The organism is Phytoactinopolyspora halophila, assembly GCF_003287285.1.
Lineage (GTDB): Bacteria > Actinomycetota > Actinomycetes > Jiangellales > Jiangellaceae > Phytoactinopolyspora_A > Phytoactinopolyspora_A halophila.
Genome location: NZ_QMIG01000035.1, coordinates 1 through 42,671 on the forward strand (window position 1 = coordinate 1; position 42,671 = coordinate 42,671).

At 65.3% G+C, this 42,671-nt stretch carries 38 protein-coding genes and 2 pseudogenes; 15 read left to right on the forward strand and 25 right to left on the reverse strand.

Features of this window, described 5'->3' with window-relative positions:
- From DPM12_RS20225 to DPM12_RS20245, 5 genes are all read right to left on the reverse strand, one after another.
- Positions 1-3,804 (reverse strand): COG1470 family protein (locus tag DPM12_RS20225; RefSeq protein WP_146751940.1); only part of this gene is annotated, 3,804 nt, incomplete at its 3' end.
- Between the two features lie 67 nt (positions 3,805-3,871).
- Positions 3,872-5,197, reverse strand: coding sequence for an ABC transporter substrate-binding protein (locus DPM12_RS20230; RefSeq protein WP_112260169.1), 1,326 nt, complete (start codon positions 5,195-5,197; stop codon positions 3,872-3,874).
- A 26-nt stretch (positions 5,198-5,223) separates the two neighbouring features.
- The gene (locus DPM12_RS20235) at positions 5,224-5,970 is read right to left on the reverse strand and encodes a carbohydrate ABC transporter permease (protein ID WP_211659180.1); all 747 of its coding nucleotides are present in this window, start codon (positions 5,968-5,970) and stop codon (positions 5,224-5,226) included.
- Positions 5,971-6,107: 137 nt separating this feature from the next.
- Positions 6,108-7,058 (reverse strand): carbohydrate ABC transporter permease, encoded by a 951-nt coding sequence (locus DPM12_RS20240; protein ID WP_211659181.1) that lies wholly within the window; start codon positions 7,056-7,058, stop codon positions 6,108-6,110.
- 23 nt (positions 7,059-7,081) lie between these two features.
- A complete protein-coding gene (locus tag DPM12_RS20245; RefSeq protein WP_112260170.1) occupies positions 7,082-7,882 on the reverse strand; it encodes an IclR family transcriptional regulator in 801 nt (266 codons plus the stop codon).
- A 90-nt stretch (positions 7,883-7,972) separates the two neighbouring features.
- Here DPM12_RS20245 and DPM12_RS20250 point away from each other — a divergent pair, with 90 nt between their 5' ends.
- From DPM12_RS20250 to DPM12_RS20265, 4 genes are all read left to right on the forward strand, one after another.
- Positions 7,973-9,121: a mandelate racemase/muconate lactonizing enzyme family protein gene (locus tag DPM12_RS20250; protein ID WP_112260171.1), complete on the forward strand. Its 1,149-nt coding sequence runs from the start codon at positions 7,973-7,975 to the stop codon at positions 9,119-9,121.
- A gap of 1 nt (position 9,122) precedes the next feature.
- Positions 9,123-10,013 (forward strand): dihydrodipicolinate synthase family protein, encoded by an 891-nt coding sequence (locus tag DPM12_RS20255; protein WP_112260172.1) that lies wholly within the window; start codon positions 9,123-9,125, stop codon positions 10,011-10,013.
- A gap of 3 nt (positions 10,014-10,016) precedes the next feature.
- Entirely contained in the window at positions 10,017-10,754 is a 738-nt protein-coding gene (locus DPM12_RS20260) for an SDR family NAD(P)-dependent oxidoreductase (RefSeq protein WP_112260173.1), read from the forward strand.
- Between the two features lie 173 nt (positions 10,755-10,927).
- A complete protein-coding gene (locus tag DPM12_RS20265; protein WP_170313729.1) occupies positions 10,928-12,010 on the forward strand; it encodes a LacI family DNA-binding transcriptional regulator in 1,083 nt (360 codons plus the stop codon).
- A gap of 13 nt (positions 12,011-12,023) precedes the next feature.
- Here DPM12_RS20265 and DPM12_RS20270 read toward each other — a convergent pair whose 3' ends face one another.
- The 3 genes from DPM12_RS20270 to DPM12_RS23325 form a co-directional block, all read right to left on the reverse strand.
- The gene (locus DPM12_RS20270) at positions 12,024-13,415 is read right to left on the reverse strand and encodes a sulfatase family protein (protein WP_158542975.1); all 1,392 of its coding nucleotides are present in this window, start codon (positions 13,413-13,415) and stop codon (positions 12,024-12,026) included.
- Positions 13,416-13,681: 266 nt separating this feature from the next.
- A complete protein-coding gene (locus tag DPM12_RS23320) occupies positions 13,682-13,948 on the reverse strand; it encodes a response regulator transcription factor (RefSeq protein WP_158542976.1) in 267 nt (88 codons plus the stop codon).
- The gene (locus DPM12_RS23325) at positions 13,897-15,345 is read right to left on the reverse strand and encodes a hypothetical protein (protein WP_158542977.1); all 1,449 of its coding nucleotides are present in this window, start codon (positions 15,343-15,345) and stop codon (positions 13,897-13,899) included. The genes DPM12_RS23320 and DPM12_RS23325 overlap by 52 nt, the downstream gene beginning before the upstream one ends.
- A 166-nt stretch (positions 15,346-15,511) precedes the next feature.
- On the opposite strand from DPM12_RS23325, the gene DPM12_RS20280 reads away from it, so the two are divergent.
- The 3 genes from DPM12_RS20280 to DPM12_RS20290 all read left to right on the forward strand — a co-directional run bounded on the left by DPM12_RS20280 (position 15,512) and on the right by DPM12_RS20290 (position 20,875).
- Entirely contained in the window at positions 15,512-16,726 is a 1,215-nt protein-coding gene (locus DPM12_RS20280) for a class I SAM-dependent methyltransferase (RefSeq protein WP_158542978.1), read from the forward strand.
- Complete coding sequence (locus DPM12_RS20285; protein ID WP_112260178.1) at positions 16,644-17,066, forward strand: type II toxin-antitoxin system VapC family toxin; 423 nt, start codon at positions 16,644-16,646, stop codon at positions 17,064-17,066. The genes DPM12_RS20280 and DPM12_RS20285 overlap by 83 nt, the downstream gene beginning before the upstream one ends.
- A 389-nt stretch (positions 17,067-17,455) precedes the next feature.
- Positions 17,456-20,875, forward strand: coding sequence for a phosphodiester glycosidase family protein (locus DPM12_RS20290; protein WP_112260179.1), 3,420 nt, complete (start codon positions 17,456-17,458; stop codon positions 20,873-20,875).
- Positions 20,876-21,318: 443 nt separating this feature from the next.
- On the opposite strand, the gene DPM12_RS20295 is transcribed toward DPM12_RS20290, so the two are convergent.
- The 7 genes from DPM12_RS20295 to DPM12_RS20325 all read right to left on the reverse strand — a co-directional run bounded on the left by DPM12_RS20295 (position 21,319) and on the right by DPM12_RS20325 (position 26,820).
- Entirely contained in the window at positions 21,319-22,185 is an 867-nt protein-coding gene (locus tag DPM12_RS20295) for an NAD(P)-dependent oxidoreductase (protein WP_112260201.1), read from the reverse strand.
- 136 nt (positions 22,186-22,321) lie between these two features.
- Positions 22,322-22,750, reverse strand: a complete 429-nt coding sequence (locus tag DPM12_RS20300; RefSeq protein ID WP_112260180.1) for a PIN domain nuclease — start codon at positions 22,748-22,750, stop codon at positions 22,322-22,324.
- Positions 22,741-22,956, reverse strand: coding sequence for a type II toxin-antitoxin system VapB family antitoxin (locus tag DPM12_RS20305; RefSeq protein WP_112260181.1), 216 nt, complete (start codon positions 22,954-22,956; stop codon positions 22,741-22,743). Before DPM12_RS20305 ends, DPM12_RS20300 begins: the two co-directional genes overlap by 10 nt.
- Before the next feature lie 283 nt (positions 22,957-23,239).
- The gene (locus tag DPM12_RS20310; protein ID WP_112260182.1) at positions 23,240-25,093 is read right to left on the reverse strand and encodes a M91 family zinc metallopeptidase; all 1,854 of its coding nucleotides are present in this window, start codon (positions 25,091-25,093) and stop codon (positions 23,240-23,242) included.
- Positions 25,094-25,109: 16 nt separating this feature from the next.
- Positions 25,110-25,799 (reverse strand): hypothetical protein, encoded by a 690-nt coding sequence (locus tag DPM12_RS20315; protein WP_112260183.1) that lies wholly within the window; start codon positions 25,797-25,799, stop codon positions 25,110-25,112.
- 38 nt (positions 25,800-25,837) lie between these two features.
- Positions 25,838-26,131, reverse strand: a complete 294-nt coding sequence (locus DPM12_RS20320; protein WP_123788450.1) for a hypothetical protein — start codon at positions 26,129-26,131, stop codon at positions 25,838-25,840.
- A 107-nt stretch (positions 26,132-26,238) separates the two neighbouring features.
- Positions 26,239-26,820 carry a TetR/AcrR family transcriptional regulator gene (locus DPM12_RS20325; protein ID WP_112260185.1) on the reverse strand — a complete coding sequence of 194 codons (582 nt, stop codon included), beginning with the start codon at positions 26,818-26,820 and terminating at the stop codon, positions 26,239-26,241.
- 57 nt (positions 26,821-26,877) lie between these two features.
- Here DPM12_RS20325 and DPM12_RS20330 point away from each other — a divergent pair, with 57 nt between their 5' ends.
- On the forward strand, positions 26,878-27,705 hold the full coding sequence (locus tag DPM12_RS20330) for an alpha/beta fold hydrolase (RefSeq protein WP_112260186.1): 828 nt from the start codon (positions 26,878-26,880) through the stop codon (positions 27,703-27,705).
- Between the two features lie 540 nt (positions 27,706-28,245).
- Here DPM12_RS20330 and DPM12_RS20335 read toward each other — a convergent pair.
- A complete protein-coding gene (locus DPM12_RS20335; RefSeq protein WP_158542979.1) occupies positions 28,246-28,938 on the reverse strand; it encodes a type II toxin-antitoxin system PemK/MazF family toxin in 693 nt (230 codons plus the stop codon).
- Between the two features lie 433 nt (positions 28,939-29,371).
- Here DPM12_RS20335 and DPM12_RS20345 point away from each other — a divergent pair, with 433 nt between their 5' ends.
- Positions 29,372-29,884, forward strand: coding sequence for a putative immunity protein (locus DPM12_RS20345; RefSeq protein WP_112260188.1), 513 nt, complete (start codon positions 29,372-29,374; stop codon positions 29,882-29,884).
- Between the two features lie 13 nt (positions 29,885-29,897).
- Here DPM12_RS20345 and DPM12_RS22965 read toward each other — a convergent pair whose 3' ends face one another.
- Positions 29,898-30,212 (reverse strand): hypothetical protein, encoded by a 315-nt coding sequence (locus DPM12_RS22965; RefSeq protein WP_123788449.1) that lies wholly within the window; start codon positions 30,210-30,212, stop codon positions 29,898-29,900.
- A 245-nt stretch (positions 30,213-30,457) separates the two neighbouring features.
- Here DPM12_RS22965 and DPM12_RS24555 point away from each other — a divergent pair.
- Positions 30,458-30,622 (forward strand): annotated as a pseudogene (locus DPM12_RS24555) (GNAT family N-acetyltransferase); the annotation flags it as partial.
- A 161-nt stretch (positions 30,623-30,783) separates the two neighbouring features.
- On the opposite strand, the gene DPM12_RS20355 reads toward DPM12_RS24555, so the two are convergent.
- From DPM12_RS20355 to DPM12_RS24560, 5 genes are read right to left on the reverse strand one after another with little or no spacing between them, the layout of a single operon-like run.
- On the reverse strand, positions 30,784-31,968 hold the full coding sequence (locus tag DPM12_RS20355; protein ID WP_112260190.1) for a Wadjet anti-phage system protein JetD domain-containing protein: 1,185 nt from the start codon (positions 31,966-31,968) through the stop codon (positions 30,784-30,786).
- The gene (locus DPM12_RS20360; RefSeq protein ID WP_112260191.1) at positions 31,965-35,357 is read right to left on the reverse strand and encodes an ATP-binding protein; all 3,393 of its coding nucleotides are present in this window, start codon (positions 35,355-35,357) and stop codon (positions 31,965-31,967) included. Before DPM12_RS20360 ends, DPM12_RS20355 begins: the two co-directional genes overlap by 4 nt.
- Positions 35,357-35,974 (reverse strand): DUF4194 domain-containing protein, encoded by a 618-nt coding sequence (locus tag DPM12_RS20365; protein WP_211659183.1) that lies wholly within the window; start codon positions 35,972-35,974, stop codon positions 35,357-35,359. Before DPM12_RS20365 ends, DPM12_RS20360 begins: the two co-directional genes overlap by 1 nt.
- Entirely contained in the window at positions 35,971-37,422 is a 1,452-nt protein-coding gene (locus tag DPM12_RS20370) for a DUF3375 domain-containing protein (protein WP_112260192.1), read from the reverse strand. The genes DPM12_RS20365 and DPM12_RS20370 overlap by 4 nt, the downstream gene beginning before the upstream one ends.
- Entirely contained in the window at positions 37,385-37,576 is a 192-nt protein-coding gene (locus tag DPM12_RS24560; protein WP_425467620.1) for a hypothetical protein, read from the reverse strand. The genes DPM12_RS20370 and DPM12_RS24560 overlap by 38 nt, the downstream gene beginning before the upstream one ends.
- A gap of 81 nt (positions 37,577-37,657) precedes the next feature.
- Here DPM12_RS24560 and DPM12_RS20375 point away from each other — a divergent pair, with 81 nt between their 5' ends.
- The 4 genes from DPM12_RS20375 to DPM12_RS20395 all read left to right on the forward strand — a co-directional run bounded on the left by DPM12_RS20375 (position 37,658) and on the right by DPM12_RS20395 (position 39,906).
- On the forward strand, positions 37,658-37,888 hold the full coding sequence (locus DPM12_RS20375; protein WP_112260193.1) for an antitoxin MazE family protein: 231 nt from the start codon (positions 37,658-37,660) through the stop codon (positions 37,886-37,888).
- On the forward strand, positions 37,885-38,211 hold the full coding sequence (locus tag DPM12_RS20380; protein ID WP_112260194.1) for a type II toxin-antitoxin system PemK/MazF family toxin: 327 nt from the start codon (positions 37,885-37,887) through the stop codon (positions 38,209-38,211). The genes DPM12_RS20375 and DPM12_RS20380 overlap by 4 nt, the downstream gene beginning before the upstream one ends.
- A gap of 142 nt (positions 38,212-38,353) precedes the next feature.
- Entirely contained in the window at positions 38,354-39,229 is an 876-nt protein-coding gene (locus DPM12_RS20385; RefSeq protein ID WP_281269689.1) for a tyrosine-type recombinase/integrase, read from the forward strand.
- Positions 39,220-39,906 carry a tyrosine-type recombinase/integrase gene (locus DPM12_RS20395; RefSeq protein ID WP_112260196.1) on the forward strand — a complete coding sequence of 229 codons (687 nt, stop codon included), beginning with the start codon at positions 39,220-39,222 and terminating at the stop codon, positions 39,904-39,906. The genes DPM12_RS20385 and DPM12_RS20395 overlap by 10 nt, the downstream gene beginning before the upstream one ends.
- A 137-nt stretch (positions 39,907-40,043) precedes the next feature.
- Here the strand turns inward: DPM12_RS20395 and DPM12_RS20400 are convergent.
- Positions 40,044-40,320 (reverse strand): annotated as a pseudogene (locus tag DPM12_RS20400) (transposase); the annotation flags it as partial.
- Positions 40,321-41,320: 1,000 nt separating this feature from the next.
- Between DPM12_RS20400 and DPM12_RS22970 the strand changes: the two are divergent.
- Positions 41,321-41,830 (forward strand): hypothetical protein, encoded by a 510-nt coding sequence (locus DPM12_RS22970; RefSeq protein ID WP_123788448.1) that lies wholly within the window; start codon positions 41,321-41,323, stop codon positions 41,828-41,830.
- 375 nt (positions 41,831-42,205) lie between these two features.
- On the opposite strand, the gene DPM12_RS24565 is transcribed toward DPM12_RS22970, so the two are convergent.
- Together DPM12_RS24565 and DPM12_RS23335 are read right to left on the reverse strand one after the other, a co-directional pair.
- Positions 42,206-42,436: a PIN domain-containing protein gene (locus DPM12_RS24565; RefSeq protein WP_158542981.1), complete on the reverse strand. Its 231-nt coding sequence runs from the start codon at positions 42,434-42,436 to the stop codon at positions 42,206-42,208.
- On the reverse strand, positions 42,433-42,671 hold a 239-nt coding region (locus DPM12_RS23335; RefSeq protein WP_211659184.1), incomplete at its 5' end, for a hypothetical protein. The genes DPM12_RS24565 and DPM12_RS23335, both read right to left, overlap by 4 nt.

Below are 42,671 nucleotides of genomic sequence, written 5' to 3' on the forward strand. Positions count from 1 at the left end.
GACGGTGTACACCGCAGCGGTCGTCGTCTGATCGTTCGACGGATACCACACAGCAACCTCGTAGAGGCCGGGCTCCGGAATCCACGGCTGCCACGTCGCGGTACTGCCCTCCTCACCGGTGCGGCTGTACCGCGACCGCTCCCCGTCGACTCCGAGGAGCCCGCTCGCTCCCCACGCCCCGGTCTCGAAGTAGCCGACCGGCGAGTTGTTCGTGATAACCAGGCCGGGCGACAGAACCGACACGCTCACCTCCCTCTCGGTGTTCCCCACCCGGGCAGTCAGCTGATGGGTGGTGTACGGCGCCACGTCGGCCGGCGCGGTCAGCGTGTAGTCGTACCGCGCCCAGCCGCGCGGTTCCAGCCGGTACTCCTGCTCGGCCGGTTCGAGTGTCCAGCCACTCGGAGTCAGGATCGTCACCGGGCCGCTGCGTTCCACCGGTCCGCGGTTCATCGCGTACACCGCCAGCGGAATCGACGCGCCGGGCTCAACCTCGGGTTCCGGCACGTCGACGGCGAGGATCTCGACCGCATCCATGACGCGGACGTCCACCGCCGCTACCTCCTCGCTACCGCCGTCCCAGTCCAGCGTCGCGCCGATCGCATGCGTCTCCATGGCCGCGTCGACCGGAACGGTCACGTCGAACGTCCACAGGGCCGGGTCGCCGTCAATCACCGTCGGCTGATCACCGGTCGGGTTCACCACCCAGCCGTCGGGCACGTGAAGCTCCACCCCTGCGCCTTCCAGCTGGCCGCCCGTCCCGTTGTAGGCCCGGACCTCGACCGAGAGAGTGTCACCGCCGGCGACATCCGGATCGGCGAGCAGCTCGGCATGCGCGATCTTCCCCGCAGGGCAGACGCCCGTGACCGAGGCGGGTAGCGAGAGCGTCGCCGACTCGGACTTCGCGTCGCCGACGACGACCTCGTAGGTGAAGGATGCGTCCAGGTCCGGCAGGGCGATCGTCCACTCGTTCGGGTACACCTCGTTTGGCTCTTCGGTCCAGGTTTCGCCGTCGAGCGTGTACCGCAGGGTGGCCGGGTCCTCGGTGCCGGCGAAGATGTACGCGTCGGCCTTGCCGCGGTCGGGCCGCACCAGGATCATGCCCCGGACCAGGCCCACGGGACTCTCGTCGTCGAAGTGAAAGCTGCCCGGGCCATGTGCGGCGTACTCGGGCACGACATGCAGCGGGCTGGACAGTTCCACGCCACGCACGATCACCGCGGTGATGCCCCGGCCGGTTACCGGAACGGCGAGCTGTGCACCCCGCATGCTGCGTTCTTCCCGATCGCCGTTGTCGCGGATGACCTCCACGGTGTATGTCCGCCCCGACTCGACGCCACTGCGCTCGGGATCGAACGTGATCTGCGCGACCTGGAGCTTCTCGCTCTCGTTGGTCAGGCTGAGATAGAGCGAGCCGTTGCCGGTGCCCGTGATCCAATTGAGCTGATAGTTGTCGACGTCGACGATCCCGCGTGGCATGTACGGCCAGACGCCGTCCTCGCCGTAGAAGGTGCCCGGCGCGTGTCCATAGGTGTGGAATTTGAAGAAGACATAGTTGTCTTCGAACACGCCCGGGTACGCGACCGCGCCGTCGGAGCGGATCAGGTGCTCGGTGAACAGGTAGTCCAGCGCCATCCCCAGGTGCGAGGGGATGTGGTGGTAATAGATCGCTCCCGCACCGGGCGGGCCCTCTAGCGGGAACTCCGGATGCATCGTCCACGACGTGAACTGGCGCAGGTTGTAGCCGGGGTAGTTGGTGAACCGGCCGACCACGCCGTTGTGTGCGACATCGTGGATGAACTCGTCCCCGGTACGCCACGCGAGGCGTTGCAGGAAGGCCGACCAGTGCGGAAGGTTGTACTTGCCGTTGAGCCGGTGGGTGCTCAGCTGTTCGGTGGTCAGACCGCAGGTGGATACCACCCAGGCCGGGACCTCCTCGACCGGGATCTCGGTCCGCGTATACCCCTCCCAGACACAGCGACGGCCCTCGTCCTGCCACTTGTCGGTCTGGTCGGTGAGTTCCGGATGGGTCGGCGTCGTGATCATCGTGTCCGGGACCTCACGTACCTGCATCTCCGTGATGAAACGCTTCGCCTCCCGGTAGGCCGCTTCCAGCAGTGACTCATCTCCGGTCACCTCGGACACGAGGAACAACTCGGTCCAGTCCTTGGCGTAGTCATACACGAATTGAACACGGGCCGCGTTGGCCGTATAGGCGCGGTTGACGAACTGCTCCGCGTAGACGGCCGCGTTGGCGCGCGCCTCGGCGAGGTACGCCGGGCTCCCGGTGAACTGTTGCGCCACGTACGGCACGGTCATCGGCGTGCGCCCGGTCTCGATGGCGGATCCGGCAGGCCGGCGCGGCCGTTCCCGCATGGTCTGAATGGCCAGCTCGCGTACGACCGGATTCAGCGAAGCCCCCTGACGCAGCAGGGCAACCAGATGTGCGGCATCCCCCGCCGGCCCGCCGATCCCCCACGGATAGCGGTCGTGGCCGCCAATGACCGGCGTGAACCGGTTGCCCCACGTCTCCCGCGACAGGAAGTGCTCCAGCACCGGGCGGGCCCGCCGCTCGTAGATGGCATCGTCGCCGGTGAGCCGGTAGGCGCTCAGCAGCACCGCGGCATGCGAGATCACCACGGTCTGGTCGTTCTCGATGTCCACGAAGCCCTTCGCTCGCTCCCACCACCCACTCGGCGACGGGACGAAACCGCCCTGCGGATCGATGTGGTCCGGCTCGCGCATCACCAGGTCGATCAGGTTGAACACGGCCTCGGTCAACGACGTCCCGAACACGTTCTCCCGGTAGGCACGCAGGCCATACTCCTTCCGGGCCAGCCCGGTGTACGCCGTGTACAGGTCCGCCGGCTCGGCGCAGACACCGAAGCTCATCGTCCGGGAGTCGCCGGCCTCGAGGGGCGACTGTTCACCGATCTGCGGAGCGAACACCACCGCTTGAACGGCCTCGGGGTCGACGTCACCGTTGCGCAGGCTCATGCCGTACGGCTGGTTGTCGAACCCGATCCTGGCGAGATGGGCGAAGTCCTCGCTCTCGGCCGGGAGATAGACACCAGTTGTCCAGACCTGCTCACCGACGGTCTGCTGGACCAAGGACATCGGGGCGAACAGTTCGCTCGCGTTCAGTGACTCGACCCCGTCGACGACGCGTGCGTGTTGCAGCGCCCCGCACAACACCTCCTCGACATTCGCGAACCGGGCGATGTCCATGGCCTGGTATGCGACGATGTGATGCCCGTCGGCTCCGGCGGTGACCGTCCACTCCGCGACCGGGTTGTCGCCGGCGACGTTCCACGTGACCGCAATGTCGAAGCCGAGATCCGTGCTCGTGGTGAGGCGTGCCGTGGTGTCGTCAATCGGCTCGATCTCGTCTAGCGCCAGCCAGTGCGGCGTCATCGACGCGTAGTAATTCGTCTTCGATCCGTCCGCGCCGACCAGCACGACCCATTGCTCGTCGAACCGGGCGTCCGGGTTGGTGGCCGGTATCCACCCGCCGTCCGTTTTCACCTCGATGTCGCGGACATATGCCTGCCCTCCGTCCCAGGTGGCCAGCCGGAATGACACGCGGTGCCGTGGTCCGGTGAGGACCGCCGCCGGATCCTCCTCGATCGTCAGCCCCGGCTTTTCGATCTGCCGGAGTGGGCCGGGCAATCCCTCGGTCGCTGGCGCGTTCCGTAACGCGGCCATGGCCGGGTGCAGCGGGCCCGTCATGTGCTGGACCGCTGCCAGGCCAAGCCCGGCGCCGGCCAGGGTGAAAATAGATCTGCGCGAGATTTGCCGCTCCGTCATGGTGCCTCCATCGCCAGGAATGAATCGATTCAACGCCCTTGATATCTACGGGCGACTCACGAAAATCTCAGGACTGCTCGATGACTTCCTGGAGTTGACTTGAGGCGTCGGCCAGCGCAGTCTCCGCGTCTTTATTCTCGAGCATGACCGCCTCGACCATCTCGCCCAGGATTTCTTCCATCCGCGCCGACTCCGGGTAGAACTCGAACAGCGGCCGGGCATGGGCCGCAATATCCTCAGCCCACGTCGACGCCCATTCATCTGACGTGAACCGTTCATCTTGTAGTGCTTCCTTCAGGACGGGCGCGCGTCCTGTCCCTTCAAACACGCTGATCACTGCTTCCAGGTCAGTTGACAGCCAGGAGGCGAAATCAATCGACGCTTGTTCGATGTCGTCATTGCCTTTCAACACGGCGTAACCACCGCCGCCCCATTTGAGCGATTGTGGTGGCACATCGACGCCAGGCACGCCCGGTCGCGGCACGGGAACCATGTTGCTCAGCAACTCGTCATCAGTTGTCTCTTGCCCGATGATGCTGGGCGCGATGTCGGCGTCGTCATAGAACCCGACCCTGCCTTGGGCAAACAGCGGACGGGCGTCGAAACGATTCATGTTCGGCGCGATCAAACCGCGATCGAGCAAGGTCTTATACCATTCCAGGGCGGCAACACTTCCGTCGTCACCCAGACTGATCGTTCCGTTCTCGTCGATGACCTCGCCACCGAAGGCACGCATCCAGAATGCGATGTCGCGCCCCTGCTCGATTCCCGTCATGGCCGCATAAGGAATGAGATCAGAGTCGAGATCCTTGATCGCCTCCAACACGGATTCGAATGAGTCGATGTCTGTTGGCAACTCGTCGATGCCGGCCTCGGCCAGCAGGAGGCCATTGCCCACCAAGCCGATAGCGCCAGACGTCGTTGGGAAGGCCAGGGTCATGTCGTTGTAGACGACCGTGTCCAGCGAACTGTCCGTGAAGAGCGACGTATCGATGACCGATCCGAGGTCAACAAGAGCGTCCAGCTCGGCCAACGATGGGATCCAGCCCTGCGGAAGCGCGACCACGCCCGAGAGGTTGCCCGACCGCGCCTGCAGAATGTACTGGTTGAGCGCTTCGTTAAACGGGATGCCGTTACCGACGATGTCGATGCCGGTCTCGTCCTCATACCTCTTCATCAGTTCTTCGTAGACGGCGGCGTCAGCGCCTTCGGCTAACCCGTGGTTGTTGAAGGTGACCTCGTCGACGCCGCCAGACCCGCTCGTCGCGCTGCCGCCGGTGTCATCACCGCACGCCACCAGGGCCCCCGCAGGTGACAGAACGAGCATGCCCGCTCCCGTGCGGGTCAGAAATGTACGTCGGCTCATACCGGCGCGCATGTTCGAGGGTCTCATCTCTCCTCCTTGAGGTTCGTGATTGCTCAGCCTTTGACCGAACCGACGTTCAGGCCTTCGACGAAGTACTTCTGCAAAGCCATGAATGCGATCACCACCGGTATTGATGTGATGAACGATGACGCCATGAGCTCTGGCCAGTCCGCCTGGAATTCTCCGAGATATTCGATGACAAGCCCCGGCGGCAAGGTTCGCCTGTCCGGGCCAACCAGGGTGAGGGCGAATATAAAGTCGTTCCACCCCCGGATGAAGGCAAACAGCCCTGCGGCCACCATTCCGGGTAGGGCGATGGGTAGCAGCACCTTGGTCGTAATCACGCGCTCGCGCGCGCCGTCGATGCGTGCTGCCTCGATCACCTCCGTGGGGATGGTGTCGAAGTACCCCTTCATCACAAAGGTGCACAGCGGCAGCGTGAACGTCATGAACGACAAGATGAGCGCTAAGTGGGTATCGAGTAAGCCGAAGTTGTCGAACATCAAGTACAACGTGATCAGCAGCAACGCGTTGGGGAACATCTGCGACGACCAGATCATGTACATCACAGATTTCCGCCCGCGGTACTCGAACTTCGACAACGAGTACGCCGCGTATGACGACACGATGACTGCGCCAAAGGCCGTCACCCCGGAAACCAGGATGCTGTTCACCATGTACTTGAGCAGTGCGGGCGTCTCGAAGAATGTCACGTAATGCTCGAACGTGATCGCCGTCGGAATAAAGCTCGGCGGAAACTCGAATACCTGTTCACGCGGCGTGACCGATGTCAGCACCATCCAGTACACGGGAAATAGCGCAAATAGCGCTATGACTGCGAGTGCCACCCACAGAGCGATCCGTCGCCCTGGCTTTCGGCGCGTCTGTCTCGAACCGGAGGGGACCACCGTCTCCGGGCGCACGTCAACACTCGCGCTCATCGCACCCTCCGATCGCCGTATTTGGTAAAGAGCCAGACAGGAATCGACAGAACGGCCAACCAGAGAATGCCGACCGCGCCAGCCCGGCCGAGATCAAAGCTTTGGAACGCGGTTTCGTAGAGTTCCACCGAGAACGTCGTGGTCGCGTCGGCCGGTCCCCCGCGTGTGAGCACCCAAATCATCTCAAAGTGCTGGAAGTTCCAGAGCAGTTCGAGGAGCAAGACAGTGAAGATGATGCCGCGCAACGACGGCAACGTGACATGCCAGAACCGCCGCAGCGTGCCGCCACCGTCAACGGACACCGCTTCCAGCAGGTCTCGCGACACGGCCTGGAGCCCCGCCAGCATCATCACCATCACCCATGGAAAGGTCTGCCATGCCTTGGCGACGATGATCAGCAACATCGACTGCCAGGGTGAGGTGAAGACGTTGAGGTTCTCCTCGATGAGCCCCAGTTCGCGCAACGCGCCGTTCAGCACACCGTTGTTGGGGTTGAAGATCCAAAGCCAGAGGAAGGACACGACGACGCCAGGCAGGATCCATGGGAAGAGCAAGATTCCGCGCAGTGCGCCTTGCCCTTTGATGCCCTGATTGAGCAGTAACGCTAGACCGAACGCGATGAGGAAGGGCAGTACTGTCGCGCCCGTGGCGAACACCAATGTTCTTAGAGTCAGACCGACAAAGTCCTCTGAGAGCACGTCCAGCACGTTCTGCAGGCCCACGAACTCCGAGCCAGGGCGCACGAGCGAGCGGTCGAACAGGCCCACCCATAGGGACGCGATCAGTGGATAGAGCAGCACCACCCCATACAGCACGAGTGCCGGCGCCACCAGGGCGAGTGCAATTTGCGTTTGCGACAGACCGCGACGTCCGGTTGACTCCGGTGGTGCTCGACGGCTATCTGCCGATGCGGAGGCCGCTGGGCGCTCCTTGAGCTTCATCGTCATGCCTACCTTTCACCGTGGCGCCCTCACGTGATGGGCGCGCCTGACGCCTGATGGGCGAGACTGACGTCGAAGCCGAGAGCGATGCTGACTTCATCGGCAGCTTCAATGGCTCGTCGACCAAGTTCGGTTTCTCTGTTAGGTAGATCTAGGGCTGACAGCGGACCCGACACCGACAGCGCCGCCACGACGGCCCCGGTTTGGTCGAATATCGGCGCGGCGACACACGCTCGGCCGAGCGCCAACTCCTCCACTTCCGTGGCATATCCCCGGCGACGCACCTCGGCCACGATCTCGTCGAGTTCGTCGTGGCGGCAGAACGTGTGTGCCGTAAATTGCTTCAGCTCTGGCAGCAGCGCTCGACGTGTTTCACCATCGAGCGCCGTCAGCAAGCACTTGCCTAGCCCGGTGGCATGCAACGGGTTTCGCCGGCCCATCAGGACATACGACTTCGGCGCCTTCGCACCTTCGAAGTTGCACAAGTAGAACAGTGCGTCGTCGCGTCGCACCGCCACGTTGACGCCGAGTTCGAGCGACGCCGCCAGGTTCTGCGCAACCTGACGAGCGGCCCGATGTACGGGATGTTGGTTGATGGCGACCCCAGCCAACGTGATCAGCGCTGGCCCGAGCCGGTAAAGGTTGCTCACCGGATCGCGCTCGACGTATTCGATCGACTCCAACGTGGCCAGCAGCCGTGACGTCGTGGACTGCCCCAAGCCGACGCTGTTGGCCACATCTGACACTCGCTGTGGCTGGCCGTCGAGGAATGTCGCCAGCACTGCGGCGGCCCGTTCGACGCTCTGGTTGGTGCCCTGTTCCACCGCCACGGGCAATCTCCTTGAAATCTGGACGCTACTTGCAATATGTGAGAGGCTCTCGCATAGATTGAACGGTGTCAACCACACTGAGGGTTCGAGATGCTGATTCGAGACGTTAAGACGTTCGTCGTGAAGTACAAGGCAGACGACGCCTACCTGGGATCGGAAGGTGTGCGGGACGAATACTTCCTGCGCGAGCCGTGGCGAAGCATCTACTCCGATCGGTTCGAGACGTTGTTGGTCCGCGTGACTGCCGAGGACGGCACGGTGGGGTGGGGTGAGGGGCTCGCGCCGGTGGCGCCCGAAGTCCCGGCCACCATCGTGAATCTCATCCTCGCGCCGGTACTGCGGGGCATGCGTGCCACCCGACCACGCCCGGCCTGGTCCACGCTGCGGGATCTGATGCGCGAACGCGGCCACCTCGTCGGCCATCAAGCCGACGCCCTCGCCGCCGTCGACATCGCCCTGTGGGACCTGGCCGGCAAGCTAGCTGGATGTAGCATCGCGGACCTGCTCGGCGGCGCCTTCCGGACCGACGTTCCCACCTATGTGTCCGGCCTTCCCAAGCCGACCGACGACGAGAAGGCGAAGCTGGCCCAAGAGTGGGCTAAGAAGGGTGCCCCCACCGTCAAGCTGCACCTTGGGCGTGGAATCGATGCTGACCTGGCAACGGTCGACGCGGTTCAGGCAGCGGCACCGTCCCTGCGAATCGCCGTCGACGCGCATTGGGTCTACCCCTTGCACGACGCCCTCCGGCTGACTGAGGCCCTGGCTGAGCGGGACGGATGGTTCCTTGAGGCGCCGACGGCGCCGGAAGACGTCGCCGGACACGCGAAGCTCGCGGCACGAAGTCGAATCCCGATCGCTGCCGGCGAGGCACTGCGGAATCGATATGAGTTCAACCAGTGGCTTGACGCCGGCGCGCTGCACATCGCCCAGCCGGACATCGGACGAACCGGTATAACTGAAGGGCTGATCATCGCCGAGCTCGCCGCGGCACGGGGCGTTCCGGTCGCGCCGCACCACTCGACCGGTATGGGGGTCGCGCTTGCCGCCGGGCTGCACGTGGCGGCCGCCGCCGAGCACCTGGCAAGCTTCGAGTACCAGCCCACATCAACGGAGGTGGGCTCACGTATCTTGCGCGAACCATTGTCGTGTCGGCCAGATGGTTTCCGACTCCCATCTGGTCCCGGTCTTGGCATAGACGTCGACGACGAGGCAGTCGTCCAACTAGCGAAGGAGTCGTGACGTGCCGCCCACCGTTCACGGGCTGGTTCCCATCCTGGCAACCCCTTTTCATGGCGACGGGTCGCTGGACGTCACGAGCCTGCGTCGCCTCACCGAATTCCAGCTGGAAAGTGGCGTGGACGGCATCGCGGTGTTCGGCATGGCTAGTGAGAGCTTTGCACTGACCGCTAGCGAGCGGGCGACGATTCTCGACACCGTCATCGACGTCGTGGGCGGGGCCGTCCCCGTCGTCGCCGGAGTCAACGGCACATCGACGGTCACCGCTGTCGAGCAAGCGCAGGAGGCCGCATCAGGTGGAGCGGATGCGCTGATGGTGCTGCCGCCTTTCCTGGTCACTCCAGGCCCGGACCAGCTCATCGACTTCTATCGCGACGTCGCCAGCACGACTGGCCTCGAAGTGATGGTGCAAGACGCCCCCGCCGTGACCGGCGTGAGCATGACGCCATCGCTCATCGTCGAACTCAGCAAGCTCGACGGCGTCACATCGGTCAAGGTCGAGGCGCCGCCCACGGCACCGAAGGTGAGTGCTGTCGTCGACGCACTCGGCGACAATGAGTTTGCCGTGCTCGGCGGCCAGAACGCGCAGTTCTGCCTGGACGAGTACTCACGGGGCGCGGTCGGGACGATGCCCGCCTGCGAATTTCCGGACCTGCTCAAGCCCGTGCTCGAAGCACACCTGCGCGCAGACGTGCGCACTGCTCACGCCGACTTCGCCCGGTTGCTGCCGCTCATCCTGTTCGGCCTTCAGTCCGGCCTCGCGTGGGCCGTACACAAAGAGGTCATGCTGTGGCGTGGGCTGATCACCGATGCGACGGTTCGTGCTCCGGCACGCGCGCTCGACACGGCTAGTCGTACGAGCTTGCACGCGATCTTGGATGACTTGGGGCTGTAGCCAATGAACCCACGAGGTGCGTTGTTGATCGGTGCGTCGTCAGACATCGGCCGCGCCATTGCCCGTGCTCTGAGAAATGGTGGCTACCAGGTGGTGGGAGTTTCCCTGGAGGACACCTCCGACCCATCGTTGACCCAGCATGTCGCGGCCGACTGCGCGATGCCCGAAGTCGCCTCCGAAACCGTCTCCCGCGCCCATGATGTGCTGGGCCGTCTCGATGTCGTCGTGCTTGCGGCCGCGGTCATGCCCGTTGCGGCCGCCGCAGAGACGACCGACGAACAGTGGCGCACCGGCATCGATGCCACCCTGGGCGCCGCCTTCAACGTCTGCCGTGCGGCATTGCCGCTACTCCCCCGGGGCTCGTCGATCGTCGCTGTCACCTCGGTCAACGCAACCCTTGCCGCGCCAGGACTGCCTGTCTACGCCGCCGCCAAATCGGGCGTCGAAGGACTCGTACGGCAACTCGCATTGGAATACGGACCGGCCGGCGTGCGCGTCAACGCCGTGGCACCGGGAATGATCGGAAACGTAGACATTGAGAACGTGACCGAGGGCTATCCCTTGCTCCGCGTCGGTAAGCCGGACGACGTCGCCGAAGCCGTGGCATTCTTGGCTTCGGACCGGGCTGAATTCATCACTGGCGTGACACTGCCCGTCGACGGTGGGCTATCCATTGCGTCACCCGCCGCCTGGCTTCGACCCGATCTTCGATCCCGCTGGCTTGAGCCGGGAACATCGTGAGTGAAATGCCTGACCGGCACCGTGAGCTGCCTGGCTAGCCGCTATGTATCGTTACATACGGGACGTGTCCCGCCCGGGAGGTCGGTTCCTGGCAGCAGGTCAGCGCATGACGTGGTGTCGATGCCGTAGGTCTCCTGGCTCGAGAATGTGCAGGGAGCCGGATCGTGGTCAGTATGAAGGACGTCGCCCGTAGCGCGGGTGTGTCGGTCAGCACGGTGTCCAACGTTCTGAACCGGCCGGACTATGTGTCGGCAGCGAACCGGATCAAGGTGCTCGACGCGATCACACGGCTCGGCTACGTGCGGAACAACGCGGCTCGTCAGCTCCGAGACGGTCGGACGAGGACGGTCGGGCTGGTCGTCCTGAACATCGCCAATCCGTTCTTCATCGACGTGATCCGCGGTGTCGAGGAGACGCTCCACCGGGCGGGCCTGTCGGTGATCTTGTGCAATAGCGACGGCCAGCCACTGCGTGAGGAGTCTAATGTCGAGATGCTGGAGGAGCAGCAGGTAGAGGGGGTGCTGATCTCGCCGGTCGATCCGGGCAGTGCGTGGCTGGCCAAGCTGGGCGACCGGGGCGTGCCGATCGTGCTGCTAGACAGCCGGGCCGACGGCAGCGGGCAGTGTTCGGTGTCGGTCGACGACGTGCTGGGTGGCCGGCTCGCTGCGAGCCATCTGCTGGAACAGGGGCATGAGCGGCTGGTCTACGTATCCGGGCCACCGCTATTGCACCAGGTAACGGAGCGACGAGAGGGCGTCCTTGCGGCGATGACGGAGGCCGGCGTTCCCGCCGACCGGCTCACGGTCATTGAATGCTCGGAGCTGAGCTTCGGCGCGGGGTGCGACGCCGGCGAACGGCTGCTGGGAATCCGGCCCCGTCCTACAGCGGTGATCTGCGCCAACGACCTGCTGGCGTTGGGGGTGCTCCAGGTGATGTTCGCCAACGGCGTCTCTGTCCCGGGCGACGTAGCGCTCGTCGGTTACGACGACATCGACTTCGCTGCCGGCTCGGCGGTGCCGCTGACGTCGGTGCGGCAACCCCGGTACGAGCTGGGGCAGACCGCGGCGACGCTCCTGCTGCACGAGGTCGACGACGGCCCGGACGAGCACGAGCACCAGCAGATCGTGATGTCTCCGGAGCTCGTGGTCCGCGCCTCAAGCTCGCCCGCCCACGCGGGCTGGTCGCGGAGCCAGTCACCGTGGTCGCGGAGCCAGTCACCGTGGTCGCGGAGCCAGTCGCCGAGCGTGCGGCGCTGAGCGACTGACGTTCTCACTCTGTCGGTTCGAGCAGATCGCCGAACCTCGCGATCATGTCGACCTCACGGAGCCGCCATGCCTCATCGGCACCGATGTGCTCGACCATTCCCAGCGTGTCCGCGAACGGGTCGCCGATCTGATCGAGTCGCGTTCGCAGCTCCGCGGCCAGTGAGCTACGGACCGCGGTGTGCTGGGCCGAGTCGATCAAGTTCTCCAGTTGCCAGGGGTCGGCGTCGTTGTCGAAGAGCAGCCACGGCGTACGTCCCAGGGTCTCGGCATACGTCCACCGCTGGGACCGCAGCCCCCGCCATTCCGGGACCCCTTGCAAGAGCGCCTCGTCGAACCGGCACTGGTTCATGATGAGGACAGCGTCGTCGGCGTTGGAGCCGCCCCGCAGGCCAGCCTCCAGGCTTGTGCCGTGCATCCCCTCCAAGGGTTCCAGTCCGGCCAGGCCCAGGAGTGTCGGCACGAGGTCCACCGTCGAGCAGGGGGCGTCGTACGTGTGGCCGGCGGGCAGCAGCTCGGGGCAGCGGACGATGAGGGGTATGTGAATGGCCTCCTCATGGGGCAGTTGCTTCTTCATCCAGCCATGAGCCCACAGCATGTCGCCGTGGTCGGAGGTGAACACGACGATGGTGTCGCGTTCGCGGTCCAGCCGGTCGAGCTCCCGGAGCAGCCTGCCCACCTGATCGTCGAGGGCCGAGATGGCCGCGTAGTAGGAACGGAACGTCTCACTTGGTTCAAGCCCGTCGGCCAGCGGGTTACCGTCGGCTGCCAGCAGGTTGGGCGGCAGGTCGATTCGGCCCGGGTCGTAGCGTTGCCGGTACTCTTCAGGCACCTGGTCATACGGGTCGTGTGGTGGCCCCCACGACAGGAAGAGCGCGAACGAGTCGTCGCTGGCGAGCGACTGGAGAAAATCGATCGCCAGGTCGGTCTGCACGACCGGTTCGTATCCGTCGGTCACGATGGGCCGCGGATCGTCGCGGTAGTAGATCGGCCTGAAGTAGTCGTGTGAGCAGTTGTAGGCGGCCCAGTAGTCAAAGCCGTGGCGGCGCTCTCCGACCGGGGTGAACTTGTTGCGCGGGACACCGTCGAGGTGCCACTTGCCGACGTAACCGGTGCGGTAGCCGGCGCCGTGCAGCGCCCGGCCGATCGACGGCACGTCCGGGTGCATCGGCATGTCGTTGGCGATAGCGCCATGCGCATGTGGGAACCGCCCCGTCAGCAGGGTGCCGCGATTCGGCGTGCAGACGGGCGAGTTCGCGTAGGCGCGACGGGCCAGCACCCCCTCGTGAGCCAGGCGGTCGATCCACGGCGTCTGGACGACCGGGCTGCCCATGCAGCCCAGATCGCGACCGCGCAGCTGGTCGGCGAAGAGGAACACCACGCTCGGTCGTCGGCTCATCGACATGTTCTCCCTGGTGAGACGTCTGGGGTACCGGACTGCATCGCTAGCCCAACGTCCGGCATATCAAGATCGAATGTAACGATCCATTTCTTTACCATGCAATGTGCTAACCATCTTCTAGCGATACCTTAGCAGCGAGATGAATCGTTACATATGCCGGCAAGCCGGCGTCGCCTAACCCGTGAGTACGAACCGTTCCGGCGTACCGGGAACGGCCTCCTGGTGCGCTTCCTGGCGGCAGATGAACGTTCGCGCGAGCGAAGCTACGGTTCACAGGGTGCTGTGATTGTTTCCCCGCTGTAGCGCACCGCTTGGGCTATCGCTTCGCCACGGCTATGCAGGCCGAGCTTGTCGAGCGTGCGCGCGACGTGGTGTTCCACGGTACGGCGGCTGATGTAGAGCCGGTCAGCGATCTCTGGGTTGGATAGCCCCTCGCCGAGCAGGGCGAGGACCTCGCGCTCGCGAGTGCTGAGCGGTGTCAGCCCTTTCGGCCCCGAACGAGCAGCGGCGATCCCGAGCTCACGCAACATCCCCGCGGCCTCGTTCGCCTCGCGGGCGGCGCCGAGGCCTTCGAAGGCCTTGAGCGCACGGCGCAGTTCGGCGGTGGCAGCCGGGGGATCATGGTGCGCGAGTGCGCCGCCGAGCTGCAGCCGCGTACGCGCAAGCTCAAGGGGCATCCCAAGCCGTGTGAACACCGCAAGTGCCCTGTCGAAGCGTGGACGTGCCTGCTCGACCCGGCGGTGTGCACGAGAGCTCGACCGTGCAACCGCATGCCGATCGCGGTGGCGATGTCATGGTCGTGGCGCTCCCCGGCCGCCGCGATTGCGCCTCCACGGTCCGCGGCTTGCGCTGCACGTCCTTGGGCCAACTCCGCTTCGCCGAGTAGCTCATGCAGCAGCAGGTCTTCGAGTGACGGCCAGTCAGCATCGCGCAGCCAGCAGCGCGGCGTGGACTCCGCGCTGGCTGGCTCGCCCCGGACGAGCGCGATCCTGGCAATAACAGGAGCAGCCGAACGGCGATCGTGGAGTTCGTCGACGAGCCGCTCCGCTTCCTCGACACTGCCGTACGCCAGCCGGAGGCTTGCCAGCCCTGTCAGGGCGTCGGCGTGAACGGCGGGCAAGGCGTTCCGGGACAGGCGCACGGCCGCCTGCAGTTCTTCTTCGGCCTGCACCCAGTCGCCGACGGCTGTCAGTACCGTGCCGTACAGAGTGCGGCAGCGAGCGGACAGGAACGCGCAGCCGAACCGGCGAACGAAACGGTCGGCAGCGCGAATCCACTGGACCGCGCGCTCGAACGCGGCACAACTGGTACAGGACCGCACCGTATTGCAACTGGCGTAGACGGCGGCGAACGGCGTGTTGCTCTCGCCGGCCAGCGAAGCCGCCATAGCTTCGTCGACATGTCTCATTCCCTCGCCGACGTGACCAAGTGTGATGAGCTTGGCGCCGATCTCACTGCGCGCACACAGTTCGAGGGAGCGGTCATCCTCCTGGTAGGCCAGGTCGAGCGCCTTGCGAGCCAGTGATTCGCCCTCGTCCAGTCCGACGGTTTCCGCCTCGTAGAGCAAGACCCAGCCACGCAGCGCCTCGATGTCGTAATCATCGACGAGTGTGCGCGCGCGGGCGAGCCAGCCGGAGGCGGCGGCGTCGTTGCCGAGGTTGGAGTAGTTCCGCAGCGCCAGCCAGAGCGCGACATCGGCAGCCGCAACGACATCACCACGACGCCGGTACGCCGCGTACGCTCGTTCACGCTGTTCGATTGCGGTGAGGACATCGCCGAGCCACCACAGCGCCTCCCCGAGCCCGGCTAGCGCCTCGGCCGTCTCGGCGATGTCCAACGCTGCGGCGAACGCGTCGCGGGCGGCGGCCCAGTCCCCGTCGGCTAACGCCCGCTCGGCGTTCTCAAGGAGCGTGGGCCGTCGGCTCATAACCTCGATCGTACGAGAGATGAAGAGGTCCGGACAGCGACTGGGAGCAGCACGCCTGTGGTGTCGTTGCGACCGGATTAGGTGAATTCACCGATGTTCCGCAGCCGGCCTGGGTGCAACCGTGACGCCATACGCCATGTACAGGACGGACAGGCAGGGAGCTCACGTGACTGCTACCGAAACGCACGCACCGACCGTCGCCGACCAGGCCAAACCGCTGCTCAGCCACGCCGGCGGGTACGCCAGCCACCGCACCATCAGCATCGGCCTGCGCAACGGGCTGATCGAGGCCCTCGCAGCGGCCCCCGACGGCATCACCGCCGAACAGCTAGCCGCCCTGCGTCAGCTGGACAGCTTCTACGTATCCGTGTGGTGCCGGTCAGCCCTCGCTGCCGGGGTATGCACCCGGGACGGCGACCGCTACACGCTCGCTCCGCACATGGACACCCTGCTGCTCGACACCACCTCACCCGCGTATATCGGCGGGGTGTTCCTCATCCTCGAACAGCACGACATGTTCGACCGCTTCGAGCAGGTCCTCCCCACCGGCGAACGTCTGTGGTGGGACCAGTGCAGCCCGGAATGGATCGCCGGCGTCGCCACCACCGGCACCCCCTTCTACACCCGCCTAGTGCCCGACGGACTCGCCCACGTGCCCGGCCTGGCCGAGCAGCTGCAAACCTCCGGGCGCATCGTCGACACCGCCTGCGGCTCCGGCATCGGCCTGGTTCGCCTCGCCGAGGCCTACCCGGCGTGCGAGATCATCGGCGTGGACGGCGACTCCTACTCCATCGACCTCGCCCACCAACGCATCACCGACGCAGGCCTGGAGAACAGGGTCAGCCTGCAGATCAGCCCACTCGAAGAATGGACCCTCGACCGGCCCGCAACGCTGGTCATTAACAACATCTCCATGCACGAATGCCGCGACATCGACCGCGCAACCGACCGGGTCCGGGACGCGCTCGAACCCGGTGGCTGGTACGGATGCGCTTGCATGTGCGATAGCACGATAGATAGCATGCGTGTATGCCTAACGTACTCATCCGGGACGTGCCCAGTGATGACTTGGAGCAGCTCCGGTCCGCCGCGGCGGACCGGGGGCTGTCGTTGCAGGCATACCTGCGCGAGGCCGTTCACACTCAGGCGGCCCACTTGCGGCGGCGCCAAGTGCTTGATCGCACGGCACGCCGGTTGCACGGCCAGACCGCCGTCGCAGACGATGAACGGCTCGCCGTTCTGGACGCTGTGGACGACGCTCATACTGAGCGGGCCGAAGAACTCAGCGACCGGTCGACGTGATCGTCGACGCATCGGCGATCATCGACGCCGTCGCAGATGCTGGTCCGCGAGGAGAGGCGGCCCGCCGCGCGCTGGCTGAGCATCCGGCATCAGAGCCGTTAATTGCACCCGGCCACTTCGCATTCGAAGTCATGTCCGGGCTCCGGGCAGCCGCCAGTCGTCCGCAGCACCCATTCCAGCCCGAGGACATCGAACAAGCGCTGCTAGACGCCGAGCAGCTCGAGGTCAGCATGGACGCCGTGACCTGGGTAGATGTGCACCGCGCGTGGGCACTGTCCTCCGCGCTCAGATACGCCGACGCCATCTATGTGGCCTGCGCCGAGCGCCACCGCATGGCTCTTCTGACCAGCGATGGCCGTATCGCCCGGTCCGGCCAGCAGATACGCTGCGAAATCGTTACCATCACACCCGAATCATGATCCTGAGGGCCAAACTCGACAGAAACTCGTGACCGGCGGCGGCCACCTCACCCAAAACTCGCGTGCGGCGCCGTATGCATGTCTGCCTGCAAACAGATAATCCGCTTCGGCGAGTACGAACGGTGAGAGCAACAGCTCTTCATCGGTGCCCGCGACAACCAACGCCGCATCGTTCTCGTCGGCGGTCAACGGCGTCTCGCTACGAGAACCGCCAACCCTGGGGTGCTGGCGCCGCGGCTTGTCATCGCCGGCCACGACGGCACCGGGCAGGGTGATTGTTCGCGAGACGCCACGACGGGTTCGCATGGCGTCCAGCGCCAATTAACGGGCATTACTTTCATTCCAGACAGGATGGGCACTGCTCGACAATCAACCACGAGAGGAGTCACGTGTCCGATACCGTGCACGGCCCTCCCCGGCGCTCCACCCTCCTGTCCCTCTCCACCGGCCTCGTCGCGCTCACCTCGACGGCACTCGCCCTGGTCGCACCCGGCCCGGCCGGCTCGGACCTGCCGGCCGCCGCGTCACCGGTCACATCCGTCGACGCCGACGAGCCGATCGAGACGGCCACCGAGTCGCGACCGGTCGCCGCCGGTGTCATGGCCGAGGAAACCGAGACGATCGGCCCACGTGGCTGGCAGGTCACCAACGCGATCACGGTGGACATCACCGACGGCGCCAGCGTCGGCTACCTGTCCACCGGAAGTCTTACCGACCTCGCTCCGGTCACCGAGCAAGCGGCCGCCGAGGACGCCGTCGCGGCGGTGAACGGCGACTTCTACGACATCAACAACTCCGGCGCCCCGATCGGAGCGGCGTTCGCCGACGGCCGGCTGCTGAAATCGCCCTCCGGCAACCGCACCCGCATGGTCGCCTTCGCCGAGGACGGCACCGGACGGATCACCCACGTCGAATTCGACGGCACGGTCGAGCTGCCCGACGGCGACCAACCCATCGACCGGCTGAACAGCTCCGACCTGCCCTCGGGCAGCATCGGCGCCTACGACGCGAGCTGGGGTGACTATCCGCGCACCCGCGCCGTCCAAGGCGTCGACGACGTCACCGAGGTGATCGTCGTCGACGGTGCCGTCAGCGACGTGACCGACACACCCGGTGAAGGCCAGCTCCCAGACGGTGCCGTGGCCCTCGTCGGCCGCGACGGCGGCGCCGAGATTCTCGACGAGCTGGAACCCGGCGACGAGGTCACGGTGGAATGGGACGCCCGCGCCGCGGACGGCGGCCCCGTCGACACCGCCATCGGCACCGGCGACCTGCTCGTCGACGACGGCCAGGTGCAAGACGTCAACGACTCCACCTACGCCGCCCGCACCGCCATCGGCTTCTCCGAGGACGGCACCGAGATCACCATCCTGAGCGCCGACGGCGACAACTACAGCCACAGCCGCGGAGCCACGCTGGCAGAGATGGCCCGGATGATGGCCGATCGTGGTGTGCGCACCGCGGTGGAGATCGACGGTGGCGGCTCCTCGACCATGGTCACCCGCCTGCCCGGCACGGACACCCTGCAGGTGGACAACGAGCTCAGCGACGGTGGCCTGCGCAACGTGTCGAACGGCCTGGGCATCTTCGCTCCCGAGACCAGCGGCACCACCACCGGGCTGTGGCTGCAGACAGCCCTGAACTCCGACGAGGCCGCCAGTGACGCGCCCGTCGGCGGCGGCCGGCCGGACCGCGCCTTTGCCGGGCTGCGCCGTACCCTGTCCGCCACGCCGCACGACGAGACCTACGGCCCGGCCACCGACGACCCCAAGCTGACCTGGGAAACCGGCAACGGCAGCGTCACCGGTGACGGGCACACGGGCGTCGTCGTCCCGGATGAACCCGGCACCGCCACCGTCACCGCCGCCGCCGGCTCCGTAGACGCCGAGCAGACCCTCGACGTCCTGGGGGCACCGGCACGGATCACTCCGACCGAGCGCTCGGTCAACATCGCCTCGCTCGACGACACCGCCACCTTCGGCGTGCTCGGATACGACGAGCACGGCACCTCCGCGCCGATCGAACCGGGCGACGTCGAGCTCGACTACGACACGTCCCTGTTCGACGTGCGGGCCGACGGCGTGCGCGGGTTCGAAGTTGTGCCGCACGAGAACGGCGTCGGCGGCCTGGTGACCGTGCGTGTCGGCGACACCGAGACCTCCGTCGGGGTGAGCGTCGGCGTGGAAAAGCAGATGCTCGACACGTTCGACGACCCGTCCGACTGGTACGCGTACGGCGTGCGCGCCGACGCCGAGGTCGAACCCACCGAGAACGGCGAGGATGGCGCCGGCCTGCGGCTGTCCTACGACTTCACCCAGGCCACCGCGACCCGCCTCGGCGTCTCCTCGCACAACGACTCGCTCGGCGTCTCCGGGCAGTCCCGATCCTTCGGCCTGTCCATCTACGGCCGAGGCCAAGGTGAATGGACCGCGTTCACCTTCGTCGACGCCGACGGCAACACATTGCCCGCCGTCTACGGCCCCTACATCACCTGGGAAGGCTGGCGCACCGTCGAACTCACGGTGCCGGAGGGCTATCCGCAGGAGCTGTACTTCAAGCGGCTGACCATCATCGAAACCAAGGCGTCCGCCCAATACACCGGTGACGTACTGATCGACAACCTGTACGTGAACGCGGCACCCACCGTCGACGTCCCGCCCGAGCCGGACGTCACCGATCCCGTCGTCGCTCAGGACGCCGCCGCAGGCGACGCCGAGTGGACGTTCGCCGTGTTCAACGACGCGCAGTTCGTCGCCCGCAATCCCGACTCCGCCCTGGTGGAAGGGGCCAGGCGGACACTGCGGGAGATCAAGGCGTCCGACGCCGACTTCCTCGTGATCGCCGGAGATCTGGTGGACGAGGCCTCCACCGCCGACTTCGAACTGGCGCAGCAGATCCTCGACGAGGAGATCGGCGATGCGCTGCCCTACTACTACGTTCCCGGCAATCACGAGGTGATGGGTGCTGACATCGAGAATTTCCAGAACCACTTCGGCGACACGCACCAGACCTTCGACCATGAAGGCACCCGGTTCATCACACTCGACACGTCGCTGGGCACGCTTCACGGCGGCGGTTTCGAACAGATCGCCATGCTGCGCTCGGCTCTGGACGACGCGGCCGACGACGAGGCCATCGACTCCGTCGCCGTCATCGCACACCACCCGCCGCGTGATCCCACGCCGTCGAAGAACAGCCAGCTGGCCGACCGGCACGAGGCGGCGCTCATCGAGAACTGGCTCGCCGACTTCCAGTACCAGACCGGCAAGGGCGCGGCCTTCATCGGCGGGCACGTGGGCACGTTCCACGCGTCGTCGGTGGACGGCGTCCCCTACGTCATCAACGGCAACTCCGCGAAGTCGCCGTCCACCGGGACCACCGACGGCGGGTTTACCGGATGGTCGATGTTCGGCGTGTCCCCCGTGTCCGACGACGAGCAGGAGAACGCGCGGCAGGCCGCCCACGTCGGCGGGCCGGACTGGGTCACCGCCGAGCTCCGGCCCCACGTCGACGAGCTAACCCTATCCGTGCCGCAACAGGTGCGGGTAGGCGACACGGCGTCCCTATCGGCCACGATCACCCAGGGCAGCCGGGAGATCCCGGTGACCTACCCGGTCAGCTCGGCGTGGGAACCGAGCAGGCAGGTCCACGTGGGCTCGCCCGACGACGCGCGAGCCCGCCACTCCGCCGTGTACGACCCGCGGATGCGTGAGCTCACCGCCCTGCGTCCGGGACTGGTGACGCTCTCGGTGACCGTCAACGACACCACCGAGCACCAGCGGATCCGTCTCGTCCGCGACCCTCGATGAGCCGGACGCACCACTGCTGAGCGCGACGACGGTTCGGCGGCGCCGACGACCGTGTGACCCTCCACGGTTCCCGACCAAACGAACACGGATGGTGCGACCAGATGAACACGACAACAGCCTTGAAAGGGTAGACAAGCATGCCGCGAGTGCCAGCAGATGGGCCTGCGGTACGGATAGGTGACCGTTCCTCGTCACGCTGCCAGGGTCGGCTGGCGTGTTCGTGATGCTCTCGAACTCGATGGGGTCAAACGTGTGAGGCGGGTTTGGCGTCGGCGGCGGTGTCTCGACGAGCGCGCGAGCTGGCAGAGATGCCGACCCCACGACGGGCAGGTCCAAGGCTTGCCACAGGTCGCGGGCACGCAGCGGCCGGCCGAGGTCGCCGCGGGCGAAAACCCACGAAACGTCCTCTCAGGAAATAGGCGACAGCGTCGCCGGTGACAACCTCAGTATCCGCGATCCAGGTCGATGACGCCGACAAGGTCCTCGCCTGCCATCCAACGCCGGATATTCCCGGTCAGCCGCTGGTGGAAACCCCGCAGCGTCATTGCCGCGTCAGCCACGTGCGGCGTCACGATGACCTTGGGATGCCCCCACAGTGGATGGGCAGCTGGGAGTGGCTCCGGGTCGGTCACATCCAGGCCCGCGCCGGCAATGCTGGCGCTGTCCAGTGCCCTGACGAGCGCCTCGGTGTCCACGATGGGACCGCGCGCGATGTTGATGAGCCAGGCGGTTTGCTTCATCGCATCGAGCTCGGCCGAGCCGACCAGATGACGGGTGTCGGGGGTGTCGGGGGCGGCGACAACCACATGATCCACTGCCTCCCAGAAATCGCCGATCTCCGCTACTGGTCGGGTTTCGACAGCTCCGGGCACGGGATGACCGCCGCGATTCACGACTGACGCCTCTGCCCCCAGAGCAGCGAGGGCCGGGATCAGGGCGCGGGCGATACTTCCGCCACCTACGATCCCCACCACGGACCCGGCCAGCGTCCCCACGCGGGGCAATAGGTCCGTCCTGGCCCATTCCGCGGACCGAAGACACTCCGGAAGCAGCCGGACCCCCGCCAAGAGCAACGTCAGCGCGTGTTCGGCCACCGGAGTCGCGCACACACCCACGGCTGACGTCCACACGCGCGCTCGATCGATAATCCCTGCCTCCACCCATCGTTCGACGCCAGCAGACGGAAGCTGCACCCATTCGATGCCGGCAGGAAGCGACTTCGGGAAACTAGCCAAATCAGTCCATGCAGTCCAGGCGAGAGCCTGGGCGCCGGCGAGATCGACCACGACAGCACCTGCCTGGCGAACCATCTCGACGATAGCCTCGTCCGCGTGCGGTGCGATGGCAAGGCGCAACGGTTCCGATCGCACGCGCTACGACCCCCTTCTCCTTCGATTGACCCTGATGATGCACCGACGTGTTCATCGAGTCCTTGGCGCAAGCCAGTTACGCGACAGAGCCACGAGGAACAACCCACTCCGTCGACTGACCGGTCACACTCGCGATCGTTTCGAAGTCCGCGTCATAGTGCAAGATCGTCAGCCCTTCGATCTCGGCCATGGCCGCCAGCAACAGATCAGCCACACCAGCAGACCGGTGCTCACCACGCTCAACCAGCCACGCCTGTATCTCCCTCGCTCGGAACTCAGCACGCGCAGGCATCAACACCGGAAACAAATGATCAAGTAGGTCGTCTCGCGTTGTCCGATAATCATTGATCGACCGCGCTGAAAAGCCCACCTCAAGTTCGGTCACGATGCTGACACCAACCAGACCCGCCTGCACCCGGGGCAGGACAACCTCGGCGACCGAATCCTCACCAATCCGAGCCAACACCGACTTGTCGATGAGCCACCGCGCAGGGCTCACTCCCATGCCTGGGCCATGACACTCGAATCCTTGAGGTCACGTGCGGCTTCACTGAATCGGCGAAGCGACTCACGGCTCACCGCCTGCCTGGAGGACGATTGAATCGTCCCCATCAGCGCAGCATTGACAGTCTCCTTGATCGTCACAGTTCCCAAGACCTGCTGAGCCTGCCGCAGCGTCTCGTCGTCGATGTCTACAAGGCGTTTACTCATCAGCAACTCCCACCAACGCGAATATATACGTGCACTGTCCAGTATATATACGAGAGGGGAGCCCCCGCTCGAAACACAGCACCAACCAGAGTTCCGGACACTGCGGGGCGGTTCACGACGTCGTCTGGCTAGGAGCCTCGCGCCCTGCCCGGAGACGGCGGCGGCAAGCAGCCATGGGTCAGACGTGTACCGGGCAGTGGCGCAAGAAAGCGCAGCGACCCTCGCCCGCCTCGAGGCGGGGGTGCCGCGAGTGTTCATGCCACCAGTGTGACGCGGCCACCGGTCAGTACTGGTTGCGGTCGGGCAAGCCGAGCTCGTCACGGAAGGCGTTCTCGGTGTAGTCGAAGTCGTAGTCGGGGTCGATCTCCTCCGCGGTGGTCCCGTCCCAGTCGGCATCCCACGGCAGGCCGACGTTCTGCCGCTCGATGAGCGGGGTCCCGTCGGAGTATCGGGCCTTGCCGTCGGGGTCGGACGGGTCACGAAACTGCTCGTGCTCCCCCGTGCGGTACTGGTTAATGTGGCCCAGCTCGTGGAAGAAGAAGACCGCCGGTGGTGTGATGTCGTAGTTCTCGGTGTAGCCCATGTCGTAGCCGGGGGCGAGGTGGTTGACATCGAGCTCCACCCGATAGTCGTCACCGGAGTAGGACGCGCTGTTGTTGCCACCGGGGTGCTCGGCGATGGTGACCTTGTCCTTGCCGAACCCGAGGAATCCCGAGTTGTCGTAGTGCTCGCCCTGGCGCTCTAGCATCTTCTGCCCCGTGGGGCTGGACGCCATCATGTGCAGATCGGCGAGCACCCGGTCCTTGAACTCCTGCGAGCCACCCACCTCGAACTCCAGCCACCGAAGGTACTCCTCCTCGGACGGGATCTCGACGATGACGACACTCTCGCCGGCGGGAGCGTCGTCGCCCTGCTCCATGTAGATCTCGTCGCGGCCGAGCTCGCCATCGATCGTGTCGTTGCCACCCCCGGCGTAGATGGTGTCGTTGCCGGTGCCGCCGAAGATGCGGTCGTCACCGTACCCGCCGGAGACAGTGTCCTGGCCATCGCCGCCGAAGATGCGGTCGTCACCGGCGGCGCCCTCGAGGTAGTCGCGCCCGGCACCGCCGAGAACGACGTCGTTCCCGTCCATCCCGTAGATGACGTCGTCGCCGTGCCGGCCGGCCAGGACGTCGTCGCCGGCGCCGCCGTCGATGTAACTGTCACCGCGGCCCCCGCTGACGAAGTCGTCACCGGTGCCGGTCTCGGTGGTGTCGAACCCGTCACCCCCGAACACCTCGATGTCGCCCTCGGATCCTTGAGCGGAGACGGTGTCGTCGCCGGCACCGGTGGCGAATCTGACGTGCACGGCTGTGCCGGGCGGCACGAAGATCTCGTCGCTCCCGCGTCCGGTATTGAGGACGACCTCCTCACCCGCCGCGATCCGCTCCGTAGTCACGTTTCCGGAGGCGTCGGTGATGGTGACGACGGTCTCGCCGCTGTCCGGGTCGATGCTCACCTCCACGTGGTCCGCGCCGTCGCCCGTGGTGATGACGCTCGTGCCGTCCAGAGAGGTCACCTGGACGCCGTAAGTGGTGCCGGTCGGGACGTCCCACCCCGGATCCGTGCCGTCCGCCGCGTCACCCCACGCCCTCGCCAGCGCGTAGAGGTCCCTGCCCAGTTCGAGGAGTGTCTCGTCGCGGTTCCTGACCAGGCCGATTGCATCGTCCACGATGCCCTGTGCGATATCGAACTCGGCGTAGACGTGGCTCAGATCGTCATCGTCGTTCCACGGGGTGAACGTCACCATCCCGTCGGCGCGCACGGCGGACTTCGTGCCAGCCGACGCCCGGGCGAAGCTGGTATCGAGCTCGTCCTGGGCATCGCGCACGTCGGTCTTGAGCTGGCCGAGCAGGTCCGCGATCTTCCCGCAGGCGTCCGAGGCATCGCCGAGGACGGTAGCCACTCGCCCGGCGTGCTCGAAGTAGCTGTCGGCCATACTGCACTCCCAGTTGAGACGCAGTTCGGCCGCACGGTCGCGCTGGTTGGTCGCCTCGTCGCCGAAGTCGGTTGCCAGGCTCTGCCACGCGTGCTGGGCGGTGTCGAGATACCCGGTGTTCGCCTGCAGATCCCACACGTCAGGGAGCGACACGGTCATGGTCTACCTCCGTCCTTCACGACCCGCCGGCGAGCGCGTCCGGCGGTAAATCGGTGGCCGTCGAGCAGACGAGCCGGCGATCAGGAGTGTGGTCGGCCATGGTCGGTGCGCCGGTCTCGCCGGGGTCAGGGGCGATCTGCACGCAGAACGACCATGACCTCGCGTTGGCCGGCAGGGTACTCGCGCCCGGCACCACGAAAACGTCGGTGTCTGGCGCGATACGCCGCAACGGAGTGAGAGCGAATGCGCGGCCGGTGACGCTCTCGCCGGGCTCGAGCCGCACCGCTGGCGCCCGGTACGCGGTGCCGCTGTCGGTGTCGGCGCCGGCGGTGGCGAAAATCTCCTTGGTAACGAGGATGCGCCCGGAGTCGTCGGAGTAAACCCAGCTGGACTCGGCGGTATCCGGGAGCGGGATGCCGATGGTGGGCGTGATGTCCGCGGGCCGCCGTTCCACCACGAGCACCGCTACGTCGGCGTTGTTGGTGACGGTGTACTCGGCGACCAGACCGGACGTCTCTGGCGGGTAATCGGGTCCAGTGGGCGCGCCGACACCGAGCTCCGCGTCGAGGGCGACATCGAGAGCAACGGGCGGCGTCGGCGTGCCGTCGCCACGATCGTCGCCGGGATCGCCTCCGCTGCAGCCGACGAGGATGCTCACGGCGACCGCCGCCGTGAGTATGCGGCACAGGACCATCGCCGGCACCATTCCTCTCGTCCTCGCATGGTGGCCGTCCCTTCGACGCTTCACGGCTCGGTACGATTCATGACCTCATCGATGTCACGGGAGGCGCGCTGGAGGTGCTCGCCGTCGGACTCGAGGACGGCGCAGAGGTTCTCCACCAACCGTGCGGAGGAGTACACGGCTGTGGTGTAGCTCTCGTGGATCATCACCCCGACGGCTGCCTGCCCGAGGCACGCGCGGTCGAATGTGCCCTGCTCACCTACGGCGGCGCCGGATTCGGTGAGGTCGCGCGACGAGGTGAGCATCCGGTTACCGACGTCACTGAGTGTCTCTGGGTTGGCCCTTACCCTGCTCATGTCATCATCACCCGCGCCTCCTTCAGCCGTTTCGCGATTGTGTGAGCTGATAGTACTAGCTTCGAAGGATGGTTCGGGTGCAGGCAGTCTGATCGACGGCCGGTTCATCATCTGCTGTCGGTCGGGAGCAATCCGGTGGTCAGACGGCGTGCTCGCTGGAGGGGGTCGGGCACGGTTTGAAGCAGCAATGCGGTGATCGTGCCTTCGTAGATCACCACGATGTCTGCCGCAGCCTGTTCGGGCTCGGCTGCGTCGGCTTCGCGGGCGAGTTCGGTTAGGCGTTGGCGCAGGTGCGTCTTGTGTCGGATGATCGCGGCCATGGCGGGGTGGTCGGCGTCGGTGATCTCGACAGCAGCGTCGACCTGCGCGCAGCCACGGTAGCGGCCCTCAGTGCCCCACCATCGCTGCAGGGCATCGAAAATCGCCAGGACGCGCTGCTGTCGGGTGGTGGCGGCGGCGATGGCGGCTTCCCAGTCAGCGCGCCAGCGGTCGTCTCGTTCTTCGAGGTAGGCGGCCACAAGCCGGTCTTTGCCACCGAAGTGCTTGTAGAGCGTGGCCAGGGCGACGCCCGCGCGCTCAACGACAGCGTCGATTCCGGTGGCGTTGATGCCCCGGGCATAGAAGAGCTCGCCGGCTGCGGCGAGCAGGCGTTCGCGGGCCGAGGTTGAAGGTTGCTTGGTGTGCACCACGCAACTAGTATAACGGTCGTTCTAGTAGAACGACCGTTATACCTTTGAGGAGTAGTTATGACCGAGCTCTTGGACCGCGAGGCCATCGTCGATGGCGTCCGACTGGCCTACCGTGATCGAGGTAGCGGCGAGCCGGTGGTGTTCCTGCACGGCACCCCGTCGCACTCGTTCATCTGGCGTGAGGTCGTTCCCGAGATCGAACGAGCCGGGTACCGAGTCGTGCTGTTCGACCTGCTGGGGTACGGCCGATCGGAACGGCCACTGACTCGTGACACCTCGGTGCGCGGACAAGTCGACGTCCTACAGGCGCTGCTGCAGCACCTGGGCATCGACCGGTTCTCCCTGGTCGCCCACGACATCGGCGGTGCCATCGCGCAGCTGCTGGCCACGGCTGCGCCCGAACGCGTGCATCGGCTGATGCTCATCGACACGGTCAGCTACGACTCCTGGCCCTCGGACACGTGGCAGGCGATCATCCGCGATCACCTCCAGAACTATGCCGCCATGCCGGCACGTGAGTTCGAAGCGATGCTGACCAGGCAACTGCGGATGACCGTGGCGAACCCGGACCGCATGAGTGGCCAGGTGTTGGAGGCCTACCTCGCTCCGCACCGATCCGCGCTGGGCCGGGCGTCGTTCTTCGAGCACCAAGTCCGGCACTACGACTCCAGCCCCACCCAGCAAGTCGTGCCCGCACTGACGCGATTGACCATGCCGGTGCGCCTGCTGTGGGGAGCCCAAGACACCTGGCAACCACTGACCTACGCCAAGCGACTCGCCGCAGACATCCCCGGCTCGGAGCTGGTTGTGATCGACAACGGCGGCCACTTCCTCATGGAAGACCAACCAAAACGCGTCCGCAGTGAGATCCTCGGCTTCCTGTGAGGATCCGTCAACGAGTCTGGGGCGGCAGCTCGAGGCGCTTGCTCGCCGAGGAGCGAGCAGAACTCCACGACCCCCTCGCGCCACGTCTGACGTTCACACCCGCCCCGCGCCAGGTCAGCGTAGACATGGACCCAGCACGGGGGATATGGCCGTGTCCGAGGAGGGACTCGCCCCCTTGACCTCACCCCACACCGCAATCCTCGACCTGGCCTGACCTGAGTCTTCTCCGCACCGTCAGCCGCATTGACTCAGCTGATCTTGTGACATACCTCGTGCCACATGTGCCAACCACCCGCACCGACTGGGGAAACTGCTCCTCATTCGGCAGCGGACGTTCTGCGGCGCCGACGGCGACCGTAGTGACGCAGGATCGCCTATGGCATCAATCCAGGTTCGCCGCGAACGCAATAGTGGCCCGCCCTCAAGGGCGGGCACTACTTCAGAATTCAGTCGAGCGTGCCGCTGGCGAAGTGCGAGCCCTTGAGCCGCTCGCGTGTGCGCCGCTGACGTGCGGCGTTCGGCACGATCGCCTTCGTGCGGTCAGCCTTCTTCACGATCCGGGCGGTCGGAAGCGTGCGTCCGGTCTTCTTCCTTGTGGTAACGGCCATGACGGTCTTCCTCCCCTTCTATGCCTTCATAGTACCCGGCCAGCCTTGGCGGGAGCCAGCGCCCGATCAATCTAGGCCAAGCAGACGATGAACCTTCTCCGACGATCTCCCAAGCCTCACCTGCCGTGACGAACTTGGCGCCTGTGGTCGTCCTATACGTGATGTCCCGCCGATGCACGGATTGAATATGGGAGCACACGACCTTGCCGTTCTGGCTTCGAAGCTTCACATCGAAGGTCCGTATCTTGGTGCTATCGGAACTCACTCGACAGGCAATGACAAACACGTATCCGACACGCTCCCCGTACTCCTCCGACGAAACGACGACCACCGGCTTGTCGGCCTCGCCCTCGATGTGGAGATCGGCAAATCGGATCTCGCGGGTCTGCGGGTACGCCCGTGGACGACGACCTGGCGTCGCCCCTGCTGTTGGCGTGAGAATCGCAGCGAGGTGCTGGCCGAGATCCTTTAGAATCTCATCTCCGACGCCCCACACGGCGTCGACCAGATCGTCCTTGCTGATAAGCATCACATCGTCATAGACGATCGTGCGCATTGTGCCCTCGACGTCAACCTCCGTCGCGTAAGGCGACGTCCCGTTCTCGGTCAGGTCACCCTCGTACACGCCAACCACGACGACGGGACGCGCGCCGGGTCCGAGGTGAGCGGCGCCGCGCTGAGATCATTGCGACGACGCTGCGGGTGGTCGAACGGCAGGTTCAATCGGTGGTTGCAACGAGCAGCTGGTTGAGCCGCTGTGAATCGCCCCGGGGTGATTCAGTGAGTCCAAACGGAAGTGTCCGAGGACCGACTCGCCCACTTAACCTCACCCATACCGTCACCCTCACCCTCGGCTGACCTGCACATTCATCGAAGGCAGACAGATACACCTGTTGGTGGCCAGCTAGAACTGCCCACCGGCGGCCAGTGGGTGGTGCCCTATGGCGGTCATGACGGAGTGTGGCTGGCGCGAAGGGTAGCTCTGGACCACGTCCGCGCCGGCTCTTCGTTCGATGACAGGACCCGGAGGGCCTGTCGACACGTCCTACCCTTGGACTGTGATCCTCCCCAAGGAGCGCGACCCTCGCCTCATCACGATCCGCAGAGGGGGCCTGCTCACCGACTCCGACCATCATCTACATGGGCTGTGGGCAGCGGCATGCGCCGAACACGTGCTGCACTTCTTCGAGGCTGAGCGCCCTTCGGACACGAGACCTCGCGAAGCGATTGAAGCCATCCGCACCTGGACGCAAGGATCGATGACGATGATGGCCACCCGCGCAGCAGGTGGCCATGCCATGGCGGCGGCGCGAGAGTTGACAGGAGCCGCCCGGCATGCCGCCTACGCCGCAGGCCAAGCCGCATGCGTAGCGCACGTCGCCGAGCACAACCTCGGCGCGGCCGCCTACGCCATCAAAGCAGCTCGCGCTGGTTCTCCAACCGCCGAGGATCTCGCCGGCCACCTCGAGTGTGAGTGGCAACGCGAACAGCTCCCGGACGCGATCCGTGAACTGGTCATCGAGGACCAACAGCGACGAAACGACATCTGCTGGCGCATGTTCGAGTTCTAGGTGTATGAGGCCATCACACCACCCGGACACATCTCGCCCAGCGCTCCACGCGACAATGAACCCTTCTGGCGCCGCGATCATGCACGCCGTTGGCCTCGTGCTGGCTGATCACGCCTTCGTCGGCCATCCATATCAGCAGCTTACGGATCCGCTCATACTGGTGACCCGGCGAGAGATGTTCCAGGACGCTCAAGGCATCGCCGTCATCCGTGGCGACCGTGTGACCGCGATGGACGCCGATCGCAACGCATGCCGCTTCGCCGGCGCGGAAACCCGCCGAACGCTTGACCGAGCGCGACCGGATTGAAGCCGAAAACGCCCGGCTCACACACCGGGCTCAGCTAACCGAGCGAGAAGTCCAAGAACTGATCAACTACGTCGGCGGCATTGCCTCAGCACTCACGAAAGCAGCCCGGCCCGACTGGCAACGGCGGCAAGACCGGCCTCGACCCCCGTCCGTCGATCTCCGCCTCGACGAGATCACCGCGGAGCCTGCGAGGACGGTAAGCAAGCTCTCGAGCCACAAAAGCCCGAAATGCTCGTCGCCCCGTTCGAGTCTCCTTCGACGACGCTTTGTTCCCCGAGGTCGACAACGGTGCACCACTAGAACCGTGGCTTCAAGCCGTCGTCCCCGACGGCGAGAGCGTCGGATTCGCGATGCTGGCGCGGCTCACGTCCCCTCACCCGGGGCCCTACCTGTGGCGACTCCTGATCGATCGCAAGCACCAGCGCCGTGACGTCGGCCACCGCGTCCTCGATCTGATCGCCGACGAATACCACACCATGGGCGACACCACGCTGCTGACCAGCTGGGTCGGCGGCAAAGGGGCACCGGCGCCGTTCTATCTCCCCGACGGTTTCGGACCTAGCGGCGAGATCGAAGCCCGCTTGACCCCTGCCTATCTGGCGGCCGATGGTTGGGCGAGGGCGCGTTCGACGTCGGAGTACGAGATCCGCTCCTGTTCCAGGCGGACGGACCGCCCCAAAGCGTCCTCGACCAGGTCCCGATACAGATCCGCCTCGTCCGGTTGTAGCTGGTCCAGCGATGCGACGTATGGCGATGTCTCCTCGACCCATTGGCCCTCGTGGGCCAGGAGTGTGGCTCGGTCCATCAGCATCGACCGAGCACGCGGAAAGCTCCGGCGTAGCCGGTCGAGCATGGCGAAGCCGTGGGTGTCGATGTCGCCCCAGTAGATAAGTTCGCGGTCGGCGAGCCAGCACAGCTGCTCCAGCACGGACACGGCATGCCCTCCGCCGAACACTGCCACGCCGTCGTCGACGGGTGGGAAGGCCAGATAGGTGATGTCGTTTTCGATGACGTAGACCTTGGAGCAATCCGGCGGCGCGGCCGCTAGCTCATCGAGCCGGACGGTCAGCTCGGTGTACGCACCGGCCAGCCTCTGACCGGGCCCGAGAGTTCGCAGCCGGGCGTATCCGGGGCGCTTCTTAAAGCCGTACCGCCCGGCAATGTCGGTCCGTGGGCGCTCCCAGTCGATGCGGCGCTCGTCTAACTGCGCATCCAGGAGTAGTCCGAGCACGTGGCGGTGTCGCTCGATGAGCTTGGTGTCCACGCCGGGCACGTCGACCTGCCGGATGTATTGCGAGCCGTCCATGTGCTCGTCGATCCAGAGCACGGTCGCGACGAGCAACGGCCACTCGGCTTCGAGCTCCAGCACCTTCAGCGGGTGCCCCAGCATCCACTCCACGAGCCGCGGAGAGTTCGTACGTGCCGAACCGACCAGCTCGGCGAACCGCTCAGCCTCGCGCGTCGTGCCGAGCGCGGACCAGAGCTGCTCGTAGCTGTCCACCCACAGTTTGGCGGGCAGCTCGTTGCCACCGACGAGCCGGCCGCCGATCCGGCGGTATTCCAGCCGGCCGAGACGCTTGGCCGCACCTCCCCAGGACGTCACCCAGGTGCGGACGGCGCCCAGGTCCGACGCGAGGTCGCCCGCGGCCGGACCACGCAGCCCAACGCCAAGCGGCTCCCACGGCTCCCCGCGCGCGTAGGCGGCCAATGCTTGACCGGAGCTCCACCGCCGGCGAAGCCTACGCTCCACGTCGGCAGGGCTCGTCCAGGACGTCATGCCTCGACACTCACCTTAGCCAGCGCGTCGTGGGCGTTACGCCGCTCGCGGTACTCCTCAATCGTCATGCACTGCAAGCGCGAGTTGTCGCCCTCGGCGGTGTTGTCGACGAAGCCCACCGACGAGACGTACGGCTCGATCACGTGGATCTTCTGCAGCGGCGTGACGATCAGCAGCTGCAGGCCGAGCTTGGCAAACAGCCGGAGGGCGAACCGCGTCGACTCGTCCGAGCCGCGACCGAACGCCTCGTCGATCACCACGAAACGGAACGACTTCGATCGCACCGCGCCCCACTCCAGCTTGAACTGGTAGGCCAGCGATGCCGCCAGGATCGTGTAGGCGAGCTTCTCCTTCTGCCCGCCGGACTTGCCACCGGAGTCAGTGTAGGTCTCGTGCTCGGTGTCGTCCTCGCGCCACCGCTCCGAGGCCGAAAACACGAACCAGTTGCGGACGTCGGTGACCCGCTTGGCCCAGGCACGGTCCTGCTCGGTCTGCCCCTCCCGGCCACGGAACCGCTCGACAATGGCCTTGACCTGCAAGAATTTCTGCTCCGAGTACTGGTCGGAGACGTCGCCGAACGCGGTGTCCTCGGTGCACGCACGCAGCTCGGTCTGGAAGTCGCGGATGTCGGTGTTCGGCGTCCGGTGCCGCTCCAGCCGGATGTAGCGGCCCGGGTTGTAGTCGATACCCACCAGCGACTCGTTGATCGTGTCGATCCGCTCCCTGATCAGGCTGACCTGCTTGTTGAGCTGGGCCTGGAACATGGCGATGTCACGGATCGTGTTCGTGTTGAGGTAGGTCTTGAACTGCTCCTCGAAACGCGGCAGGTCGTCGTCGGCCAGGCGGCGGTGCAGTTCGCGGTACTCCCCCGCAGACCCGATCGAGTCGTCCAGCTCCGCGGTCTCCAGCGGGTGCTTCTGCCGGAATGCGCTCATCTTGCGCACAGCCTGGGTGGCGGCGGTGTTCTGCCGGGAGGCCCGCGCGCTGACGCTCGACTGCAGCGCCTCGCCCGTCTCGTTCTGCAGCCGGTCGATGCCGTCCGGATCCGTCGCCAGCCCACCGATCCGGTCGGCCAGCGCGTCGAAGGCCGCCTTCGCCGTCTCGTAGGCGGCGTCACGCAGCAGCTCATGCGCCTGCTCCAACGAGGTGCGGTCGCGGTCGACGCTCTCGTCCAGCCGGCCGATCGTGGAGACCAGCGCGTCGCGAACGCCCTTGGCATCCGCGATCGTCTGGTCGGCCTCCTCGATCTCGCAGTCGATGCGTTTCAGCTCGGACGACGCCGCAAGGATCTGCTCCTTCTCGGCGGTCAGGTCCGCGATCGTGCCGGCTGTCGACTCCCAGTCCAGCTCGGCGTAGTCGCGAAACTCGTCCAGCCTGGCCAGGACGTTCTGACGCTTGCCCGCGGCAGCGCGCTGCGCGTCGAGACGCTTTCGCTCCTCGGCCAGCTCGTTCAGCCGGGGTTGCAGCTCGGCCGCGCGTTCCAGCAACGAGTCGATCTTCTGCTCGTTGCTCCAGCCGAGCACGTAGTCGCTGCGGTCGTCGATGCGGCGGCGGTCGTTCTTCTCGTGACGTCCCCCTCCGCCCTTGACCTGACCGGCCCGCGTGACGGCGAACTTCGCGCGGCGGAACTGTTCCATCGTCTCGACGCACTCGAAGCCGGCCCGGTGCGCGAGCTCGCGCTCCAGCCAGAGATAGAGCTCGGTGTCGGCGATCTCCAGCTTGTCCGCCAGCATCTCCCCGGACGCGCCGGAGTCCGGCGCCGGAGTGACGTTGCGCGGCACCCGGTAGTACACCAGCCGAGCCTGCAGGTGGTGATCGTTGATCCACTCGGAAACGGTGCGGTAGTACTCGTCCGGCACCAGCAGCGAGAGCGCGAAGCCGCGCAGCACCCGCTCGGCCGCGCCCTCCCACTCCGAATGCTCCGGCCGGACTTGGATCAGCTCGCCGGCGAACGGCAGCGCCGTCTCGTCCAGCCCGAGCTCGCCACACAGCCACGAGCGCAGCTCCAAACTCCGGGACGGTAGGTTGCTACGCCGCGAACGCAGGCTGACCAGCTCGGCGTTGACCTCGTCGGCCTCGCGCTCGGCCTGCTGTTGGTTCACCGCCACCTCGGTGACGCGCTCCTGCAACTCGGCTTCTGTTCTGCCGGCCTGCTCGGCCGCTTTGGCGATGTCGTTCAGTCGGGTCATGAACTGCTCGGCACGCTCGACGGCGGGCAGGTCCGCGTCACGTAGCAGGTCATTGAACCGCTCCGCCTTCTTCTGACGCTCGTCCCGCAGCTTCTCCGCTTCGGTGATCTGCCGCTCCAGCTCGCCGAGCCGGTCGCCGCCGTGCCCGGCGCGTTCCAGAACGAGCGCCTGCTTGCGGGACTCCAGCCCGGCCAGGACCTCGTCCTGCTGTTCCAGCTCGGCCCGCTTCCCCGCATTCTTGCGTTCCAGCTCGACGACGCGCTGCTCCAGCAGCCCCGCCTTGCGCTCGGCGCAGAAATACGGCAGCGCTTTGCGCTCGGCCTCCAGCGCGGTGATCTCGGCGGCGAGCGCGTCGTAGGTGTCGCAGTCGGCTAGCAGCGGGGTCAGCTCGTCGAGCTGCGACCGCGCCTTGACAACGGCGTCGTGTGCTTTGGTCAGCGCATCGAAGTGACCGACGAGCTGGTCGATCCACCCCTTGGCGTCGAACGGCTCGAGCATGTGCCCGCGCACGAACTCGTTCAGGTCACCGACCGACTTCATCGACACCGTCTGGTGGAACAGCTCCATGGCCTGCTCGGACTCGATGCCGAGGCGTCGCCGGAAGTCCTTGCCGTACTCCGGGAAGTGGTCGTAGATGCGGACGTCGGCGCTGCGAAGCTGCTTGCGCAATCCCGCGATGTTGTCGCCGAACTCGGCGAAGTCCTCAGCAATCGACAACGGGCGATCCGCCACGGCGAAGAACCGCTCCGGCTGGCCCGAGTTGCCGTCCTTCAGCCAGAACACCTGCGCCAGCGAGACGTCAAGCTCGTAGCCCTCGTTGCGGAACACGCCGAGGATTACCGAGTAGGTGCCGGGAAGACGCAGCGGGACCGGGCGCGACGTCCCCGTCGCCTCGTTGCGTTCGGACTTGTAGTAGCCCGCCACGTAGGACCGCAGGCTGCGCTCGCGAACCTCGGCGCCGGCCGCCTTGTTGTAGGAGATGCGGTTGGCCGGCATCAACAACGTCGTGACCGCGTCGACCAGGGTGGACTTGCCCGACCCGATGTCTCCGGTCAGCAGCGCGTTGTCGCCGTCGAGGTCGAGCCGCCACGCCCGATCATGGAACGTCCCCCAGTTGTAGATCTCCAGCCTGGCGAGCCGGAAACCCGTCCGTCCCGGGACGGCGTCCTCCAGTTCAACCGCGCTGAACAGGCCCGACATCAGGTCTCCTCGTGATCGTCTCCGCGCAGTTCCACAGCGTACTCCGCCAGCCGCTGGTCGAACTCGGCGAGCCACTGGCCGTCCACGAACGCCTTGATGATCCGGCGCACCTCGTAGTGGCCGTCGGTGTCCTTGATCCGGCGCAGAAAGCCGAGCTCGACGACCTTGCCGATGTGCGAGTCGATCTGATCAACGAGACGGACCTCGTTGCTGCCCTCGGGCAGGAACACCCGCATCATCTCCACGATCTGCTCGCGGGTGAGCACCAGCTTGGTGTCGCCGCCGCTCGCGTCGAACTCGATCAGCTTCTTGCGCAGCAGCGCCAGCAGCAGGCTCACATGGAACGACAGCGCCCGGCGCGGGATGAGTCGCGGGATCGCCGGGCCGTCCTCGTCTTCGAGATCCGGCCGCGACCGCAGGTAGGCGTACCCCTCGGCCTCGTCGACCACGACGGTCAGCCCGATCACGCCGACGTAGTCGCGCACGTTCGCCTGCAGCTGCAGTAGCTGGTTCCACTGCGACTCGTGCACGTCGCGGTACAGCACGCCCTTCATCAGCTGCGTCACGACAACGGACAGGCCCGGCTCACCGTACTTGGCCGCCGTTCTGGTAGTCACCCGTGCTCACCCCCTCCGGCCGAGCGCACGTACGTGACCCGCGGAAGCGTGGCGACACGCTCACAACCGTCCGAGTCGTACCAGCTCACCTGCTCGCGGATCTCCTCGTCGAACACCACGCCGAACGCATCGTCGTCGAGCGACAGGTAGCCCACCAACTCGGCCAGCCCGTTCTCCAGCGGATTGTCCCGGACGATCTCGGGCAGGCCGACCTGGCTACGATGCTGCAGCGCCCGCCGTACGTCGCGCGCCAGTGCCGCCCGGTCGACGTAGACCTGCTCGAACATGGCGTCCGCATCGATGTCGTCGTCACCGACGACGACGCTGCTGTCGATCGGGGTGTTAGCCGTGGGTGTGTAGAGCGGGCGCTCCATCGGCAGTGCAATTGACGGCGCCACCCCGTCAATCTCGAACGTCAGTCTCGGCGGACCGTGATCACGCAGCTCCAGCGCCGTCGACTCGATGCTGTGCAGCAGGTCCATCGCCCGCCGGTTCTCCAGCCAGGCCTGGTCGTCGAGGAAGCGCCGGAGCTGGTCAGACAAGACGCGCACCGTCGCCTGAGTCTGCTCTCCGGCGTCGAGCCAGTCATGGTGGATGCGCCGCATCCGCGGGTCACGCTCGCTAATGGCCTCCAACTGCTGCACCTTGTCGAGCAGGTCGCTAAGCTCGGACTGCCGCTGCGGCGAGAGCAGGAAGTCGTAGAACGCCTGGAAACTGCGGCCTTGGTCCGACTCGGCGATCGCGTCGCGGTTGCCGAGCACCTCGTCGAGCAACTCACCTTTCGAGCCGTCCCACGCCGCGATGCGTTCGCGCAACTCACGGTCGAGCGCCCGGAGGTTCGCTTCCACCTCTCGGAAGTCTGCCAACAGCTCGCGAGCCGTGGCGGCGAACTGCTGGTAGCGATCGCGCAGAGCGGACGGGTCGAGGACCGGGACGTTGCCCTGCTCCACCTTCGCGATCTCGGTGTCGATCTCCTGTCTCCTCCGGTACAGCTCTGCGAGCCGGATATCCGGATCCTCTTCGGCGCCGTAGGCGATCTGTCGCAGCAGCTCGAACAGCGTGTTCAGCCGGGACTCGGTACCGACGAACGCGCGGGCCCGAAGCGAGCGAACCCACGACAACGCCTTCTCGACCGCCGGCATGGCGTCGAAGTGCGCTTCGTCCGTGCCCGTCGGGTAGTACTTGCGCAGCCAGCCGACCTCCGGCTTCGCCCAGTCGTTCAGGTACTCACGTGCGGACTTCGGGTACGCCCGCTCACCGAGTCGCTCCTTCAACGCATAGAGCTCGTCGTCCAGCCGGCTGATCAGCTCGGCCGCCGGGACAGAGCGCGCGTTACCCTCGACGAACACCTTATGCAAGAAACTCAACACCAGAGGTGCGTTGTCGGCACGCAGAAGCCGCCAGGCGGAATCATGCTCGCGCATGAACGCAACGTCGTCGAACTGCATCCGGCGGTACGCCCTCCCTCGTCATCGACTTATGGGACATGCTAGGCGTACCCCCAGACAGAACCACCACCAGCGTCTCTGTCGTCTCCGCCATGGCCTGCCGAAATTCGCGATCAAAGTCGCCAGCCCCCTCGGGCAACAACGCCGCCCGCATCGCCCAAGGTCTGAACCAACCCACCCACAGGCCTACGCGCGAGTTGGCATATCAAGGGGCGTTACATGTAACGTTGAATGTATGGCGACAAGCAACAAGGATCGCGTCCGCGCACACCGGGAACGGTTGCGCCAGCATGGGCTGCGCCCGATCCAGATCTGGGTCCCCGACGTCACCTCGCCGCAGTTCGCCGCCGAAGCACACCGCCAGTCCACGCTCGCCGACGCCAGCACCCACGCAGACGACGACCAGGCGTTCGCCGACGCGTTGCAGACGCCGACATGGGACGAGGCGGCCGGAGACGACGAGTGAAACGAGGTGAGGTGTGGACCTCGGCCGGACCCGGCTACGCCACCAAGCCTCGACCCGTCGTCATCATCCAAGATGACCGCTTCGATGCCACGGCCTCAATCACGGTCGCGCTGGTCACTACCGACCGCACCGACCTCCCGCTGTTCCGCATCCCGGTCGAACCGGAAGAGCTCAACGGCCTGCGCCAACCCAGCGCAGTCATGACCGACAAAGTCATGACTATACGTCGCGACCAGCTCGGCACACGCATCGGACGCCTATCCGACGAACAGATGGTGCAGATCAACCGCGCACTCGTCGTCTTCCTCGGCATCGCCGCATAAACCCCACACCCGCATTTGGGCTGGTCAACACATTTCAGGGGATCCGAAGGGAACGAGAATTTCGCCAGGCTGCTGCAAACCGGCCAGCCTGTATCAATGTTTCACCTCTTCAAAACTCTAAATTCGAACAAACATTCTGGGCGTGTCCGAGGAGCGACTTGACCACCTACCACACGCGCACAGCGCTGCAGCTAGGCGGTTGACCTGCTCCGACGCGGAATACATCCGTGACGCTACCCTATCTACTCAGCAGTCAAGCGGCTCGCGTTGTCGTCCTGGAGATCCACGAGAAGTTGAGCAGGCGCTCGGACTCGACCGTGCGGACGTCATGTTGGACGACGCGGTGCTGCGGGTGAGCGGCAAGAACGACGTCCGGTTGGTGCCGCTGCATGACACCACGGTTGCGATGCTCACCAGCTACGCCGCCCGGCGTGACCGGATCTGCACCGAGGTCGCCTCATCGGCGTTCTTCGTTACCCGCTCCGGACAGCGCATGCAGCAGCGCTGGGTGCAGCAGACTTTCGCCAAGCTGCTGGCCCTGGCCGCCATCCAAACCCCGCCGGATCGGCGGCGTCCCAGGATTCATGATCTGAGACACACCTTCGCGGTCGCCACCCTGATCAACTGGCAACGCGACGGCATCAACGTGCACACCCGGCTACCGGTGTTGTCCACGTATCTCGGGCACTCGTCGTCGGAGGCGACGTACTGGTACCTGCAGGCCCGTCCCCGAGCTCCTCGGCCTCGCCGCCGCCCGACTCGAATCCGGCGTCGACGGCACATACGATCACGCGGCGGACGGGCAGCCCGGGAGGCAGCGATGACCACGCTCGCGCCCATCTTCGCTACCGAGCCAGTTGGATCTGACCGACCTGGACGCCGCCACCATCGGCGCCTTTCTGACCCACCTGGAGACAGTCCGCGGGAACAGCCCCGCCACACGCAACAACCGGTTGGCGGCGATCCACTCGCTGTTCCGCTACACCGCCCTGCAAGGCTCCCGAGCACATGCACCTGATCAGCCGGGTCCTGGCGATCCAGCCCAAGCGCACCACGACCACCGTCGTCAGCTACCTCACCAGCGCTGAACTCGACGCGATGCTCGCCACTCCGAACCCCTCCACCTGGCACGGCCGCCGTGACCGTGCACTGCTTGTGCTCGCCGCCCAAACCGGGCTCCGCGTCTCCGAGCTGACCCAGTTCACCATCGACGACGCGCACGTGGACACCGGCGCGCATATCTCCTGCCACGGCAAAGGCCGCAAAGACCGATGCACGCCGCTGACCAGCCACACCGTCGGCGTCCTCACCGAGTGGCTCGCCCAACGTCACGCTCGCGGGACGGCTCCGCTGCTCTGCACCCGCAGCGGAACTCCGATGTCCCGTGACACCGTCAGCCACCTGACCAGGAAATACGCCAGCACGGCGGCAGCCACGTGTCCCTCACTTGCGACCAAGAAGCCCACTCCGCACACCCTCAGACACACCGCTGCGATGACTCTCCTACGCGCCGGTATCGACATCACCGTCATCGTCGTGTGGCTCGACCACGAGAGCCCAACCTCCACCCGCATCTACCTGCACGCCGACATGGCGCTCAAAGAACAGGCAGTCGCTCGCACCAGCCCGCCCGAGCTCGGGTCCGTCCGCTACAAGGCCCCCGACAGCTTCCTGGCCTTCCTCGACCAGCTCTGACCACCACGCATCATCATCAGTACGGGTTATGCCGCACCACCGAAGAGCCCTCACCGCCCTGAACAGCGCACACCAGCGACGGTGCGGCATAACCACACACTCGTCATAAGGGACCTAATGACGACTTCGTCATTAGGTCCCTTCTTGACGTCGCCGGTCTCGTCCACCACCAGCATCGCCTCGTCATCGCCCAGACCGGTCGTGACGTAGTTACGCAGGTCGTCCCGCACTCCGTCGGCGTCCCAGGACGCCCTGAACAACAGGTTCTGCAGTGCATCCGGGCTCTGGTGTCCGAGGTGTTCGGCTATCGTCCAGCAGTTCTTGGATGGCAGGTCTGACATCAACCCCGTGACCAGATCACACGCGTTCTGATAACGACTCCATCCGGGGAAACCGCGATGCGATACGAGACATCAGCCCGTCACGCTCGCGCCGCAATTGATCAACGTCTACGCTGGGTCCTGCGGCCACCGTAAGATCATTTTGAGTCTTCACAAACCAAGATCATCGAGCGGTGGCCGCTTCATATCCAGCACCGACACGCCCAAGATCACGATCTACGGCTGGAGTACTAGCGTCGTCACACCTTCAGCTGTCACGAGTCGGCAGAATTGCCCGTCATCTGGCCCCTTTTACACACGCTCAAGCATTGGTAGTTTCCCAGGTAGTCGACTGATGCATCAGGAAACTGGCGACTCGGTTGTACCGAGTAGGTTTGTTGTAAGTCAATGCTTGTTCTCCACGTCGCTCTATCGCTCCGGAAGGATTCTGCAACCGTTAGTCGTCGAACTGCGCTGGGGTAAAGTCTTGTATTCGTAGGAGTGGGTGATTATTTATGTCCCTTTGGTCGATTAGGCGAGCGGCGGCACTGCTGATTGCTTTATCACTCGGACTGTTCTCTATGGCTTCCGCAAGTGCTGCGGAGTCGAGCGAGACTGACCACCCCTCGGGCAGATTTATGGAATTCAAGGATGACGAGCCAATAGTGATTGTCCCCCACACCCCTGATGGGGATGACTCGAAACCCTTGCAGGATGAATGCCACGGAGATGTTGACAGGCCGGTGCTCAGCGGAAACACTATCTCAACCGAAGGATACCTGACAGATTGCACCGGTGAACCTCCTGACTCTTGCTGGTTGCAGGCAGAGATTCAGATATACAACGAGTTCGACCGTACATGGGAGCCTTACGCGGCAGGACCGGAAAACAACAATTGCCCACCGCCCCGCCGTACTTCGCCTGTGTCTGCATCATGTGAGCCCAATGATACGTCTTACTCCTACCGTGGCTATCTTGAGGTAGTAGTAACATGGTTTGGGTCGGAGCCAATAGAGGCTCGCAAAGGTACAGGATCCCTCACGGTTCCGTGCCTTTGAATGGGCCGAAACAACGAACGAATTAGGTGCTATCACGTGACTGAGCCCCCAGGGATTTCCATTGCGAGAGGACGCTCGGAAGGTCCGCCAGCAGATGAACTGCCCGCGGTGATTCCCGATATCATTGTTCTGGCCTACTCTAGCGATACAGTTCTGACGATTGAGAATCTTCAAGTATTCTCTAGAGGCTTGTTTTTGACGCTTGGCATGAGATTTTCTGCGGACTATATAGAGCGAACCAGCAGTGTGTCCAGCGTGCGGGAGAAGAGCGTTGGGCGAGAAATCGAGCTTAGCGCTCGCCTTGACCGAAGTGATTCTCTTGTGCATGTTGCCGATCTCGGCGGAATGGGCTCCGCTCGCCTGTGGCATCGATCATATTGGATGACACCGTTACCAGGTGACAATACAGATAATATCACGTTTCGAGTGGTAAGTTCCGCGCATGGACTTGTGGGGGAATCCCGGATGCCGGTCGAGAGAATACTGGGCGCGGCGCAGCATGTAACGAGCCTATTTAAAGAGAATTCAGGCGATACGCAGTCGTAGTCGGTGGTTGGTCGTAAGGGCCATCAGAGTCGCCGCCCATGCATCGCGACGTACCTACGATGATCCGGCTTAGCCAGAGCTAGCCTCAGTTCTGTTCAGTTAGGTCGGTGACACTTCACAGACCGGTTGCTCGTTCGGGCGGGGCTAATCCGTGTGATGGGCTCGTGGCCCCACCCCGATCCCGCGAGCCTCGCTCGGCGACGGCGACCGCGAGATCGGCGTCATAGGCGACCCTACCGCGTTCGGCCAACTCCGCTATCTCGGTCAACGAGGCACCGAAGTCTCAGACGCTCGGCAAGCGCCGCCACCGACGCATCTGTGCCGCCGAGTGGAAGGTCCGCGTATTTCTCGACCAACTCGACACAGCGCCCGAGATCACTGTCGGTCGGTGGTTCGATCTTGAAACGTCGCGATCGGAGTGACCGCAGGAACCTCGCCTCCGCCGCCGGTCCCCCCTGCACGCTCGATCATGAACGTCGCTTCAGCCACAACCAGAGCCGGAACGACCAGAGTCCGAGACGACTTCGCCAGAAGTTCGCGACAAGCCTCATGATCTGGATCCTTCCGGTTCGCCGCAGCGACAAGCGGACCCGTATCAACGATCACGACTGGCCAAAACCGTGCTCCGCGAGGAACGCGTCGGCGTCGCAAGCCGCCACCTCGTCGGAATCAAAGGACGCCACAAACTCCAACGGGTCAGGTTCCGCCGACGCTTCCTCAAGCAAACGAGCAGCCGACACCGCCGGCTCCACGCCTTCCCGTTCAGCCCGGCGGCGGAACACGTTCCGCCTCCCGCCGGTACTGGGACCAGATGTCCAAGGATCTGCGGCCGGTCTATACC

Bases quoted from the DNA above. Each gene is read 5' to 3' on its own strand.
- DPM12_RS20230 (WP_112260169.1), bottom strand. From the start codon at position 5,197: ATGAGACCCTCGAACATGCGCGCCGGTATGAGCCGACGTACATTTCTG.
- DPM12_RS20235 (WP_211659180.1), bottom strand. From the start codon at position 5,970: ATGGTGCTGACATCGGTCACGCCGCGTGAACAGGTATTCGAGTTTCCG.
- DPM12_RS20240 (WP_211659181.1), bottom strand. From the start codon at position 7,058: ATGACGATGAAGCTCAAGGAGCGCCCAGCGGCCTCCGCATCGGCAGAT.
- DPM12_RS20250 (WP_112260171.1), top strand. From the start codon at position 7,973: ATGCTGATTCGAGACGTTAAGACGTTCGTCGTGAAGTACAAGGCAGAC.
- DPM12_RS20260 (WP_112260173.1), top strand. From the start codon at position 10,017: ATGAACCCACGAGGTGCGTTGTTGATCGGTGCGTCGTCAGACATCGGC.
- DPM12_RS20265 (WP_170313729.1), top strand. From the start codon at position 10,928: ATGAAGGACGTCGCCCGTAGCGCGGGTGTGTCGGTCAGCACGGTGTCC.
- DPM12_RS20270 (WP_158542975.1), bottom strand. From the start codon at position 13,415: ATGAGCCGACGACCGAGCGTGGTGTTCCTCTTCGCCGACCAGCTGCGC.
- DPM12_RS23320 (WP_158542976.1), bottom strand. From the start codon at position 13,948: ATGTTGCGTGAGCTCGGGATCGCCGCTGCTCGTTCGGGGCCGAAAGGG.
- DPM12_RS23325 (WP_158542977.1), bottom strand. From the start codon at position 15,345: ATGAGCCGACGGCCCACGCTCCTTGAGAACGCCGAGCGGGCGTTAGCC.
- DPM12_RS20295 (WP_112260201.1), bottom strand. From the start codon at position 22,185: ATGGTTCGCCAGGCAGGTGCTGTCGTGGTCGATCTCGCCGGCGCCCAG.
- DPM12_RS20300 (WP_112260180.1), bottom strand. From the start codon at position 22,750: ATGGGAGTGAGCCCTGCGCGGTGGCTCATCGACAAGTCGGTGTTGGCT.
- DPM12_RS20305 (WP_112260181.1), bottom strand. From the start codon at position 22,956: ATGAGTAAACGCCTTGTAGACATCGACGACGAGACGCTGCGGCAGGCT.
- DPM12_RS20310 (WP_112260182.1), bottom strand. From the start codon at position 25,093: ATGACCGTGTCGCTCCCTGACGTGTGGGATCTGCAGGCGAACACCGGG.
- DPM12_RS20315 (WP_112260183.1), bottom strand. From the start codon at position 25,799: ATGGTGCCGGCGATGGTCCTGTGCCGCATACTCACGGCGGCGGTCGCC.
- DPM12_RS20320 (WP_123788450.1), bottom strand. From the start codon at position 26,131: ATGAGCAGGGTAAGGGCCAACCCAGAGACACTCAGTGACGTCGGTAAC.
- DPM12_RS20330 (WP_112260186.1), top strand. From the start codon at position 26,878: ATGACCGAGCTCTTGGACCGCGAGGCCATCGTCGATGGCGTCCGACTG.
- DPM12_RS20355 (WP_112260190.1), bottom strand. From the start codon at position 31,968: ATGACGTCCTGGACGAGCCCTGCCGACGTGGAGCGTAGGCTTCGCCGG.
- DPM12_RS20360 (WP_112260191.1), bottom strand. From the start codon at position 35,357: ATGTCGGGCCTGTTCAGCGCGGTTGAACTGGAGGACGCCGTCCCGGGA.
- DPM12_RS20370 (WP_112260192.1), bottom strand. From the start codon at position 37,422: ATGCAGTTCGACGACGTTGCGTTCATGCGCGAGCATGATTCCGCCTGG.
- DPM12_RS24560 (WP_425467620.1), bottom strand. From the start codon at position 37,576: ATGCGGGCGGCGTTGTTGCCCGAGGGGGCTGGCGACTTTGATCGCGAA.
- DPM12_RS20375 (WP_112260193.1), top strand. From the start codon at position 37,658: ATGGCGACAAGCAACAAGGATCGCGTCCGCGCACACCGGGAACGGTTG.
- DPM12_RS20395 (WP_112260196.1), top strand. From the start codon at position 39,220: ATGCACCTGATCAGCCGGGTCCTGGCGATCCAGCCCAAGCGCACCACG.